Below are 57,671 nucleotides of genomic sequence, written 5' to 3' on the forward strand. Positions count from 1 at the left end.
CACCCCTTCCGATGATGTCACCCGCAGCAGGTTGTAACTGATACGTGCCGCTTCCATATTCGGCATAATCAACACGTTGGCAGCACCTTTCAATGGGCTGTCTGGCATCAGGTTATGGCGAATACTTTCCACCAGCGCGGCATCACCATGCATCTCACCGTCAATTTCCAGCTCTGGTGCCATCTGATTAACCAATTCCAACGTGCGGCGCATTTTACGCGCGGCTGGGCAGTCTGAGGTACCAAAGCTGGAGTGAGATAACAGTGCCACTTTCGGTTCAATCCCGAAGCGACGCACAGTTTCAGCGGCCATTAAGGTAATCTCAGCCAACTGCTCTGGTGTCGGATCATCATTGACATAAGTATCCGCAATAAAAGTGTTACCGGTGGGTAGCAACAGTGCATTCATCGCACCCGCCACATGAGCACCTTCACGGAAACCGAATACTTTCTCTACCACATCGTAATGTTCATGGTAGGTACCGATAGTGCCACAAATCATTGCATCAGCTTCACCACGATGCACCATGATCGAACCAATCAGTGTGGGATTACCAATCACTGCACGACGGGCTTGCTCTTGCGAGACGCCACGACGTTTCATGATTTGATAATACTCTTGCCAGTACTCGTTAAAACGCGAATCGGATTCATTGTTAACCACCTCAAAGTCTTTACCTGCTGTAATTTGCAGGCCCAACTTCTTCAGTCGGGTCTCAATCACACTCGGGCGGCCAATCAGAATAGGATAAGCCAGTTCCTGCGAGATCAACTCCTGAGTAGCATGCAGCACCCGCTCTTCTTCCCCTTCCGCCAATACCACCCGTTTCATCTCTTTCTTCGCCTGCGAGAAGATAGGTTTCATAAACAGGTTAGTTTTGTAGACAAACTCAGACAGCTTTTCGATGTAAGCACTAAAATCGGCAATTGGCCGGGTTGCCACACCAGAGTCCATCGCCGCTTTGGCCACTGCCGGTGCAATTTTTACAATCAGACGCGGGTCGAATGGTTTAGGAATTATGTACTCAGGGCCAAAGGAGAGGTCTTGCTCACCATAAGCGGATGCCACCACATCACTCTGCTCAGCCAGCGCCAGATCCGCAATGGCATGCACACAAGCCAGTTTCATCTCTTCATTAATGGTGGTGGCACCGACATCCAGCGCGCCACGGAAGATGAATGGGAAGCACAGTACGTTGTTAACCTGATTTGGATAATCCGAGCGGCCAGTGCAAATAATCGCATCAGGGCGCACCGCTTTCGCCAACGGCGGCAGGATCTCTGGTTCCGGGTTCGCCAGTGCCAAAATCAGTGGGTTCGGTGCCATGGTTTTCACCATGTCCTGAGTTAAAACCCCCGGGCCAGAACAGCCGAGGAAGATGTCCGCACCTGGCATCGCATCACCCAGCGTGCGTTGACCGTTATCTTCAATCGCATACGCCGCTTTGGTTTGTGCCATATTGGCCTCACGGCCTTTATAAATCACACCTTTGGAATCGCATGCAGTGATATTGTGATGTTTTAATCCCAGCGCCACCAGCAGGTTTAAACAGGCAATCGATGCCGCCCCTGCCCCTGATACCACCAGTTTCACATCGCTGATGTCTTTCTTCACTACCCGCAGGCCATTGAGTACCGCAGCGGTGCAGATAATCGCCGTGCCATGCTGATCATCGTGGAATACCGGGATCTTCATGCGTTCACGCAATTTTTGCTCAATATAGAAACATTCCGGTGCTTTGATATCTTCCAGATTAATGCCACCGAATGTCGGTTCCAGCGACGCGATAATATCAATCAATTTGTCTGGATCGAGTTCATCCACTTCAATATCAAATACATCAATACCTGAAAATTTCTTAAACAGAACGCCCTTACCTTCCATTACCGGTTTACCGGCCAATGCGCCAATATTGCCCAGTCCCAGCACCGCAGTACCATTGGAAATCACAGCAACCAGATTGCCGCGCGCCGTGTATTTGTAAGCAGCCAAAGGATCAGCGGCAATTTCTAAACACGGAGCCGCCACACCAGGCGAGTAAGCCAGCGCCAAATCCCGTTGGGTTGCTAGCGGTTTGGTTGGCGACACCTGAATTTTCCCTGGGGTTGGATATTGGTGAAAATCAAGCGCACTCTGTTTCAACTGTTCGTCCATTGTAGGTTCCCTTTGATTTTATTCTTCGAGGTTATACCCAATAAACTTGAAATTGCAGGTAGGCAGCAAGTGAACCAATCCCGATAAGCGCACGATGATAAGTGATTCGGGTCAGTGAACGTAGCTAACACCACGGTGGTTTCAAGGTCGAAGGGTATATATGACCAATAACAGAACCAGTATAGTGAGTGATTTATCACAATCTATGAAGCAGGCCATACTCTGCATAACATTTTTGCTTCAATTGAAGAATTTACTTATCAATCAGAGAGGATGGTCAACAATCGGGGGAGTGAATGCCGCTAACATCACGGCAATATTGGTAAGAAAGGTATTTATTTGAACCAATTATGAATTTGGGCGTATTGCAATAACATAATCGTCTTACCATCTTTAATGCGGCCATCAGCAATCATGGCAATGGCTTCGCTAAACGATAATTCAACCACGTCGATCACCTCATCCTCCACGCCGACATCATCAGTAATTTTCTGATCTGGATGATATTCCGCCGCAAAGAAATAGACGATTTCAGTCACGCCACCCGGCGACATATAAGCTTCAAACAGCTTCTGCACTTTATCAACCTGATAACCCGTCTCTTCCATCGCTTCACGGCGGATACACTCTTCCGGTGAGTCGTTATCCAGCAAACCGGCACAGGCTTCCAGCAACATGCCACTAGGATTGCCATTCACATAGGTTGGCATGCGGAATTGTTCAATCAGTACCACGGTACCCTTCTGGCGGTTATACAGCAGAATGGTTGCGCCGTTACCCCGGTCATACACTTCGCGAATCTGTTGTACCGGAGTCCCGTTATCAGTTATTAAATCAAAGGTGTATTTGTGTAGTTTGAACCAGTTTTTGGATAATAATTCACTCTGAATATTTTCAATTTTGACTGACATAAACCCTTCTCTAATCTGGTTAATAGTCATTAGCGTAATCGGTCACTTGCAAGGTTATACACCTCGCTACGATCTCTTTTTCCTACTGCAACCACAGCAACGATCAACACATCATCGATAACTTCATACACTAATCGAAATCCAGAGGATCGTAATTTAATTTTGTAGCAGTTTTTCATACCACGTAGTTTAGCGCTTTCAATATGTGGATTATCGCTGCACTTTTTTAATTTCTTGGCAAATTGCTGTTGTATCGTCTTATCCAGTTTGTGCCATTCCTTTAGCGCTTCTTCTCTGAACTTAACGGCATAGGTCATAGATAGCTATCCAAATCGATATCAAGCAAGGGTTGATGGCGCCGCCTGTTAACCAACTCAGCTAATTCGTGATCATCAAGCGCTTCCATTATTTGTTCATACAGTTCTGCGGGTACACAATAGAATGCGGGTTGATTGCGGTTCAGGATAGCTACGGGGAAACCGGCCCCAGCGTTCACTGTTGCCATTGGATTTTTTTTCAGTTCGCTCACGCTGGCACTGGTATCAGTCAAAATTATACTTGGCATAGGCACCTCAAAAAGACCTGTTAACAGGTCTCATTATGCGAGCAGTGACACAATAAAGCAATAAAAATGCCCTGTCGACACAACGTCAACAGGGCATCTCAACAGCGAAAAGCACGACGAAAGAGGTCGGTTAGAAGCCGGTAGGAATATCCTTCATATCCGGTAACTTATGGGCTATCCCTTTGTGGCAGTCGATACAGGTTTTCCCTTCGGTTATCGCCTTACTGTGCATTTTCGCCGCGACCGTTTTTTGTGCGGTGAAGTCCATATTGTCGAAATTATGGCAGTTACGGCACTCTTGCGAGCCATTGGCTTTCATTCGCGCCCACTCATTTTCGGCCATGGTTAGGCGGTGAGCCTCAAACTTTTGCGGGGTATCAATCAGGCCGAAAGCCTTGGCATACAGCTCTTTACTCGCTTTGATTTTACGCAGCATCTTTGGCCCCCACTCATGGGGAACGTGACAATCCGGGCAGGTCGCCTTCACACCACTGCGGTTGCTGTAGTGGATGGTCCCCATATATTCCTGATAAACGTTATCTTTCATCTCATGGCAGCTAATACAGAATTTCTCAGTATTCGCCATCTCCATGCCGGTGTTAAATCCCCCCCAGAAAATGATGCCACTGACAAAGCCAATTAGCAGTAAAGTCCCGAGCGCCAGCCGGCTTGGCCTGCGCCACCACTGCCATATACGTCTGATAACACCGGGCTTTTTAGTTTCGCTCATAACTTATCTCGCTTATCGCTCATTTCGGTTATTGGCCAAAGCCAGGGGCTGGCTGGAAGCTGTTACCGACAATCGGTGCGGCATCAGTTTGTGGCACATGGCATTGCAGGCAGAAATAGCGACGTGGTGAGACTTCACTCGATACTTTGCCATCACGGTCAATAAAGTGAGTTGGGCTGACACGCGGTGCTCCAGTGGTGCGATAGTGCTCCACACCATGGCATTGCAGGCAACGGTTGGTATTTTTACTGACTTGATAGCCATCCACGCTATGCGGGATAAGCGGGGGTTGGTTAACATAGTTCAATGCCATACGCTGTTGTTGTTTCGGCATTTTCACTTTGCCTTCAGCCGTGCCAGAGACTTCTGGTGATTGAGTCAAGTCCATTTCAACATTGCTGGCAGCAGTGGCTGCACCGGTGATCACCAACACCACCAGCAGCGATATGACTGACAAAAACCGGCGGTTTAATGATTTAAAAATCGTGTTATTCATTATTTTCTCCTGAGTACACCGTCTTTTCCTGAGCATCCCTGGATGAGGGTATCACTGGCTGCTCATGCCTGCCCCGCAGGGCAGGCAATCTCAATTACGCCACTACCCGTGCCAACTTCACTGCACATTTTTTGAAGTCAGTTTCTTTGGATAACGGATCGGTGGCATCCAGCGTCAGGTTATTGACCAACTGCGCGGCATCGAAGAACGGCATATACACCAGTCCTTGTGGTGGGCGGTTACGACCACGGGTTTCCACCAATGAGGTCACTTCGCCACGCCGTGAAATCACTTTCACTTTGTCACCACGCCGCAAATCACGGGCTTTGGCATCCAGTGGGTGAATGAATAGCACCGCTTCAGGGAAAGCGCGGTGTAACTCAGGGACGCGACGGGTCATGGAACCGGTATGCCAATGTTCCAGCACACGGCCGGTAGAGAGCCACAAGTCATATTCCTGATCCGGGCTTTCAGCCGCAGGCTCGTAGGGCAGCGCAAAGATTACTGCCTTGCCATCAGGTTTACCGTAGAAACGCACGTCTTCGCCTTTCGGCACGAAGGGATCGAACCCCTCACGGTAACGCCAGAGCGTTTCTTTACCATTGACTACCGGCCAGCGCAGGCCGCGCTCTTGGTGATAACGGTCAAACGGTGCTAAGTCATGGCCGTGTCCGCGACCAAAATCGGCATACTCTTCAAACAGCCCTTTCTGAATGTAGAAGCCGAAATCGCGTGCTTCGTCGTTCAGTTGGTCGGCGGGGATTTCACTCAGTGGATATTTGCTGACCACATCGTTGGCAAACAGCACGTCATACAACGTCTTACCGCGATACTCCGGTTTTTTATCGACCAACTCAGCAGGCCAAACATCTTCCACTTTGAAGCGTTTGGCGAACTCGACAATCTGCCATAAGTCAGATTTCGCCTCACCTGGCGCTGGGACTTGCTGACGCCAGAATTGGGTGCGCCGCTCTGCATTGCCATAAGCCCCCTCTTTTTCCACCCACATCGCAGTCGGTAAAATAAGATCAGCAGCCAGTGCACTGATAGTGGGATAAGGGTCAGATACCACAATAAAGTTGCGCGGATCACGCCAACCCGGCATGCGCTCTTCATTGATATTCGGACCCGCTTGCATGTTGTTATTACACATCACCCAGTAAGCATTAAGGGTGCCGTCTTTTAGCGCGCGGTCTTGCGCCACCGCATGCAGCCCCACTTTCTCAGGGATAGTGCCGGCAGGCAGTTGCCACTTGGTTTCAGCAATCTGGCGATGTTTTTCGTTGGTCACCACCATATCTGCCGGTAGACGATGGGAGAAGGTCCCCACTTCACGGGCTGTGCCACAAGCAGAAGGCTGGCCGGTCAGAGAGAATGGGCCAGACCCCGGTTTAGAGATTTTGCCGGTTAACAGGTGCAGGTTGTAGCACATGTTGTTGGCCCAAACCCCGCGGGTGTGTTGGTTAAAACCCATGGTCCAGTAGGAGACTAATTTTACTTTCGGATCAGCATACAACTGCGCCAACGACACCAGTTGGTCCTCCGGCACGCCGCTCATTTTAGCGGTTTTCTCTAGGGTATATTCCGCGACAAAGGCTTTGAAATCATCAAAACTCATCGGCTCGGAGGCATCACTACCCGGATTCTTGGCGGCTTTTTCCAACGGATGGGTTGGGCGCAGACCATAACCGATATCGGTGGCACCACGGCGGAAATTCACATGGCGGTCGAGGAAACCCTGATCAACAGCATTATTCTGGATAATGTAATTGGCGATGTAATTCATGATGGCCAGATCGGTCTGTGGCGTGAAGACGATCGGGTTATCTGCCAGCTCAAAACTACGGTGCTCAAAGGTAGAAAGGACGGCGATCCTGACATTGTCATCGCTCAGGCGGCGGCTGGTCATGCGCGACCACAAAATCGGGTGCATTTCGGCCATATTGGATCCCCAGAGCACGAATGCATCTGCTTCTTCAATATCATCGAAGCAACCCATAGGTTCATCCATACCAAAGGTACGCATAAAACCCACCACCGAAGAGGCCATACAATGACGAGCATTCGGGTCCAGATTGTTGGAACGGAAGCCTGCTTTCAGCAACTTGGAAGCCGCATAGCCCTCCCATACCGTCCATTGGCCGGAGCCGAACATACCCACCGAGGTTGGGCCTTTTTCTTTTAGCGCGTTTTTGAACTTCAGTTCCATGATATCAAAGGCTTTTTCCCAACTTATCGGGGTAAAATCACCTTCTTTATCATACTGACCGTCTTTCATGCGCAGCAGCGGTTGAGTCAGTCGGTCTTTGCCATACAGGATTTTCGGCAGGAAATAGCCTTTGACGCAGTTTAGCCCACGGTTAACCGGTGAGTCGGGATCCCCTTGCGACGCCACGATACGGCCATTTTGTGTTCCGACCAATACACCGCAGCCAGTGCCACAGAATCGGCAAGGTGCTTTGTCCCATTTTATTGCATTTGTTGTTTCACCCACCACGGCTTTAGCGACAGTAGGTATGGTCAATCCGGCGGCGGCTGCTGCGGCTACCGCAGCATTGGCCTTCATAAAATCCCGGCGGCTGAGTTTCATGGCATTTCCTCACCTTGGCTTTCCTGCTGGTGATAAACCAGCGATACAGCCAGCACACCATCCAGATTACGTGCTGACTCAATATGATTCAGGAGCACGTCTGAGCGCGCCGCCTGCATAACCACCACCAACTTGCCCAGAGTGGCATCACTGGTGGGTATTTCTGTTCCCGGGATAGCCAACAGGTCGTCGATCAGTTGTGCAATTCGCGCCGGTTTGGCTTGCAGCACCAATCCACAGACATGCCATTCTTTATCGTCCATCTTCACTCCGGGTAAGGGTTACTGCCTGAACCGGACAACTGGGCACACAGGCACCACATCCGTTACAAGCAGGAAGGTCTAATTCGGGCTGAGCAATGCCGTTTACGCGCGGACGAAATCGAATTGCCCTACTCTCACAGCTATCCTGACAGCTACGGCATTCAATATTGTGGAAAGGTAAACAGCGCTCTGAAATGTTGATTTTAAGTCGCCAGGGCGTCAGAGCTGTTGCGGTAAAAACACCCGCCTCACACACCTGTACACAGGCCTGGCAAAAACTACATTCAGCACGTTGGAAATCTATTTCGGGGAATCCGCCACTGCCAACCACCAATACACCGGTTTCACAGGCAGTCACACAGGCATGACAGCGGGTACAGCCAGCAATAAAATCGGCTTCCATCACCGACCAGGGGGGCCTATGCGCTGAAAGTTCTCGTTTATCTGCTTGCCAAAGGCCAGTCAGCAATTTACGCCGTGATAAATCAGTCATACTGATATCCTTAACATCTACTGGCGCGCCCGCATGTGCGATAGAGAGAGTTCATTCAAAGCCCAGAGGTTTACATTGGCTGGTGATAATAATTCTTATTTTTATTAAAGGATTTCCCCAGTGTTTAGGTATTAGATACAGAATAATGAGTAATAAAATAATTACTCTTTAGGGTTAATCGGTGGTAGATATTGAGCAAGATCAATTAATTTAGTGGTTATTTACGCAGTTTGTCACTGTTAAATCTATTTGCGTTATTACCTTTTTTATATAACGATTTGTTTAATGAGAATAGCTATCAAACAAGATGATACTTTGGTAATTATTTCTTCAGGTAAACTGTTGCGGTTAAATGAATTTGGCCTCAGTTTTGAGGTACACTTAGATCGCAGTTTTACTAACAATAATGGATAACGTAGCCTGCTAAATTGGCTATCGAAAATAATCTGTATTCAACAGCCAAAATATTTAACGTCTATACCCAATAGATTACAAAGTGCAGGAAGGCGGTCAGGAACAGATGTGCTCACCGCTCACAGTGGCCGAGTAACATCAAGCGCCAATCCCCCGATGCAATTTGCAAGATAATGGGCATATATCGGTTACAGGGACATTACTTATATGACCAAAAGTCACACCATTATGATCGTTGATGACCATCCCCTTATGCGCCGTGGTATTCGGCAATTACTTGAGATGGACCACAGTTTTGATGTCGTTGCCGAAGCTAACTGCGGCAGTGAGGCTATTACCGAAGCGGCCAAATGTCAGCCGGATGTCATTCTGCTCGATCTGAATATGAAAGGGATGTCTGGGCTAGATACCCTAAAAGCATTACGACATGACGGGATTGATGCGCGAATTATCGTGCTGACGGTTTCTGATGCGCGCAGCGATGTATATGCCATGATTGATGCCGGTGCTGATGGTTATCTGCTCAAAGATAGCGAACCGGAAGTATTACTGGAAAATATCCGTCAGGCAGCGCGTGGCGAGAATGTATTCAGCAATGAAGTTGCACAATACTTATCCTCCCGCCATGAAGAGATTAATCCTTTCTCCGAGTTAACCGAGCGCGAATTAGATGTGCTGCAAGAAGTGGCGCGCGGTATGTCCAATAAGCAAGTCGCATTTGAATTACACATTTCAGAAGAAACCGTAAAAGTACATATTCGTAATTTATTGCGTAAGTTAAATGTGCGTTCACGAGTGGCAGCAACCATTCTGTTTTTGGAAAATAAAAAGTACTAACCACCACCCAATTATTTAATAGCCACCAAACTACTCGCTGGCTATCAGGCTACTCAATGGCCGCTAAAATAAAATCATGGTTATCGTATATCCATTTTTTGTTCAGTGGCCCCCAACTATCTAACTGGTAATAACCCGCGTTATTGCGCACGCCACACTGCACAAAAGTCAGAGTGATACCCAAACCGGGTAGCGCCTTCAAGACATCTTGCAAGGTGCGCCGTGGCCAGCCGGTCAATTCCATCAAGCGCGGTACATTAAGCGAGTCACCACTGCTGATTAACCAGCAGAGATAGATACGGCGGGCAAACACTGGATTTAGCTCCATAAAAATTCCTATTTTGAGTGACTGCTATTCCCTACCCATTTAACATCGCAGCAAGGCTGCCACGCTAAATTCTTGGGATATAATCAGTTTACCTGATGCCAGAAAAAACACCTGTTTATCATTATTTTCTACATTGAGGTGGATTAACTCAGTTTTATCGAGGTTTTTTACAGGTTCTCCATATTTTCTTCACGTTTCCACCCGCATTCCCGCGTAAAGTGCACAGTAGATTCTGCTGGATATGATTTTTTATTTATAGAGGCTGGCACTGCATGGCTAATTTTTTCATCGACCGCCCGATCTTTGCTTGGGTATTGGCGATAATTTTGTGTCTTACCGGGGCTTTAGCAATCTCGACGCTGCCTGTTGAGCAATACCCGAATCTGGCACCACCTAATGTCCGCATCAGTGCCTCATATCCAGGAGCCTCGGCACAAACACTGGAAAATACCGTCACGCAGGTTATCGAGCAAAGCATGACCGGCCTTGATAAGCTGCTGTATATGTCATCGCAAAGCAGCAACTCTGGCAGCGCATCAATAACCCTGACATTCCAAGCGGGTACTGATCCTAACGAAGCGATGCAGCAGGTACAGAATCAGTTGCAGTCTGCCATTAAAAAACTGCCACAAGATGTGCAACAGCAAGGAATTTCAGTCTCGAAATCTGGTGATAACACCTTGATGATGGTGGCCTTTGTCTCCACCGATGGCAGTATGGATAAACAAGATATTGCCGACTATGTCGCCAGTAATCTGCAAGACCCACTTAGCCGTATCGAAGGGGTCGGTAGCATTGATGCCTTCGGTTCCCAATATGCTATGCGTATCTGGCTCGACCCCAATAAACTCAATAATTATCAACTGACCACCCAAGATATTGTCAGCGCTATCCAATCGCAAAATAGTCAGATTGCGGTGGGCCAATTAGGCGGAACCCCTTCCGTCGATAATCAGGCATTAAATGCCACCATTAATGCTCAATCTCAATTACAGACACCAGAGCAATTTAGGGAAATCACGCTGCGGGTCAACCAGGACGGCTCGCTGGTCACATTGGGTGATGTGGCTAAAATTGAGATGGGTGCTGAAAGATATGATTATCTGAGTCGCTTTAATGGCCAGGCGGCATCAGGGATGAGTATCAAGCTCGCCTCCGGTGCCAATGAACTGCAAACCGATGAGTTGGTTAAGGCCCGGATAGCAGAACTGGCCCCGTTTTTCCCGCACGGTCTTGAAGCCAAAATCGCTTATGAAACCACACCGTTCGTTAAAGCCTCAATCAAGGATGTGGTAAAAACATTGTTGGAAGCCATTTTGTTGGTTTTCCTGGTGATGTATCTCTTTTTGCAGAATTTCCGCGCCACCCTTATCCCAACAATCGCCGTCCCAGTGGTGCTATTGGGCACGTTCGCAGTACTGTCGGCGTTCGGATTCAGTATTAATACCCTAACCATGTTTGCCATTGTATTGGCGATCGGGCTGTTAGTTGACGATGCCATCGTGGTGGTAGAAAACGTCGAACGAGTGATGAGCGAAGAAGGACTAGGGCCACGCGAAGCGACTCGTAAGTCTATGGGGCAAATTCAGGGCGCATTGGTGGGTATTGCGCTGGTGCTGTCTGCCGTGTTTATCCCGATGGCATTCTTCGGTGGGACCACCGGGGCCATCTATCGCCAATTCTCCATTACCATCGTTTCTGCCATGGTGCTTTCGGTGCTGGTCGCCTTGATTCTAACCCCAGCACTTTGCGCCACCATGCTCAAACCCATTCAGCAGGGCCATCATCACGCCAAGCGTGGCTTTTTCGGTTGGTTTAACCGTATGTTCGATAGTAACACTCGCCGTTACGAGAAAGGTGTGGCTCAGGTGTTACATCATAGTCTGCGCTATATGTTGCTCTATTTTCTGCTATTGGGCGGGCTGGCTCTGTTGTTCATCAAGTTACCGACGTCGTTCTTACCATTGGAAGACCGTGGTGTGTTTATGGCGCAAGTCCAGCTCCCGGTGGGATCAACCCAGCAACAGACACTGAAAGTGGTTGAAAAAGTAGAGAACTACTTCCTGACGGAAGAAAAGAATAATGTGTTGTCGGTATTCTCAACGGTGGGGTCCGGCCCAGGTGGTAACGGCCAAAATGTGGCACGCCTCTTCATCCGGCTGTCTGATTGGGATCAGCGTAAAGAGAGTAATAACTCTTCTTTTGCCATTATTGAACGCGCCACCAAAGTATTTAATAAAATTGCCGAAGCCAGAGTGTCAGTCAGTAGCCCGCCGGCCATTTCAGGCTTGGGTGGCTCATCAGGTTTTGATATGGAATTACAAGATCACGGCGGTTTGGGCCATGACAAATTGATGGCTGCTCGCGATCAGTTATTACAGATGGCGGCTAAAGAGCCAGCCCTGACCCGGGTGCGACATAACGGATTGGACGATAGCCCGCAGTTGCAGATAGATATCGATCAACGCAAAGCACAAGCATTGGGCGTAGCACTGGATGATATTAACAACACCCTGAAAACGGCCTGGGGTTCGACTTATGTTAACGACTTTGTTGATCGTGGGCGGGTGAAGAAAGTCTATGTGCAGTCTGAGGCCACCGCCCGTATGCTGCCGGAAGACGTTAACAAATGGTATGTCCGTAATAAAAGCGGCAGCATGGTGCCCTTCTCGGCGTTCTCTACTACCCGCTGGGAATATGGCTCACCACGATTGGAGCGCTATAACGGTTATTCTGCACTGGAGATTGTCGGTGAGGCGGCACCAGGTATCAGTACCGGTACTGCAATGGATGTTATGGAGAATCTGGTCAAACAGCTACCGAATGGTTTTGGTCTAGAGTGGACAGGCATGTCCTATCAGGAGCGGCTATCGGGTTCACAGGCCCCGGCCCTCTATGCCATCTCGTTACTGGTGGTGTTTTTGTGTTTGGCGGCATTGTATGAGAGCTGGTCAATACCGTTTTCTGTGATGTTGGTGGTGCCTCTCGGGGTTATAGGTGCGGTGGCGGCCACTTGGATGCGTGGGTTGGAGAATGACGTTTATTTCCAGGTCGGGTTGCTGACCATTATTGGCTTATCGGCCAAAAACGCCATTTTAATCGTCGAGTTTGCCAGCGAATTAAACAATAAAGGTAAAGATTTAGTCGAAGCCACTCTTGAGGCTTCCCGCCAGCGGTTGCGGCCTATTTTGATGACCTCGCTGGCATTTATCTTTGGTGTATTACCCATGGCTATCAGCCAGGGTGCAGGCTCAGGTAGCCAACATGCCGTAGGTACTGGTGTGATGGGGGGGATGATTTCAGCTACCGTGCTGGCGATTTTCTTTGTACCGCTGTTCTTTGTTCTGGTGCGTCGTCGCTTCCCAGGCAGGCCACCGCGCGCGAAAGAGTAACGAGAGCCGCCAACACACCTACGGTTGGAAAGATGACTTCTGATTATGCCCAATAGATTTCAAGCTGTAGGAAGACGGCAAGCAAGAGAATCCCGATGAGCTGACATCAAGTCAGTGATTCGGGTGAACGAGAGACGCCAACACACCTACGGTTTGAAAGATGACGGGCATAAAAAAGGCAGAGCCAATATGGTCTCTGCCTTTCTGGCGAGCGATTTTTCGCCCCTGGGTGTAATAAGTCAATCGTTAAAACAACAAAAAGATAGTTACTCTTACTGCCGGTTTATTCGCTTATGCCTTACGCAGCATAGCATCGATAAACTCTTTCCACGTGCTTAACTCAAATTCAACCATAACATCCTCTCTAATTATCGCGGCCAATTATACGCCTATTTTTTGAACAGTCAAAATTGAAAGTAAGCTACCTAACGGTTGAAATGAGATCTGTCGCAGAGATCTTGAATTTTGCCCTGTCACTGAGTTTCCTCAGCCAGCATTACATCACTTGCCTGTTTTATCATTCGAGAGTAGCGTGCTCAGATATATAGGGGTAAACGCCGTTTTTGACAAAACCCGTTATTGGCAAAATACAGAGCACAACCATGAAACACTCCATCGACTCATTAAAAGAGCTGGGCCGTTATGATGATGCGGTGGCAATGGCGCTGGACTTACTGCGTCGTTCACCAGATAACGCCAGTCTGCTGTATAAGATTGCCTCACTGTATGATGTGCAGGGGTTGGAGTTGCAGGCAATCCCATTCTATCGGGCCGCTATTGAGCACAATCTGGTAGGTAAAGAGTTGCAGGAGGCTTATTTGGGGCTGGGCAGCACTTATCGCGCTCTGGGGTTATATCAAGAGTCACTGGATACATTTGACCGCGCGTTAGCCCATTTCCCACAAGCGAAAGAGATTACCTTATTCCGCGCCATGACACTGTATAACCTCGGTGAAACCAAAGAGGCAGTCGCTGCGTTATTGATATTGCTGGCTGAAACCTCAAACTATCAGGACATCAGCCTCTACCAAAAAGCAATTCGCCAATATGCCGCTAACCTTGACCGTATTGGCTAAATCAACAGCTCAGTTCTGATTACCGCCGCGCTCAACAACGCATAGCCGTCTGGATTCAAATCACATTTTCCCGCATTATGGGCAAATTGCTCCCCTTGAGCCGGGCAGTCGTCTATACGGCTGACCTGATTTGCCATTCTAGCCGAGGTATTATTTTTCCATGTCAGATAGCCTAGCCACTCCATCATTGCGCCTTTATGGCATTAAAAATTGCGATACCATAAAAAAGGCCCGCCGCTGGCTGGAAGAGCAAGGTATTGCCTATCAGTTTCACGATTATCGTGCAGACGGATTGAGTGACGAACGCCTGCAAGGTTTTATCGATCAACTGGGTTGGGAACCATTGCTCAATACGCGCGGTACCACCTGGCGTAAATTGCCACAAGCCCAACGTGATGCAATAACCGATGCTCTGGCCGCCAAAGCGCTGATGCTAGAACAGCCAGCCATAATTAAACGCCCGCTACTGGAAGCCACCAATGGCGAAATGCTGCTGGGCTTCAAAACTGAAAGTTATCAACTTTTTATTCAACAACATAATATTAAACAACACGTTATCGAGGTGCAATAACATGATCTGTCCGGTAATCGAACTGGCCCAACAATTAATTAAACGCCCGTCGCTCAGCCCTTCTGATGCGGGCTGCCAGGCGATCATGATTAAGCGCTTAGAGGCTATCGGTTTTACGGTAGAACCTATGAATTTTGGCGATACCCTTAATTTCTGGGCCTGGCGCGGCGAAGGTGAAACCTTGGCATTTGCCGGTCATACCGATGTGGTCCCCACCGGTGATGAAAGCCATTGGAGCAGCCCACCGTTTGAACCGACCATTCGTGATAGCATGCTGTATGGCCGTGGTGCCGCCGATATGAAAGGTTCACTGGCTGCAATGGTGGTCGCCGCCGAACGTTTTGTCGCGGCTCATCCAGAACATAAAGGCCGGCTGGCATTTATGATTACCTCCGATGAAGAAGCCAAGGCCATTAACGGTACGGTCAAAGTCGTGAATGCGTTGATGGCGCGTAACGAGCGGCTGGATTACTGTCTGGTTGGCGAACCCTCCAGTACTGACCGAGTCGGCGATGTGGTGAAAAATGGCCGCCGGGGTTCTATTACTGCCAACTTGCGTATCCATGGAATTCAAGGGCACGTGGCCTATCCTCATTTAGCGGATAATCCGGTTCACCGTGCCATGCCAGCCCTGAATGAGCTGGTTGCTACACAATGGGATGAAGGCAATGAGTTCTTCCCCGCCACCAGTATGCAGATCGCCAATTTGCATGCCGGAACCGGCAGCAATAATGTGATTCCCGGTGAGTTCTATGTGCAGTTCAACTTCCGTTTCAGTACAGAACTGACTGACAGCATGATTAAGCAGCGCGTAGAGGCGCTGTTGAAACGCCATCAACTAAATTACACCCTCGAGTGGGTGTTGTCTGGTCAACCCTTTCTTACCGCAAGGGGTGCGCTGGTCGATGCAGTAATTAATGCTGTTGAGCACTACACTGAAATCACGCCGCAACTGTTAACCACCGGGGGCACCTCTGATGGCCGTTTTATCGCGTTAATGGGTGCTCAAGTGGTGGAGTTAGGGCCGGTTAATGCCACTATCCATAAAGTGAATGAATGTGTTCACGCCGCTGACTTGCAACTACTGAGCCGGATGTATCAGCGAATTATGGAGCAGCTCATCGCATGACAGCTAATACATTAACACCAGAGATGCTTACCGGCCGTTCAACCGATCATCTGACGGTGTTAAGCGGCAACCATCGCCTGCAACCACAAGCTGTTGCGGCCTTTCAGGCTATGCAACAAGCCGCTAAACGAGCGGGGTTTGATTTACAACCTGCCAGCACTTTTCGCGATTTTGACCGCCAATTAGCGATCTGGAATGGTAAATTTCGTGGTGAGCGACCAGTATTAGATAAAGACAGCCAGCCGATAGAGATTTGCCAACTTGATGCTCAGGCTCGTTGTGAGGCTATTTTACGCTGGTCTGCCCTGCCGGGAGCCAGCCGCCATCACTGGGGCAGTGATCTGGATATTTACGATCCCTCCCTGTTGCCCGCAGAGACTAAATTACAGCTGGAGCCATGGGAATACCAAGCGAGTGGCTATTTTTATCCGTTGACCCAGTGGCTGGATGTTCATATGGCTGAATTTGGTTTTTACCGGCCATTTAGCGAGGATAACGGCGGTATTGCAGCAGAACCTTGGCACCTAAGTTATCGCCCGTTAGCTGCGGCGGCGGAACATTTACTGACACCCAACATTCTACTAGAAGCTTGGCAATCACAGGATGTGGCAGGCAGTGAGTGGCTGACAAGCCATTTACCCATGATTTTTTCGCGATTTATTCATACCCTATAGATTCCAAGATGCAGGAAGTCGGCAAGCGAGAATAAGGTTGATTAATCCCGACGTGCTTACGCAGTCAGGTGATTCAGGTTCTTGAGTGCAGCCACACCGGCAGTTTGAAAGATGACAGGTATATCAACGGAAGGAACTTAACCATGCACTGGTTAGCAGATTATTGGTGGATCATACTTATCCTGCTTGCGGGTATTATCTTAAACGGCATCAAAGAGTTACGCCGTCTTGATCATAAAAGCTTTTTAAAAAACAAACCAGAATTACCACCTCATCGCGATAACAATGCGCAATGGGACGACGATGACGACTGGCCGGATAAGAACAAGAAAAAATAAGTAAAGCTCGAGTCACATCAAACGAAGGGGCCAGCCCCTTCGTCAGGGTGAATTACCTCGCTGCAATATCGTCACGCAAATGGTCGATAGCCAGTTTGAGCATTGGTTGATTAATACCATGCCCAGTATTGGCATCCAGACTCAGTGTTACGCGGCAGCCCAAAGCCATTAAGCTACTGGTTGCAGCCTTGGCATGTTCCACACGAATCACCCCATCCTGCTCACCATGAATAAAATGGATCACCACGTCAGCGATGGGTTGCTGTGGTAACGTCGCAAAACGGCCACTAAACGCAATAACTTGCCCGGCTAACTGCGGCTGAGCTTTCACCCCCTCCAATGACATAATCGTGCCCTGCGAAAAACCGACCAGGGTGGTCTGCTGTGCCCCAAGGCCACTCTTCTGTTGCCAATAACGTATAATATCAATGAATTGCGACATCACCGCATTAACTCGCTCCTGACGATTATCCTCAGTAACACCTTGCACTGAGAACCACTGACGCCCACTCCCCATGTTGCTGGCGAATATACCATCAACACTGACGACCAGCGCCTGAGGAAAGGCTTGTGCAAAATGGCTACCGACCGGTGCCATTCCAGCGGCGCTATCACCAACACCATGAAACAATAATATTAATTGTTCTGGCGTTGCCGGTTGCTGCACTACGATAGAAGTCTGATTCATCAAGCGGCCTTTAATCATTAAATGACAATAACGTTACTATACGCTGCAGGTTTCGGAGAGATATTGGGTTTTATTGATGGAGTTGGTGGGAATTATTGAAGGTAACGGCGGATGCGGGATCTGACTCGGTGGATAGTCGATTGCTCGAGTAATTTATTATCAACAAAACAGGCCAATTAGCCTGTATTCATTATCATTATAAGCAGATGAGATCAAAGCGGTTTTACTATCACTTCACCTTTGCGCTCAGCAACTTCTTTAGCAGCCATAAATCGTTTGAACATTTCGACTTTGCCATCATGAATCGCTTTAAAATCAATTTTACCCTTCGTGTGGGTAGTGCCGCGTTCGTATCGCATAACAAGCCCCATCATTTAGGTAGGTGAGATTACGCTCTCTGGCAAACCGCTTAACATACCTTGGATATATCGTATTAAGGCTTCGTTCTCAGCAGAGAAATACAGACGTTGTGTGCTTTCAATGTCAACCACCCTAAGCATGAAGTCAACTAACGCGCTATAGAGATAATGTAACTCATGTAGCAATAGGTCAATTGAGCCTTCAGGCTTTGCAAATATCTGTATCGGGTTTAGCTCTTCCTGCTGCCACAGGATCTAAAGAGGGGGGACAGAACATTAGCCTCACGGTGATGGAACGTTTTTCATCTCCCGCAAAAACAAATTCAATATCAATGTACCCCATGCCATCTTCAATTTTTACTAATCCTTCAGTGACCAATCTGTGCGTGTGCATCTAGCCTGGTATCCTCGCTATACTCATCCTGAATATGGCGAATACCTTACCTTAAGAGCCTCTTCGACACATCATGAGAAATTGAGTTTTAAGACAATAAAAGATAACTGTCATCAACCCTCTGCCATCCCCTCGGCTGCCTCTTGCCGCCACCGTGCTACTAATGCTTTTCGCCCTGTGAGGGCTAGATTATTAACAATCTGCGCGGGCGAAATACCTTGCTGTAAATAATACCGTAATGCAGGAAGGGGTAATTGACTGCGTAATAACAAACGCTGTAGAGCGGGTAAACTCGCTTCTAACGGCCGAAAAGCAAAGGCAAAACCAGCCAGTTCACGCCAGTCGTCGTCATTTAAGGAAATGTCAGGTTGTTGAGGCGGGGATAACGATAAGGGCGTTGGGATGTCTACCCATTGTTGCAACCAATACCAATCACGCTCTAATTGCTGCCGTGCTGCCTCACAGAGCGATTGCCCCGCCGGACTCAAGGGTGATACCGCCATTGCCGCGTAACAGCCGCTGCTGGCTTCCTTATGGCTACCAATACGCACCAGATGAAAGCCACAGGCACGCCAGAAGCATTCTAATTCGGGGGTATAACCAAAACTGACTGAAATATAATCAAGCCTCTCGCGCAGCCCACACGCAAGCTCGGCGGCAATCATCTGCCGGGCTATCCCCTGCCGCCGCCATGACGGTGCGACGGCGACTCGACTGATTCGCCGCGACCGTAAGGTGGGTGCATGCCATTGCCCACTATGTGCCGCCAGTGACTGAGCCACCAAACTCCCCTTTGGCCGCCGTTTCCCTGCCCAAACGGCATGGGCTAATGCACTGCTAAGCCCCCCCTCATCCACCAGCCACAGTGCACCAATGACTGAATCAGCCACCTTGGCCGCAGAAAAATGCATCCCCGGCGCATCCATCAAACGCCGCAAATCAAGGGGGGTGGTGCGATAATGCGCACTGGCAAGCAAACCATAAAAACGTCGCAGCAATTCGGGGTAGTGCAGCCAATCGCGCTGCTTACAGGGCATAATATCGACTGACGCTGAGAGAGATTCGCGGCACGGTAGCTCATCGTCAAATAGCATAACTTCATCCACGACACGCTCTAGCGGATCACCGCTGGCCCAACGAATAGGGTCTGTTAGCGCCAAAGGGTGCCAATCGTGTAGTGTTGTACAGAACTTCAACAAGAAACCACGCCCGGTGCCTTCGTAACCCTGTACGGTGGTGGTTAATAATGCCCGTGGGAAGTACACCAATAACGCCGATAGGAGTGTGGCAGGGATAGCCGCAGCCTCATCAATCAATAACCAGTCAATGCCGCTGACATCGTTTAACCGACAGTAGTCTAATAGTGCATCCGGCGCCCAGAAGTGCGCTCGTTCTCCCGCGCACTGATTCAGCACTTGTGTGGCCGCTTTACCCGGCCCGGTAACCCAGCAGCGACCGGGCCACTGCGCTACCAACATACCGGCCAGCGTCGATTTACCGCGCCCACGGGCTGCCGTCAGCACCCAAGTGCCGCGTTCTGCCTGCATTAGGCGTTGAAGGATAGTTTGCTGTTCCGTGGTAGGAGAACCGTCGGGCTGCTGCCAGTCTGGGCGAGAGTACACCATAGGCATAGCTAGCGGCTGGTTCTGTTGCCACAAAATAACATCAGGATCAGCCTGAAGTTGACGTTGCAGATGGTGAATAAAATTCGGTGTAGTGATGGGGGTTAGTTGTTCACTCCAGCGCAAACTATCAGCGTCTGGTAAGCACGGCCACCTATCCCACTGCGGCACTAATAGCACCAGCCAGCTCCCAGCTTGCAATGCGCCGGCCAGCACCGCCAGTGCTTCGGTATTCAAACCATCGGTGGCATCAAATACGCCATGTAACCCTTCCTGCCCGAGTAAGGTTTTTGCCGCTGTCGGGTGAATTGCATTGCCAGTGTCAGGGGCCTGTTCTGCTATCCATAACCAATCACCCGGCAATTGCTGACGCAGATTTAATGCCTGCTGGCGCGACCAATCCGCGCAACCGCTGAGGACCAGTAAACGCCGTATCCCCTGCCGTGCCATTAGTGGTTGGCTGAGCACAATTTGATGGATCACGTTACGATTTACCGATCACCAGTGAAAGCAAGCCCGCGGCGATCAACGGCCCAACCGGAACGCCTCTGAATAACGCAACCCCCAGTACCGTTCCGACCAATAGCCCTGCCACCACGGACGGTTGGTGAGTCATCAACGACACGCCACGCCCGCCTAACCAAGAGACCGCAACCCCGACCACAATGGCTAATATCGATTTCCACTGCACAAAGGAGTGCAGCACCTCGCTGGCGCTAATTTTACCACTAGCAATCGGCGTCATCACGCCAATGGTCAGAATCAAAATACCGATGGTTAAGCCATACTTTTCTATCCATGGGAAAAACTGATTTAACGGAGTAATACGAATGGCGAGTAGTGTCAGAATAGCTAATGTGACGGTCATATTATGGCTAATGATGCCAAGCGCAGCCAACGCCAATAGAATCAATAAAGTTGGATCAAGAGCGGCCATGGTTATCCCTGCCTTGCAATAAATGCCGGCAGCTAGCGTGCCGGTAAGAGGAAAGTGGTCTTATGATAATCTATTTATACTTTTCGTACCTGACGCTACAGCGCTGTTCGCTGTAACGCCAATGATTTTAGCTGATCAGTTTAACGGGTGGAGAACGTGTTGCAGCTATTAGGATCACCGCTATCGAAACCACGTTTAAACCAGGTATAGCGCTGTTGTGATGTGCCATGAGTGAAGCTATCGGGGACGACACGCCCTTGCCTTTGCTGCTGTAAGCGATCATCCCCAATCGCCTGTGCCGCATTTAGTGCCGCTTGTAAATCACCCACTTCCAACACCTGCTGGTCTTCCATCGCTTTGCCCCACACACCGGCAAAGCAGTCCGCCTGCAATTCCATTTTGACCGAGAGACGATTAGCTTCAGCCTGAGATGCACCCTGCTGCTGCTGACGCACTTTAGTATCAATACCCATCAAATGCTGCACATGGTGGCCAACTTCATGAGCAATCACATAGGCCTGAGCAAAGTCGCCCCCCGCCCCCAGTTTATTCTTCATATCTTCATAGAAAGATAAGTCGATATAAACCGTGCTATCTGCTGGGCAATAAAACGGCCCCATAACGGACTGACCGGTACCGCAACCGGTGCGCGTTGCACCACGATACATCACCAGTTTAGGCTCCTGATAGGTGCGCCCCATCTTTTGGAAAATAGGTTTCCAGGCGTCTTCTGTATCCGCCAGAACGACCGAGGTGAATTTGGCATATTGGTCATCTTTAGTGCTGACTGAACTTGGAGAACGTGGCTGTGTTTGAGTTTGTGACATCGGATCACTGCCATTTAACAGCGGGGTCAAGTCAACCCCGTAGTAGCCCGCAACCAACACCACAATCAGAATAACAATACCGCCCTTGCCGCCAATCGGAGGCCGGAACCCACCACCGCCCCCGGATGCGTCCCCGCGCCTATCTTCTACATTGTCACTTTCACGACGACCTTGCCAACGCATAGCAATACTCCCAGATATTTTCCTTACATATTATCGTAGGAAATCTGTCGAGCTAATACCATTAAAAGCTTAAATGATTGGTGTTATTAGGGGAGTTGGGCATTCAAATACATGCTCAAAGTACTTAGCGGCACAACCAGACGGCAAGTGAGAGACAAATCTGTCTGGAGCAGAACTAAACGCTGCTTGCTGCGGCTGGCCCAAAGAGGGGCTGAGTGGTGAACATAGCTAACAATGCTGTAGCGTTAAGAAAGAAAAGCATGGGGGAGATAGCGACTATCTCCCCTGCGCCAGACAAAACGGAATCGATTGCGCGGTTAGTCTAATTTTACGCCGATACGGTGTGCAACTTCTTCGTAGGCTTCAATCAAACCACCCAGGCTTTGACGGTAACGGTCTTTGTCCATCTTGTTCAGGGTTTCCTTATCCCATAAACGGCTGCCATCAGGTGAGAACTCATCACCCAACACCACTTCATCACCGAACAAACCGAACTCCAACTTGAAGTCCACCAGGATTAAACCGGCATCATCAAACAGTTTACTCAACACATCATTCGCCAGATAGCTCAGCTCTTTCATGCGGGCCAATTGTGCTTCTGTCGCCCAGCCAAAGGTCTTGCAATAAGACTCATTGACCATTGGGTCATGCATGGCATCGTTTTTCAAAAACAGGTCGAACAGTGGTGGGTTTAGTTGCAAACCTTCTTCTATTCCTAAGCGTTTTACCAACGAGCCTGCGGCACGGTTACGGATAACACACTCAACTGGGATCATTTCCAGTTTTTTGACCAACACTTCGGTATCTGACAGCAAGCGTTCCATTTGCGTTGGAATACCGGCTTCTTCCAATTTAGTCATAATGAAATAGTTAAATTTGTTATTTACCATTCCTTTACGATCGAATTGTTCAATGCGCTGACCATCCAGTGCTGACGTATCGTTACGGAACTCCAATACCAATAGGTCAGGATTTTCGGTGGTATAGACGGTCTTCGCCTTCCCACGATACAACTCAGCTAGCTTTTGCATCTTATTACTCCAGTGATATGCGATAAACAGACCTTTCGTGCTTGAAGCCGCAGGGGTTAGCGCGTTCGCTCACCCGAATCACTTACCGATGTAAGTTCATCGGAATTTGTTCACTTGCCGCCGTCCTGTAACTCCAGTTACTTTAGGTATAAATAAGGAAAGGGGCCGAAGCCCCTTTGATTTTATTTGGTACTTGTAGCACCAGTTTGGCTAAATGCTGCCTGGAACACCGCGACCAGAGCATCGTTCTGAGACTGAGTCAGAGTATGCCCTTTCGGACCGATGAACTGTAAGCTACTGCGGTTATCGAGATCACCGACCTGTAACTTATAATCGCCTTCTGGCAATTCAGGGTCTTTGGCACCCAACGCATCCCAACTGCCGCTACTCATGGATTTATTGGTAACGTTAATCGAACCTTGTGGGCGGCTACGATCAGTAACCTTCATGCCAATCTTCTCAAGGGCGGCTGGCAGACGTTCCCACAATACAGCATAAGGGGCACGTACAATCAGTTGCGGTAAACCAGTATCATCGCTGCCGCTTTGAACATCTAGCGTGCCGACTTTACGGGAAGCCTGACTGCTTTCGCTATCAGAACGCACCTTATCCAGACCTTCGATAATGGCATTCAGCATTGCACCGTTGTAGCGCTGGATTTCGGTATAGCTGGTGACCGGTTGCCCACCTTGCTGTAAAGCAAGAGATTTCACCACTAACACCAACTGATAACCTTGCTCCTGCACGCTTATCTGATAACGGCCTTCAAACTGCACGTCTTCATCTGCACGGTTCCATTTGACCCAGTCAGTTGTCAACGTTTGGCTGGCATCCTGACGGCTGGCTATCGCCCAGTTTTTATCCTGTAGAACGCGGGTAACTTGCGCCCAAAGATTACGGTTTTGCGGGCTATTCTCTAACAATAGCTTGCTGGTATCGTTAGCATTTTCAGCGCGAGAACCGCTAAGCAATGCCAGTGGTTGTACCGGAGGACGGATGTCCAACTGTTTGCCCACAGCACCTTGAGAGTTGACGGAACGGATATCAAACTCACCATTTTGTATCGGCAGAATCATCCCTGCTGGTGAGTTAAGCGGCTTTAGCCCCGGAGCTTCAAGATAAGACTCGTCACCGCCAACCTGGCGTTTGTAGCGTTGGTCAGTGGAGCAACCTGCCAGCAGCATTGCCAACGAAACACCCACTACCGTTACCACCGTCGACTTTTGCAATGTTATTGCCATCAAATTTCCCTAAGAGTTACAGCAAACCAGCGCTTTTCAGCGCATCTTCCACAATCCGTTTAGCCGGGTCAGTCAGTGGGGTCATTGGCAGACGAAGAGTGTCATTCGCCATTAATCCCAGCTTCTTCGCGGCCCATTTCACCGGAATTGGGTTTGCTTCTACAAATAAATGCTGATGCAACGGCATCAAGCGCTGATTCAAACGGCGTGCTTCTGCAAAGTTACCCTGTGCAGCCAAGGCACAAAGTTCAGCCATTTCGCGCGCAGCAATGTTAGCTGTCACCGAAATAACCCCTTTACCGCCCAGTTGCATAAAGTCCAGTCCGCTCGCATCGTCACCACTGAGCAGGATGAAATCTTCATCATCAACCAGCACTTGGATCTGACTAACCCGACTTAAGTTCCCTGTTGCTTCTTTAACAGCAACAATATTTTTAATTTTGGCTAAGCGAGCAATGGTCGGCGGTAACATATCGCAACCGGTACGCGAAGGCACATTATAGAGAATTTGTGGCAAATCGGTACTTTCAGCAATCGCTTTGAAGTGTTGATATAACCCTTCCTGCATTGGCCGATTATAATATGGCGTGACAGTCAAACATCCCACCACACCGGTATTATTAAACCGTTGGGTGAGAGAAATTGCTTCGGAGGTGGCATTAGCGCCGGTTCCGGCAATGACTGGGATTCGGCCGTCGGCCAGTTCGAGCGTCTGCATGACCACATCGACATGTTCGTCATGGTTCAGTGTTGCAGACTCACCAGTTGTGCCCACGGAGACAATCGCCGCAGTACCACTGGTTACATGGTAATCAATCAGTTTCTTCAGGCTTGCACGATCGACCGCACCTTTGTCGTCCATCGGCGTTACCAGTGCAACTATGCTTCCTGTAAACATTGGACTTCCCGTAAACATTGCCCACCCCCTCCTTAAACAAGTTCCTCATGGTACTTTTGACCTCTATCCAAAAGCAAGCAAACAACTGTGTTGTAAGCGCTTGGCAGCAGGTTTTTTTTATGTTTACCATGGTAACCCCAAAGAGCATGACAGGAAGAGCGATTTTGCCGCAGCTTGATGAACATTATCTGGTCATTACCGCACTGGGTGCTGACCGCCCAGGAATCGTGAATACCATCACCCGCCATGTCAGTAGCTGCGGTTGTAATATTGAAGATAGCCGGCTAGCCATGTTCGGTGAGGAGTTCACATTTATTATGCTGCTTTCAGGCAGTTGGAATGCGATTACCCTACTGGAGTCCACCTTACCGCAAAAAGGGGCAGAGCTTGATTTGCTAATTGTGATGAAGCGAACCAACGCTCAGGACCAAAAAGCAATGCCTGCCACAGTATGGGTAAAAGTTGAAGTCAATGACTCCCCCCATATTATTGAACGGTTTACCAACTTGTTTCATTGTCACAATATGAATATCGCCGAGTTGGTTTCCAAAACTCAGCCGGCTGAAGGCGGCAACCCCCCTCGGTTGCATATCCAGATTAGTGCGCACAGTCCCGCCAGCCAAAACAGTTCGATAATTGAACACGCTTTTTATCAGCTATGTACAGAACTCAACGCGCAAGGCAGTATTAGCGTTGTGAACTATCCACAGCATGACTCACGAATGGAGAGTTAGTAATGAGCCCATTGAAAGCCGGTGATATAGCGCCGAAGTTTAGTTTGCCCGACCAAGATGGCGAGCAGATTAGTTTGGCCGACTTCCAGGGACAACGTGTCTTGGTCTACTTCTACCCTAAAGCCATGACACCAGGCTGTACTGTTCAGGCCTGCGGTCTGCGCGACAACATGGATGAATTGAAGAAAGCGGGTGTCGAAGTGCTCGGTATTAGTACCGATAAACCTGAAAAGCTGTCACGTTTCGCTGAAAAAGAGCTACTGAACTTCACATTGCTGTCTGATGAAGATCATCAGGTCGCAGAGCAGTTTGGTGTCTGGGGCGAAAAAAGCTTTATGGGTAAAACCTACGATGGTATCCACCGTATCAGTTTCTTAATTGATGCCGACGGTAAGGTGGAGCATGTGTTTGATAATTTCAAAACCACCAACCACCACGATATCGTAGTGGATTACTTGCGCCAAAGTGCCTGAGTGATTAGTTAGTCAGAAGAGCAAAAAAAGAGCGCTCAAACGCTCTTTTTTATTCGTCATATCTTCATATACTCTAAATAATTCGAGTTGCAGGAAGGCGGCAACTAAGTGAAGCCCCAAGAGCTTACATAAGTAAGTGACTGGGGTGAACGAAGGCAGCCAACGCAGATGCAGCTTGAAGTATGACGAGTATAAGTTAATCTGCGTCGGGGATAAACTCCTCCGGCCAGGCATGAATAACCGCTTTCACCAGCGTAGCTAACGGGATGGCAAAGAATACCCCCCAAAAGCCCCACATGCCGCCAAAAATGATCACTGACAGAATAATCACCAAAGGATGTAGGTTTACGGCCTCAGAGAACAGTACCGGCACCAGCAAGTTACCATCCAGCCCTTGTACTACCAGATAGGCGATAAAAAGTGTCCAGAAATCGGCCCCAACCCCCCACTGGAATAACGCCACCAACACTACTGGAATAGTGACAATCACTGCGCCAATATAAGGGATCAGTACCGAGAAGCCGACTAACACCGCCAATAACAGCGCGTAATTCATACCCATAACAAAGAACACTAAATACGTGGCGATGCCAACAATCACCATCTCCAATACTTTGCCACGAATATAATTGGTTATCTGCTGGTTCATTTCCAGCCAGACTTGTCCAGCCAGACCGCGATTACGCGGTAAAATACGCCGTACTGCATTCAGCATCTGCTCTTTATCTTTGAGCAGGAAAAACAGCATCAGTGGCACCAGAATCAAATAAATTGCCAATGTCAGTAAACCTATCAATGAAGCGAGAGAGATTTTAACCACGGACTCCCCCATCCCCGACAGCTTGCTTCGCAGATTTTCTGCCATCATATCGACAATGCCGGCATCCACCAGCGCGGGATAACGCGAAGGTAATGTCTGAGCAAACGCATTGAATTTATTAAGCATTTTCGGCATATCTGATATCAGATTATTGCCCTGTTGCCACACCGTTGGCGCCACAACAAATACCGCCAGTAGTGTGATACCACCGAAAATCACCAGTACGATACTGGCCGCCCATGGGCGCGAACAACCAATACGTTGTAATCGGGCGGTTGGCCATTCTAACAAATACGCCAACACGATCGCCGCCAGCAGAGGAGCCAAAATGCCACTGAAGAAGTAGAGAATGCAGAATCCAGCCAACAGAATAACCAATAAAGCGATAACCTGCGGGTCGGTAAAACGCCGACGATACCACTGTAACAACAGCTCTAGCATCCGTAATTGCTCCTTAAGTGCCATGAGAGATCGACAAATTAGTCGATCCCTTTAACCGCCCCGACATGCAGGGACATAACGAAGGTAAATTGTTTTCGTCAGACGTTCCCTTATCTCCACATGCTGGCTAAGATAGTTGCGGGCCTCAGCACGGATGTTGAGCTTAACCTTTGACGTATTTGATGCTATTTATGTGATCTATACCCAATTGTACTGGAGAGTAGAGTAAGGAAGAAGAACTCTTACACATCTCGGAGTCTAATTGTCATTACATTAGCAAGGGCAGCCTCGTTTATGACTTATCGGTTAACTAAAACAGGTCGGTTAAGTAAGACAATGATCGCCACACTACTCAGTAGCTTGCTGCTCACTGGCACAATACCTGCCAGCGCTGAGACACAAGACCTGCTGCCCGATATTGGTACCTCTGCGGGTGCCACTTTGAGTATCGATCAGGAAAAGGCAATGGGGGATTTTTATGTCCGCCAAATGCGCGCCAGCACACCGCTGATTTATGACCCGCTATTGACTCAATATATCAATACGCTGGGTAATCGGCTGGTCGCCAATGCCTACTCAGTACGTACGCCGTTTCATTTCTATTTAGTGAATAACGATCAAATTAACGCTTTTGCTTTCTTCGGTGGCAATGTGGTGCTCCACTCTGCCCTGTTCCGCTATACCGAAAACGAAAGTGAACTAGCATCTGTATTAGCACATGAAATATCTCATGTGACTCAACGCCATCTGGCGCGCGCGATGGAAGAACAGCAAAGAATGGCGCCGCTGACGTGGGTCGGGGTACTAGGTTCTATTCTGTTAACCATGGCCAGCCCACAAGCAGGGATGGCGGGTTTGAGCGGCACGTTAGCAGGCGCTCAACAAGGCGTCATCAGCTTTACTCAAGGCAACGAACAGGAAGCTGACCGTATAGGTATTCAGGTATTACAGCGTTCGGGGTTTGATCCGCAGGCCATGCCTAACTTCCTGCAAAAATTAGCCGATCAGTCACGATATACATCAAAACCACCGGAAATGCTGCTGACTCACCCCTTACCAGATAGCCGTTTATCTGATGCGCGTAACCGTGCTAATCAGATGAAACCGCACCCTATCGCGTCATCACAAGATTACTTATTCGCCAAAGTTCGTATTCTGGGCATGTATGGCTCAACTGAGAACAGCCTCACGCCAGACCTGCTGGAAACATTGAGTAAAGGCACGGTGCGCGAGCAATTGGCGGCCAAATACGGTCAGGCCATTTTATGGTATCAGGCCAAAAAGTACGATGAAGCCCGCAATCTGTTACAGCCCCTGTTAGCGCAACAACCGGGCAATATTTGGTTCCTTGATTTGATGACTGATATCGATCTGGGGCAAAACAAAGCCGCCGCCGCCATTGCCCGCCTGCAAGCGGCAACCGCTAAACAAAATGATGAGCCGGTGTTGCAATTGAACCTGGCCAACGCTTATGTCCAAGGTGGCCAACCGGCGGCAGCAGTCAAGATACTAAATCGCTACACCTTTGCTAATCCAAACGACCCTAATGGCTGGGATCTGTTAGCCCAGGCAGCAGCTGCACTGGGTTTACGTGATCAGGAACTGGCTGCTCGGGCAGAGAGCCTGGCTTTGAGCGGCAAATTGCCACAGGCCATCGGCCTGCTCAGCGATGCCAGTGCTCGGGTGAAATTGGGGAGTCTGGAACAGGCGCGTTATGATGCGCGCATTGACCAGTTACGCCAGCTAGATAAGCGCTTCCAGAAATACCAGAAGTCTTAAGGAAATTTATCATGAAAGATGTCACGTTTTATCATAATCCACGCTGCTCTAAAAGCCGGGAAACCCTCGCGCTGGTTGAACAGCAGGGGATTCAGCCACAGGTCATATTATATTTAGACAATCCACCGTCTGTGGCGGGGTTAAAAGCGTTACTGCAACAACTCGGCTTTCATGACGCGCGGCAGCTTATGCGCACCAAAGAAGATCTCTACCGAACACTGAATTTGGCAGATGAGACACTGACTCAGGATCAGTTACTGCAAGCGATGAGCGATAATCCAAAACTTATCGAGCGCCCAATTGTGGTTTATAACGGCCAGGCACGTATCGGCCGCCCGCCTGAGCAGGTGCTTGAGATTTTACCGTAACTTGATTGCAACCCATGATTGAACGCTGCGTATCGAAGCGAGGCCGATGGAAGGACCGAGTCACCAACGCAGCGCCCCCTACCACTTGCCAAAGGAAGGGGATTAAAGGCTAAGAGTTTCTTTTACAAAAGGAATGGTGAGCTTACGCTGGGCGGTGATAGAGGCCCGATCAAGTTGATCCAGGGTCATAAACAGTGTGCGCATTTCCCGATCCAACCGTTTTAGCAAGAAACGGCCGACGTCTTCGGGTAATTCAAAACCACGCAATTTGGCACGTAACTGTAAAGCCTGCAATTTTTCATCATCCGACAACGGCTGCAATTTATAGATCTGCCCCCAATCCAGGCGTGAAGCTAAATCAGGCAAACCGAGATTTAATTGCCGTGGTGGGCGATCACCGGTAATCAATAAACGGGTACGGCCGGTTTCAACAATGCGGTTATAGAGATTAAAGATCGCCATTTCCCACTGCTCATCGCCCGCGATACACTCAATGTTATCAATACAAACCAGCGCCAACTGCTCCATACCATCTAATACTTCGGGTACAAAATAGGCACGTTTATCGAGCGGGACATAGCCTACCGCCTCGCCTTTTTGCGATAACTCCGCACAAGCTGCATGTAATAGATGGCTCCGGCCACCGCCTTCGCGCGACCAAAAATAGATATAACTGCCGTGGGACTGATGAACAGTGGACTGGATCGCCGCTAACAGGGACGGGTTCTCCCCCGGATAAAAACTGGCAAAAGTTTCATCATCGGGAAGATAGAGTGGCAGTGAAAGCTGTGCCGGCGTATTCAGAAGCACCTCAACCAACAAAACGGGCGGGAAAACGTGGCAAGCTTACCACAAAAATTAACAACAGCATAAAAACCTGATCTGAAGCGAAAAACTGGCCGAACCCACAATAACTGCCCGGCCAGATATCACTTTTTATTGCACCGATATTAACGTGTGGACTCGTCTTCCTGGGCGTCAATAATCTCTTCTTCAGGGCGAATCAGACTGATCACTTTAAACAGCAAGCTCAAGCCAATCCCCACAACCGTTGCCAAAGCCATGCCTTTCAGTTCGGTTGCGCCAATGTTCACTTTCGCGCCACTCACCCCGATGATCAGGATAACGGAGGTTAAGATCAGGTTTTGTGCTTTGTTATAGTCAACTTTTGACTCGATCAGCACGCGGATACCTGATGCGGCAATAACACCGTACAGCAGTAGTGAAACACCGCCCATCACCGGTACTGGCACCGCTTGAATGGCAGCAGCCAATTTACCGATACAAGACAGCATGATCGCCAGAATCGCCGCGCCACCTATCACCCAAGTACTGTAAACACGGGTGATCGCCATAACACCGATATTCTCACCATACGTGGTATTGGGGGTTGAGCCAAAGAAGCCGGAAATCACCGTCGAAATACCGTTGGCAAACATCGAGCGATGCAGACCAGGGTCACGAATCAAATCCTTTTTCACAATATTCGCCGTGACCACTAAGTGCCCAATATGCTCGGCAATAACCACCAGCGCCGCAGGCAAGATGGTTAAAATAGCGAACCATTCAAAACGTGGGGTATAAAACGTCGGTAAGGCAAACCAATGGGCCTGACTAATCGGGGTTAAATCAACCACCCCCATCACGAATGACAAAGCATAACCGACCAACACACCGATCAAGATAGGGATAATGGCGAAGAAGCCACGGAACAGCACCGATCCCAGAATGGTTACCCCTAACGTCACCATTGAAATGATAATAGTGGTTGAATCTACTGTCACACCTTGGGCGGGCAATAATCCGGCCATACCCGCAGCAACGCCAGCTAACTCAAGGCCGATAACGGCAACAATCGCCCCCATCGCCGCGGGCGGGAACAGCACATTCAGCCAACCCGTTCCGGCTTTTTTCACAATCAGCGCCACCAGACAAAACAGCACGCCGCACATGATAAAACCACCCAAGGCAACTTCGTATCCCAAGGGCAATAGCAGCAGTACCGGTGAGATAAACGCAAAACTTGAGCCGAGGTAAGCCGGGATTTTTCCCTTACAAATAAACAGATAGAGCAAGGTTCCGATACCGTTGAACAGCAGCACCGTGGCCGGGTTAATTTTAAATAGAATAGGAACTAAAACGGTGGCACCAAACATGGCGAACAAATGTTGAAAACTCAGGGGGATCGTCTGGAGCAGCGGTGGACGCTCGCTGACACCGATGGTGCGACGGCTCATTTCTCTATCCTCTTAATGGTGTGTTTAAAAATGATTATGCTAAAAGTTATTCAAAAAAAAGCCGACTATCGAGTCGGCTATCATCAGTTATTTTGTTCCGAAAATCTTATCCCCGGCATCACCCAAACCTGGAATGATATAACCGTGTTCGTTCAGGCACTGATCGATGGCGGCGGTATACAGCTCTACGTCTGGATGCGCTTCTTCTAGCGCTTTGATACCCTCCGGTGCGGCAACCAATACCAACACTTTAATGCTCTGGCAGCCGGCTTTCTTCAGCAAATCGATAGTCGCAATCATCGAACCACCGGTTGCCAGCATAGGGTCAACAACCAACGCCATACGTTCGTTAATATCGGCAACCAGTTTCTGGAAATACGGTACCGGTTTTAGTGTCTCTTCATCACGATAGACACCCACCACGCTAATGCGGGCACTCGGTATATTTTCCAACACCCCTTCCATCATGCCTAAACCAGCACGTAGGATCGGCACCACCGTAATTTTCTTACCTTTAATCTGTTCAATCTCTACCGGCCCGTTCCAACCCTCAATGGTGACTTTCTCAGTTTCCAGATCGGCGGTTGCCACGTAAGTCAGCAAACTCCCTACTTCAGACGCTAACTCGCGAAAACGCTTCGTGCTGATATCATTCTCACGCATCAAACCAAGTTTATGTTTTACTAGCGGGTGTTTCACCTCAACGATCTTCATTATTTTTCTCCTGGTTAGGCGGTTGACGGCCAAAAAAATCGCGAGATTATACCGCCTTTTTTTTTGAACGCCACAATGAATAGCCTGATTCAGATCAATAGAAAATCAATCTTAAGTCAAGAAAGCTAAAAATCAGCGTGATATCACAAGCTACTCGCAAACGTTTGCCTGCGCTGTTAGAATTGTCGCGTTTTCTTCCTATAGCCAAAGTAATTGGCGTTGCAGGTAGGCTGCCAGCAAGCGAACTGCGATGAGCTGACTAAGTCAGTGATTTGGATAAGTTCGTGCAGCGAGCCCTCTTGCGGCTTCAAGTATGAAGGATATAAGCTCAAACAGCCAACCGCCGTGGGGACCTCGCTGTGACCAACAAAACCTCTCTCAGCTATAAAGACGCAGGCGTAGATATCGATGCCGGTAATGACCTTGTTGATCGCATAAAAGGTGTGGTTAAACAAACTCGTCGCCCAGAAGTGATGGGTGGATTGGGCGGGTTCGGTGCCCTGTGTGCTTTGCCACAAAAATACCGTGAACCTATTTTAGTCTCAGGCACCGACGGCGTAGGCACTAAGCTGCGCCTGGCGATGGACCTGAAACGCCACGATACCATTGGTATCGATTTAGTGGCCATGTGTGTCAATGACCTGGTGGTTCAGGGTGCTGAACCGCTGTTCTTCCTTGACTACTTTGCCACCGGTAAACTGGATGTGGATACTGCCGCCAGTGTGATTACCGGTATCGCCGAAGGGTGTAAACAATCAGGTTGTGCACTGGTTGGCGGCGAAACCGCAGAAATGCCGGGGATGTACCACGGTGAAGATTATGACGTTGCCGGTTTCTGCGTTGGTGTAGTTGAAAAGTCTGAAATCATTGATGGCAGCAAAGTGACACCGGGTGATGCGTTGGTTGCCTTAGGTGCCAGCGGCCCGCATTCCAATGGTTATTCACTGGTACGCAAAATTCTGGAAGTCAGCAACACCAATCCTGAGCAAACTCAGTTGGATGGTAAATCGCTGGCTGACCATTTGCTGGAACCGACCAAAATCTACGTTAAATCCATTCTCAGCCTGATTGAGCAGCTTGATATTCATGCTATTGCTCATCTGACTGGCGGCGGCTTCTGGGAAAACATCCCACGGGTATTACCCGCAGGGACTCAAGCGGTTATCGACGAAGCTAGCTGGCAGTGGCCTGCGGTATTTAGTTGGTTGCAGCAAGCCGGCAATGTCAGCCGCCACGAAATGTATCGTACCTTTAACTGTGGTGTCGGCATGGTTGTTGCGCTCCCGGCAGAACTGGCTGATATTGCCGTTGAGTTACTGACCGCATCCGGTGAGAAAGCCTGGAAAATCGGTGTGATTGCGGCGGCGACTGACGGTGCAGATCAAGTCATCATCAATCCATAACATTGCTGACTCAGCCTGCAGCTTCAAAATCCCGATGAGCTGACTCAAGTCCGTGATTCAGGTGACAAATCTGCCGGGAGCAGATTTCAACGCTGCTTGCAGCGGCCTCAACGAGGCGAGGCCCACGGATGGGCCGAGTAATGCGCGCAGCCAACACCCCGCAGCTTCAAGTACGAAGGGTATATGAAAAAGATAGTGGTTTTGGTCTCCGGCCAGGGCAGTAATCTACAAGCGTTGATCGACGCCCAACAACAAGGGCGTATTTCAGGCACCATCAGTGCCGTGTTCAGTAATAACCCTGATGCTTATGGGTTGGAACGTGCTGAATTGGCGGGTATTCCCCACCATGCAGTGGATGCCAAGTCCTATGCGGATCGCGCCAGTTTTGATTTGGCATTGGCGCAAGCCATTGATCACTATCAACCTGATTTACTGGTGTTAGCCGGTTATATGCGCATTCTCAGTGCGGAGTTTGTTCAGCACTATGCTGGCCGGATGTTAAATATCCATCCGTCACTGTTGCCGAAATACCCCGGTCTGCATACTCATCGTCAGGCACTGGAAAACGGTGATCAGGAGCATGGCACCTCGGTGCATTTCGTTACTGAAGAACTGGACGGCGGCCCGGTTATTCTGCAAGCCAAAGTACCGATTTTTAGTGAGGATAGCGAAGAGGATGTGGTCGAAAGAGTACAAACTCAGGAACACAGCATTTATCCGCTGGTAGTCAGTTGGTTTACCGATGGCCGTCTTGCTATGCGTGATAATTCAGCATGGCTGGATGGTAAACGCTTACCTGCGCAAGGCTACGCGGCTGAATAAAATAAGTTAATAAATATTGATTAGAGGCGCGGCCATTTATGGTTAGCGCCTTTTTTAATTCCCCTGTGCTAACCTCCAGTGCTAATAGTATAATTTTTAAGGCAGCAACCGCTGTCGCCAATGAGGAATAAGCATGTCTACCACTAACAGCGTCAGGTTACGCCCACTAGAACGGGATGACTTGCCGTTTGTTCACCAGTTAGATAACAATGCCAGCGTGATGCGCTATTGGTTTGAAGAGCCTTACGAGGCCTTTGTTGAACTGTCTGATCTGTATGATAAACATATTCATGACCAGAGTGAGCGCCGCTTTATTATTGAAAGCCAGGGGACAAAAGTCGGTCTGGTGGAGTTAGTTGAAATTAACCATATTCACCGCCGTGCTGAGTTTCAGATAATTATCGATCCGGCTCATCAGGGTCAAGGCCATGCAGGGGCTGCCGCAAGACTGGCGATGGAATATGGTTTTTCGGTACTGAATTTGTACAAACTTTATCTGATTGTTGATAAAGAAAATCAAAAAGCCATCCATATCTATACAAAATTAGGCTTTGAAATAGAGGGTGAATTAAAGCAAGAGTTCTTTATCAATGGTGAATACCGTACTGTAATTCGTATGTGCATTTTCCAGCCACAATATTTGGCTAAATATAAAACACCATCGATAAAGAGTGCTTAATCCGCTGGGGCCAGTTCAGTTGGCCCCAATATCAATTCAACATATTCAGTAAAGAAAAATCATCACTTTCATTAACTTTATCTATGTTCGATAACAGGATACTTTGAGCATTACTCTTGTGCAGCTTAAAGATACTGTATGAATAGACGATATTAATGATATCATCTTCACTCAACGTGCCATTGTGTATTACAAATGCACTGATAACTGATTTTATAATAAAAAAATCGATAACGTAGGAATGAAAGTCCTTATCAATATCATCAGTTTTACTAAGTGCAAACTGATTATGGTAGAAATTATACTGAAAAAAATTACGTAGAATATGGGGGTGTTGGTTAAGCAACGGCATAACTCTGTCATTCCAGGTAGCGCTTAACATAGCCATACGTTCTTCTAGTTGGTTAATATCTACTTCATTCATCAAATGATGAATGAGAAAAGCCATATAATTAAATAGCGTTTTATGTCCTCTAAAATTCATAGTTCTAACTGTATACTCCTGATACATAATCAGAAAGTGCCAGCGTGCATTAGCATTAAAAGGGATTGCCACGACTTCTTTTAGTATATCCCCAGCCGCCAACTTGGATCGAATAGTCTTATATAACTCAAATATCATCTGTGGTTTATCATCAACCGTACTATCGATACTTTTACAACAGTGGATAAACACATGAACCGCATAAATATTCTCTTCAAAATTATCATTCGGCATGGCCACTATTTGGTTGCAATAATAGTGAATAAATTGCCCTTCAGTATTCATTTTTCTATTATTGAAATACTGTTTTTGGTAGACGGTCTCCTCATGCAGAGTAAATGCATGCGGATTAAACAATACCAACCGGGTAACCTCTGGGCAGGAAAGTGTCAGAGTATTAAATTGTTCTGTCTTGTACTGATGGTTTTCGCGTGGATATGTCGAACAAGTATGACTAAGCGCCTCACTCCCCAAACGTTTATGAACTTCACACAGACGAGACTCATCAAGATAAGGGCAGTTGCCATCGCTTTTAAGGCGTATTTAAGCTCAATTGGATGGGTTTGTGCGCGTAACTATAATATTCTTAACTGCTATGTTTCTAATACTTTGGTTTTGGCTATTTTTATATTTTCGGTAGGTGTTTTTATCGAGACTGATACTCCAACCACTGCAACAGTGGTCACGGCAGTCTGACCCAATACAACTGAAATTCTTAACGAATTCAGGTTGGATAATCTGTAATTCCTTCACTGAATAGATCCCTATTAGTTACTGATAATTTACAGATAACAAACGACACAATCCGCCACTAAGTTAAATACTATTTCACGCCAACAACGATAATAATGAAAAATCTTCTTTTAGCGCCCAAGCCATAACGTCTTGTTTAAATTTCTGGCTTGAGCTGTCCGTGGATTCCCGACACGCATGATAAGAATAGATAATACCAATCACGTCATCTTCGGTTAGCTCCCCATGCTGGCTGGCATAGGCTGAAATGAGTGCTTTCAAATAGAAGAAATCTATAGCTTGTAGATTAAATACTGTAACCGCCGCTTGATCATCCCCCATCGCCAATTGGTCATGATGAATGCGTAACAGAAAATAATTGCGCCATACTGACGGGTATTTGGTAAAAAAGGGCAATGCATACTGTTGCCATGCATTGTTTAATTGTTGCTTATTATTATTTTGCTCAATCAGGTCATTAGTGGCATAGCTCAGCAACGGTTGAGCATAAGCCGCCAGCGTATTTCGCCCCCGAATATCAGCCAGTTGTGCAATAAAATCAGCCAAGAAATTTAATCGCTCATCACCGATAGTCGGCTCTCTCTTCGCCGCAGCCAGTTCATGGGCTGCTTGCCCCACCATCATGGTGGCGATAAGTTCAGTGCGCAGGTTGTCTATCTCAACCATTTTAATTTTACTCACGTCATCCCAGGCTTGATAATTATGTAATAAACAATTTATCGCCCAAAGATTTTCTTCAATATTCGGTTGCTGGCTGGCTGCAATTGCCGCACAAGCGCGATTAACCAACCGCTCTTCAATAACAATATCCGGTGCTTTGTAATAGTCATATTGGTTGATAGTAGAAAAACGCAACGTTAGCGCGTCATCGGAAAATAACGCCTGCCGGGTTACTTCAGGGCAAGAGAGTGACATACTTTTAATTTTCTGATTTTTATAAACATGTTCAACGCGGGGGAAAGTTGCGCAACTGTGACTCAGTGCATGAGCGCCGGCATGTTTGTGAATTTGACATAACCGTTGTTCATCAAGAAAGGGGCAATTCCCCTGACTATCTGGGTGAATATTGGCCCAAGAGGCAAGGCTGGCTTGAGTAACAGAAATCTGGTTAATGGCAATACGTTTAATTTCTGCGTAAGGGCTTTTAATGTATTTTTGATAACGATTTCTATCAAGCGTGACATTTTGGCCTTTGCAGCAGTGTTCGCGACATGCTGTGCCGACACAACTAAATGTCTCCATAAAATCAGGCTGAGTTATCAATAGCTCTTTCACTTAACGCTTCCATTCAATAGTCACCTAAATAACGAGCGGCACATGAAAGTGTAAACTTAAATCGCAATTGATAAATAAAGCAAACACCTTAGAAACTGCTGTACTGGCGCTAAATGTTCAACCGTAACGCCCGGTAATATAATCTTCCGTCCGGCGCTGACGCGGTGAAGTGAACAACGCATCGGTATCGTTATATTCCACCAGGCTCCCTTGATGAATGAAGGCGGTGTAATCCGAGACCCGCGCCGCCTGCTGCATATTATGGGTGACCAGTACCACTGTGTACTGCTGCTTGAGTGTGGTTATCAACTCTTCGATGGTTAGGGTGGATATTGGGTCCAGAGCGGATGTCGGCTCATCGAGCAATAACACCTCAGGTTCAATAGCAATGGCTCTGGCGATGACCAAGCGCTGCTGCTGGCCGCTGGAGAGGCGAAAGGCATTTTCCCGCAACCGGTCCTTCACTTCATGCCACAATGCTGCGGCCCGCAATGAGCGCTCAACAGCATCATCAAGCACCCGACGGTCACGAATCCCCTGCAAGCGCAGGCCATATACCACATTCTCATAAATTGACTTAGGGAATGGGTTGGGCCGCTGAAACACCATGCCAACCCGCCGACGCAATGCGGCAACGTCAGTGGTTTTATCGGTGATAATTTCACTACCTAGCCGGATTTCACCCTCAAGATGGCAGTTATCCAGCAAATCATTCATGCGGTTAAAGCAGCGCAATAAGGTAGATTTACCACAACCAGACGGGCCAATCAGCGCAGTAACACGGTGCTTAGGCACATTAAATGAAATATCGTGCAACACCTGTTTGTCACCATAAAATAAATTGAGCTTTTCGACCGCCAGCGCTGTTTGCTCGTCGGTCAATTGCTGCACATCAAGCAGCGGCAGCGAATCTGGCGTCAAAAGTCCCATATTTCGTCCTGCGGGTTAAAAAGTTCAGTCACAACAATAAACCTCGATATTTTTCACGCAAATGATGGCGAATACCAATAGCCGCTAAATTAAGGCCGACCACAATGATCACCAGCAGCAGAGCTGTGGCAAAGACTAATGGGCGAGCCGCTTCCACATTGGGGCTTTGAAATGCCATATCGTATATCTGGAAGCTCAAATGCATGAACTTACGTTCTAAATGCAGGAACGGGAAGATACCATCGACCGGCAAGAGCGGCGCTGATTTCACCACCCCTACCAGCATCAGCGGCGCGGTTTCCCCCGCAGCCCGTGCCACCGCCAAAATAAGCCCGGTAATCATCGCCGGTGCCGCCATCGGTAACACAATATGCCACAATGTCTCGGCCTTAGTGGCTCCCAGCGCTTGCGAGCCTTGCCGCAAGCTGGTTGGAATGCGCGATAGCCCCTCCTCGGTGGCAACAATCACCACTGGTAACGTCAGCAGCGCTAGCGTTAACGCCGCCCATAAAACGCCAGGGGTACCGAATGTCGGGTTGGGGAGCGCCTCTGGGTAAAACAGTTTATCCAGTGATCCACCAATCAGATAGACAAAGAAACCGAGGCCAAACACGCCATAAACAATAGAGGGCACCCCAGCCAGATTCACCACAGAAATACGGATCATTCGGGTCAACCAGTTTTTGCCGGCATATTCATGTAAATACACCGCAGCAATCACCCCTAATGGCATGACCACGATAGACATCAATATCACCATCAGTACCGTACCAAAAATCGCTGGGAACACACCGCCCTCGGTATTGGCATTGCGCGGATTATCGGTCAGGAATTTCTGAGTTTGTGCTGCCCAATGATGTAGTTTTTGCCCGAAAGTCATGTCATTGGGATACCAGGCGCGGTTAATCTGGCTAAGTGACAGTGGGTGGATTTGCCCATTCATGTCGCGCAATAACAGCGTGTAGCGACTTTGCTCGGTTTGTAGCCCGCGTAATGTTTCCATCATGGCTTGATGGCTACGTTGCAGCGCCCCCCACTCCGCCTCGATACGGTCCTGCGATTTACTGTCAAGGTCGCCATTCATTTGTAGCCGTTTCTTCTCTAGCCGCAACGCCTCAAACTGTTGATTGAGCATATTCATTTGGCGGAACTGAATATCCTGCGCGCGCTTGACCAGACCTTGTATCACAGGAATACGTTTTTGCAGTTCCTGAGCCAAATCATTGCCCACTAACGGTTGGCCGTTATCCAACATGCCAGCGAGGAAACCGTATGCCGTACCATTGTTTTGGCGATCCAGCACCAGCAGATCTTTAGGCAAAGTGCGTTGCTGGATATCACTGTCTAGCAGGCGATGGAAATCCTGACCCTGAATCTCACGGTTACCGGTTTTAATCAAATAGCGGGTTACTGTCTCACCGGCCTGCGACGGTAACATCACGCCGGCTTGTTCTAATTGCTGACGTGACAGCGTCTGCTGTTGATAAATTTCACCAATCATTTTGACCGGGCCTGCCGCCGTTTGCTTAAGCTCAAACAGATAGACCGGGGCGGGCCAGAAATATCGCATCCCTTGGCCTGCCAACAATAATATGATCCCAAGCAACGCCAGCAGGCTGATACTGACAGCACTAGCGGTTAGCCAGATCCACGGGGAACCCGATGCAAACCACTTTTTGGTCACGCCAGACACATTAGGCTTAATGTTCATCACGCCGTCCGCTCCATCTGATAGCGTTCACGCAACCGCAGACGAATAGCCTCGGCCAGTGTATTGACTAAAAAAGTGAAGCAAAACAGCACCAGTGCGGTCAGGAATAGCACCCGATAGTGGCCGCTACCGACGACCGCTTCCGGCATCTCGATAGCGATATTGGCGGCCATCGCCCGTAACCCCTGAAAAATGCTGCCATCAATAATGGGTGTATTGCCGGTCGCCATGAGCACAATCATGGTTTCCCCCACCGCACGGCCAAAACCAATCATCAGTGCAGAGAAGATACCAGCGTAGGCTGAGGGCAGAATGACCCGGGTTAACGTCTGCCACGGGGTCGCCCCTAGTGCCAATGAGCCTTGGCTGAGTGACGGCGGCACACTGAATAGTGCATCCTCTGCCAGCGAAAAGATGACCGGGATCAGAGCAAACCCCATGGCGACACCGACCACCAGCGCATTACGTTGAGAGTAGTTGTCACCCAACCACTCATGTAACGGCCCTCCTAGCACCCACTGCGCCAGTTGTGGTCCCAACCATAATGCGAACCAACCGGTCAGCAGGATAACCGGCAACAGCACAATCACGTCCCAGCCCGCAGGTAACCGCCATTGTGTCTTTTCCACCAGACAACTACTCCCCCAGCCACACAATAAAATAGCCAGCGCCAACAGCGGCGGAAGTAGCAGAATTCCCGTCAGATAATGTTCAATTACCGGAGCCAACCAAATACCAGCAATCAAACCTATAACCACGGTTGGGAATGCCCCCATCATCTCAATGGCCGGTTTAACCACTCGCCGCAAACCTGGCGACATAAAATAGGCCGTATAAATTGCCCCCGCCAAGGCTAATGGAACGGCGAATAACATGGCATAGGCGGCCGCCTTTAATGTGCCGAAAATAATCGGTACCAAGCTGAATTTAGCCTGATAGCTTTCTTCGGCCGAGCTTGATTGCCAAACATAGGCTGGCTCAGGGTAATTCTCATACCACACCCGTTGCCACAAGCTACGCCAGCCAATGTCTGGATAGCGATTGTCCAATTGATAGGTAGACCAACCGGCAGCATTCTCAAGCAGCAAACTATCGCCCCAAGGGGAGAACGCGGCGTCGGTAACGCCGTCAGCTAATTTATGTTGCAGCAAAGGCGTTGACTGGATACTGGAGAAGAGTGATAGCTCGCCTTGTGGCGATAATGAGGCAAAGACCCGACGCGCGCGCTCCGTGGTCAATAAGCCCTTACCTGTTGGAGTGAAACTGCGTATGCGCGTCAAGTGAAATTGATTATCCGGCCCTTTCTGCACATCAAACCATTGGCTGATTACGCCGCCCGGCGCTTGCACCAGCAACGACTTGCCACCTGGTAGCAAAGAGAGGGTCAATGGCCCATCAGACGCATGCTGGTCATCCAGTAACGACACAGTTTCACGCAATTTCAGTTCTGGGCCAAATTGATAGATAGATAACTGCTGGCCGGATAACAGATAGAGCAAACGCCCGTCAGGTGCCAATAACAGTTGACTGACCGTTTTCGGCACATCCGTCAGTTCAGTAACCTGCTGCCCTTGGGCAGTAAACGTCCCTGCCAGCAAGCGGCCATCATCGGTAACGGCGGCAATGGTAAATTGCTGTGGTTGCGGTTCAGCCAGCACCAAATGCTGCAAGCGTTGGCCTTTCAAATCCATAAAACGCGGCTGTTCACCCAGCGGAAATTGCCAGCGTGGCGGTGTGGCTGAGAAATCGGGTTGCAGTAGAGTAAGACGGCCATTGCTCAGGCCAACGCCATACAAAGGTTGCCCATTGGCTGCACGGCTGATTGATACCGGTGGGGGCGATAACCGCTGTTCGCTTATCAGACTACCTGCTGGGGATGCCCCCAGTGCATTGAGCCGAATAAAGTAGCCATAGCCTTGATTATCAATGCGATATCCGATCTGCCCTTGAATATCAATACCCAGCGCGGCCGTCGGCGCACTGCGAGTGACAGCGAACTGATTATGCAAACTGATAGAGGCCGGTTTAAACAACGGTAATACGGCATACAATAGGTAAACGAAAATCAACATCAGTGTCAGCAGCACTAACAAGCCACTACTCGTCACCGCCATGTGCACTAAACGATCAATGGCAGCCCGGCGCTTATCTCTCCCTGATGGTGTTGCTTTGCCTGTTCGCTGCATACTCTTCGATTGCCCCATGCCCCGTCTACTATTATCAATCCAAGCGTATATCTATACCGCCAGATGACCGAGCATCTTATGTCACTTTTGTGGCGTTTGCATGACAATGTTTTATACCCACCATCTTTCAAAATGCAGGTGTGTTGCTCAAACCCGTCTTTGACCAATCTGTCTGTTACTTGCCGCTTTCCTGCAACTTAAGATCGATTGGGTATAAGGTTTAACGGACAAAGTTAACTAATGATATCTGTTGGACTTTCTTGTCAAACTTTCGCAATAATGATTGAGGACACTAAATACTCCCACAATAATCTTACTGGAGTTGCAATGGGTCAGGAAAAGCTCTACATCGAAAAAGAACTTAGCTGGTTATCTTTTAATGAGCGGGTATTGCAGGAAGCAGCAGATAAGAGCAATCCACTCATCGAGCGGATGCGATTTCTTGGCATTTACTCCAATAATCTGGACGAATTCTATAAAGTCCGATTTGCCGATCTGAAACGGCGCATTTTGATCAGCGAAGAGCAAGGCTCTGCCGTGACCTCTCGCCATTTGCTGAAAAAAATTCAGAGCAAAGTGGTGAAAGCCGATCAAGAATTTGATGGGTTATATAATGATCTTTTACTGGAAATGGCGCGTAATCAGATCTTCCTGATTAATGAACGGCAGATTTCCGAAAATCAGCAAGCCTGGCTAAAAATCTATTTTAAACAGCATCTGCGCCAACACATTACGCCGATCTTGATTAACCATGACACCAACCTGGTGCAGTTCTTAAAAGACGATTACACCTATCTAGCGGTGGAGATTATCCGCGGGCAGGAAATTGCCTATGCCCTGCTGGAGATTCCTTCAGATAAAGTCCCGCGTTTTGTCAATTTGCCACCAGAAGCACCTCGCCGCCGCAAGCCAATGATATTACTTGATAATATATTGAGATTTTGCCTCGATGAGATTTTTAAAGGCTTCTTTGATTACGATGCGCTAAACGCCTACTCCATGAAGATGACCCGTGATGCCGAATATGATTTGGTCACTGAAATGGAATCCAGCCTGCTGGAGCTGATGTCGTCGAGCCTTAAACAGCGCCTGACGGCAGAGCCGGTGCGCTTTGTTTACCAACGTGATATGCCCGATGAGATGGTGGAATTACTGCGCAATAAATTGGGTATCTCTAATGATGACTCGGTTATTGCAGGTGGCCGTTACCATAACTTCAAAGACTTTATCAGCTTCCCGAATGTGGGCAAAAGCAATCTGGTTAACCGGCCAATGCCGCGCCTGCGCCATATTTGGTTTGATAAATTCCGCAATGGCTTTGATGCTATCCGTGAACAAGATGTCCTGCTGTATTACCCTTATCACACCTTTGAACACGTATTGGAATTACTGCGTCAAGCCTCTTTCGATCCCAGCGTATTAGCGATTAAAATCAATATTTATCGGGTCGCCAAGGATTCACGCATCATAGAATCGATGATCCATGCCGCCCATAACGGCAAGAAAGTCACGGTAGTGGTAGAGTTACAGGCGCGCTTTGATGAAGAAGCCAATATCCACTGGGCCAAAAGCCTGACCGCCGCTGGTGTACACGTTATTTTCTCAGCACCTGGTCTGAAGATCCACGCCAAATTATTCCTGATTTCCCGCCTTGAAGGCGAGGAGATCGTGCGCTATGCCCATATCGGTACCGGCAACTTCAATGAGAAGACCGCCCGAATCTATACCGACTACTCATTACTGACCGCTGATGCCCGTATTACCAATGAAGTACGGCGGGTGTTTAACTTTATCGAAAATCCTTATCGCCCGGTCAAATTCGATAATCTGATGGTGTCACCGCAGAACTCGCGCTTAATGTTGTATCAATTGATTGATCAGGAAATTATTCATGCTCAGGCCGGAGAAAGCGCCGGTATTACCCTGAAGATAAATAATTTAGTAGATAAAGGTCTGGTAGATAGGTTATATAGCGCCTCCAGTGCTGGGGTAAAAATCCGATTATTGGTACGTGGCATGTGCTCGTTAATCCCCAATATGCCGGGGATCAGCGATAATATTCAGGTCACCAGTATCGTTGACCGTTTCTTGGAACATGACCGGGTCTATGTGTTCGAGAATAAAGGCGACAAACTGGTGTATCTCTCTTCAGCTGACTGGATGACCCGTAATATCGATTACCGTATTGAAGTCGCGGTCTCATTGCTGGATCCGAAATTAAAACAACGGGTGCTAGATATTTTAGAGCTGTTATTCAACGACACGGTAAAAGCCCGTTATATTGATAAAGAACTGAGTAATCGTTATGTACCGCGTGGTAATAGGCGCAAAGTACGTGCACAGATTGCCATCTATGATTATTTAAAAGCGCTGGAACAACCAGACGCATCGAGCTAAAACTATGCCGCTATCCAACAGTTCATCGACCACCAAGCCGCAGGAAATTGCAGCTATCGATTTGGGTTCTAACAGTTTTCATATGGTCATTGCCCGGGTCGTCAACGGCGCGCTACAGGTTTTAGGTCGCCTAAAGCAGCGCGTACATCTGGCTGATGGTTTGGACCACAATAACATGCTTAGCGAAGAAGCCATCGAACGGGGTTTAGCCTGTTTGGCGCTGTTTGCAGAACGCTTGCAGGGTTTCTCACCTGATAATGTGTGTATTGTTGGCACTCATTCGCTGCGCCAAGCTGCTAACGCAGAGGCATTCCTCAAGCGGGCGGCGGCGGTTATTCCGTATCCGATCGAAATCATTTCCGGCCAAGAAGAGGCCCGTCTGATTTTTATGGGCGTCGAACACACTCAGCCGGAAAAAGGCCGCAAGCTGGTCATTGATATTGGTGGGGGTTCAACAGAGTTAGTTATTGGTGAAGATTTTGAGCCTCTGTTGGTAGAGAGTCGCCGTATGGGGTGCGTGAGTTTTGCCCAGCAGTTCTTCCCACACGGTGAGATAAGTAAGGCCAATTTCAAACGTGCCCGTCTTGCGGCAGCACAGAAACTGGAAAATCTGGCATGGCAATACCGCATTCAGGGTTGGCAATATGCGCTGGGGGCATCCGGTACCATTAAGGCCACCTATGAAGTGTTAGTGGAAATGGGCGAAAAAGACGGTTTGATAACACCAGAGCGCCTCGAAATGCTGGTTGAGCAAGTGTTACAATTCAAACACTTCTCAGCCCTGAGCCTGCCGGGATTATCAGAAGATCGCCAGTCGGTATTTGTACCAGGCTTGGCTATCTTGTGTGGGGTATTTGATGCGTTAGCAGTCAAAGAGTTACGCTTATCCGACGGCGCGCTGCGCGAAGGCGTGCTGTATGAGATGGAAGGCCGTTTCCGCCATCAGGATATTCGTCAACGCACGGCAAAAAGCCTGGCGGAACACTATAATATTGACCGCGAACAAGCCCGCCGAGTGCTGGAAACAACCGAACAACTTTATACCCAGTGGTTAGCGCAGAACACCAAGTTGGTGCAGCCGCAGCTTGAAGCATTGTTGAAATGGGCGGCAATGTTGCACGAAGTGGGTCTGAGTATTAATCACAGTGGGATGCACCGCCATTCTGCCTATATCCTGCAAAACACCAACTTACCGGGCTTTAATCAGGAGCAACAACTGCTGCTGGCAACGTTGGTACGAATGCATCGTAAAGGCATCAAGCTGGATGAATTACCGCGTTTAAATTTATTCAAGAAAAAGTATTATTTACCGTTAATTCAGTTATTACGTTTGAGTACGTTACTGAATAATCAGCGTCAGTCGACTACCACGCCAGAGAGTCTGCGTTTGATAACTGACGATAGCCATTGGACATTACGTTTCCCCGTCGGTTATCTGACACAAAATAATCTGGTACAACTGGATTTTGAGCGTGAGCAGGCATACTGGGATGATGTAGTAGGCTGGAAGCTGATCATTGAAGAAGAAGAACCAGAAGCAGCGGATGTGGTTACCGTCAAAGAGTAATCAGAATCAATCCCGATGAGCTGACTCTCGTCAGTGATTCGGGTGACAAATCTGCCGAGAGCAGATTTGAACGCTGCTTGCAGCGGCCTCAACGAGGCGAGGCCCATGGATGGGGCGAGTAGTGAGAGCAGCTAACATTAATTGTGACAAACAACGCTGCAACGCCAAGAGCGAAGGGTAGGAAGGTAAATGATGAGAAGACGGCCAACAGCACAGCTAACAAAAATAATCCTACTGGTGAGCTTTCTCATTCTGTTTGGCCGTTTATTGTATGCGGCGGTCGCTTCTATTTCCCATCATCAGGAGCGCAGGCAGTCACAGCAACTTGAACTGACTGTAGAAGGCGAACCACCTGGCCCCCATGAGAGCGATCTCAGCCCCTAGATGTTTTGTCGTTAATGTTTTAGTGCCTATCCCTACGACTTCAGGGGCAAAGGGTCGTTTTCGAATTAAGGACACACTATGCCAGTGCCGATTATTCCTGTGCCAATTTCTGCCGTTATAAAGAATAAAACTAAAAATAATACGAAAAAACTGGCTGAAATACGCAACCGGATACTTTCTCTATTATTGAATAATAAGGCTTTGGTTGATGGCATTCTTGGCCGTCAGGAAGAGAAAGAAAAGCTCAGCGATGAACAACTGTCCGAGCAAACGTTAGAAATCAGAAGTCTACTTGATGATCTGCATGCTGCCGACCTTGCTGACTTACTGGAGGCGTTGCCTCATGACGAACGTTTGGCATTGTGGCGGTTGGTCAAAAATGAGAAACGCGGCCAAACGCTGGTTGAAGTCTCTGAAACAGTGTGGGATTCGCTGATTAAAGAGATGAGTGATAAAGACCTGTTGAGGGCCATGCGCACTTTGCATGTCGATGAACAGGCTTATTTGGCTGAATACCTGCCACGTAATTTGATGGGCCGCCTGCTCACCTCGTTGGACCCGGATCAGCGCGCCCGAGTGCGGGAAGTTATCCAATATGCCCGTGACACTGTCGGTCAGATGATGGATTTCGAGCTGGTGACGGTACGTGCCGATATTACGCTGGCAGCCGTGCAACGCTATTTGCGTTATCGGAAAAATATTCCCGATGCCACGGATAAAATCTTTGTGGTTGACCGCAAAAATACCTTGCTTGGCGAGTTACCATTGACCTCTATCCTGCTCAATGCGCCCGATGCTAAAGTATTTGAGGTGATGGATAGCAACCCGACCACGTTCCAACCCGAACAGAAAGCAGAGGATGCTGCCGGTGCTTTTGAACGTTATGACTTAATCAGTGCCGCGGTAATTGATGCCAAAGGCAAACTGATGGGTCGTTTGACCATCGAAGAGATTGTTGATGTGGTCAACGAAGAGAGCGACACCACCCTAAGACGCATGGGGGGCTTAAGCCCGGAAGAAGATGTGTTCTCCCCGGTAGGCCGCGCGGTTCGCACCCGCTGGTCATGGCTGGCAATCAACCTCTGTACGGCATTTGTTGCCTCACGCGTGATCGGCTTATTTGAGGACACCATCTCACAATTAGTGGCTCTGGCAGCATTAATGCCGATTGTGGCCGGTATTGGCGGCAATACCGGTAATCAAACCATTACCATGATTGTCCGAGCGTTGGCATTACACCATATTCAACAAGGTAACGTGACCTTCCTGATGTTCAGAGAATTGGGCGTAGCGCTGATTAATGGTCTGGTATGGGGCGGGATTATGGGGGTAGTAACCTATCTGCTCTATGGCGATCCGGCAATGGGAGGGGTGATGACATTAGCCATGATCCTTAACTTGCTGATGGCAGCACTCATGGGGGTTATTATCCCGATGACCATGGCTCGGATGGGGCGTGATCCGGCTATCGGATCGAGTGTTATGATCACCGCCATCACAGATACCGGTGGTTTTTTCATCTTTCTGGGACTGGCAACTATATTCTTGGTCTGACTATTATGCTAATAAACAAATCATTAATTAAGCACTGAGAAGAGGAATAACACTCTACAGTGTTTATCTATACTAAACTTTTGAATATGACCGTATTTTAACGGCGGTATATTCTTTATGTGATGGGTTTTTCCTATCATAATCTAAAGCTGTATGAGCAAAATAAGGCGTTATATGGATCTCAGTGCGTCCGAAAGACCGGCACCTGACAATAGAACCATTATCCACATTACTATCATCAGCATAGTCGTATTTTTGCTCGCACTCTTTTGTATCCAGCTTTCTGAACGGTCAGAAAACCTTGCCCCATTATGGTTCCCGACGGCAGTATTAATGGTGGCGCTGTTCCACCATCCTATGCGCTACTGGTTATGGCAATTATTGGCCGCAGGGATATGTATTGTTGCTGCTAATTTTATTTTATATGGCCTCAGTTGGTTCCCGTTACCCCTAACATTTATCAACCTGGCAGAGGCATCCGCCGGGGCCTGGTTACTGCGTAAATTCCTGCAAACCAAAGACCCGCTCAATAACCTGCTCAGTTGGCTTAAATTCTCGGTTTGCACTGTGATTGTGGTCCCTCTAGCCAGTGGGCTGGCAGCGGCTTGGTATTTATCCCCACAAAACGGGGGCTTTACCCAAGTGCTCACGGTGTGGTTTATGTCCGAAGCGGTAGGCATGTTGGCCTTAGGGCCGGTCGGGTTACTTTACCGTCGAGGTTACTTCAATATCGCGACCAAATCCAAAGCGCTGTTTGATATGATTTTTATGATGATAATATCACTATCAGCTTGTTATATCGGACTGATTTATCTGCCTTTCCCCTTCACTTTTGTCATCATGACGTTGATCTGGACCTCAATCCGCTTACCGCGTTTTGAGACATTTACCATCTGCTTTATGGCAACATTGCTGATTGCATTGATGCTTAATTTCAAGCTGTATACCATTAATTCCGATACTAACCTGTCAATTCAAGCGTTCTCCTTTATTCCTTTATTAATGGTGTTAATTCCGCCCCATGCCATGGCAATGGTAATGCACTCTTTTCGCATGGAGAAAGAGCATATTATTGAAAGCGAAAACCGCTTTCGTAACGCGATGGAATATTCAGCCATCGGTATGGCCTTGGTCTCACCGCAAGGCCAATGGATGCAGGTCAATCAGGCCTTATGCAAGTTATTAGGCTATTCCCAAGAGACATTACTGACCCTGACTTTCCAGCAAATTACTCATCCAGACGATCTCTCTGCGGACCTGAAATTACTCGACGACCTGTATCATGGCCGTATCCCCAGCTATTCGATGGAAAAGCGCTATATTCGCAGCGATGGTGAAATCGTGTGGGCACTACTGGTGGTCAGTGTGGTGCGGGATCACCAACAGCAACCGCTCTATTTCATCTCGCAGGCTGAAGATATCAATGAGCTGAAAAAAACCGAGATTATTAACCGCCGCCTAATGGAGCGTATTACGCTGGCTAACGAGGCTGGGGGGATCGGTATCTGGGAATTGGATATCAAAACGCAGGTTATCAGTTGGGATAAGCGGATGTATGAACTCTATCATATTCCTTTTAATACCCAGGTTGATGAGCGTGTTTGGCAGAAATACATTCATCATGAAGATATCAATCGGGTTAATCGCGAATATAGCGCCGCCCTCAAGCAGCGCCAGCCATACCGTCTGGAATTCCGGCTGTTATTACCGGATGGTGAAATTGTCCATCTGCGTAATCAAGCCAATATGATATGTGATAAAAATGGCAATATTCTGCGTCTGATTGGTACCACGCTGGATATGACGGAAATCAGAAATCTGACGGAAGCGCTGCACGAAGAGAAAGAGCGACTGCATATCACGCTGGACTCCATCGGTGAAGCTGTGGTCTGTACCGATCAGGAGATGAAGATTACCTTTATGAACCCGGTGGCCGAGAAAATGACTGGCTGGGCAAATACCATCGCATTGGGCCAACCGGTCAACCATATCATCAAGTTGACTAACGGCGTAGACGGCGCGGAGATTGATAACCCGATAGAGCATTGCCTTAATCATCGCCCCTACTCTTCGTTCAATGAGTCAATGGTATTACACCATCGTGATGGCCAGCATTATGATATTCAGGAGTCGGTCGCGCCGCTGAAAACGTTGGAAGGGGACATTGTCGGGGCGGTACTGGTGTTCCAGGATGTCGGCGAATCGCGCGCAATGATGCGCAAACTCAGCCACAGCGCCTCTCACGATAATCTCACAGGTCTGCCAAACCGCGCCAATTTTGAGAATAAATTGAAAGCGGCAATCCAAATTAGCGTCGAACTTAACCAACAACATGCATTGGCTTTCCTTGATTTAGACTATTTCAAAGCCATTAATGACACTGCCGGGCATCCCGCAGGAGACGCATTATTGAAAGAGTTGAGCCAGTTGATGCGCCAGCACTTACGTAACAGCGATTGTGTTGCACGCCTCGGCGGTGATGAGTTTGGCTTACTGATGCTCAACTGCACCCTACCCCATGCCAAAGCCATTACCCAAAGTCTGGTATCACTGATTAATGGCTATCATTTCTACTGGGAAGATAAGCTCTATCGTATTGGGGCCAGCGCCGGTGTGACGCAAATAAGTAGCAATAACAATCAGCGCAGTGAAATTATGGCACAGGCAGATATCGCCTGTTACACCGCTAAACACAGTGGACGCGGTCAGGTTTATCTCTATCAGCCACGGCAAAAGCAGCTATTAGCACGCCAACACGAGCTGTTGAGCAGGGAAGATGTTGAGAATATTCTCAATGATAACCAACTGGTATTGCAACTCACCCCAACCGCGCCCCCCAGAACGCCATTGTCTGTCTGTTTCTATCAAATCAGTTTCGAGGTTAATCGGCCACATGGCCTTAACGTCAGCCAGGCTGAGTTTCAGGAAGCCGCGCTGCTCTATAGCTTGCTGCCGCAGATTGATAATTGGGTCTGTGAGCAACTGTTAATGACACATGCCCAAGCTATCAAACATAAAGGGCTGGCGCTGGCTATCCCGCTGTCAGAGGCGGCGCTGCTCAAAGAAGAGTTTCGCCAATCATTGCTGACCTTGGTGCGGCAAACCGTACTGCCAACACAAAGTCTCTATTGGATGGTCGATGAATCCACCTTACTGCAATACCCCTTCGCGATTGGCAATTTTCTCGCCAAATTGCAACAACTGGGCTGTAAACTCATCGTTAAAGAGTTTGGTCATAACCTGAATGATTTCGAGTTACTGGCGGATCACACTATCGATTATCTTAAGTTTAACAGCGAGTTAATTTCCCATATCCATATTAACCAGATGGATGAAGTGCTGGTCTCTATCATTAATGGTACCGCTCAGCGAGCCAATATCGCCACTCTGGCTGGGCCAGCAGAACTCCCTCTAACGCTCAATAAACTGATAACCATCGGTGTCGATTTAGCTGACGGTGAAACCATCAGCCCGCCGCAACCGTTGTCTGATTTACTCGACAGTGGCTATTTTGCGATTAAATAACCGGCTCGTCATGTTGCATCCTCAACCATGATTAAAAAATCACTAACATGACGATTGCCCCGCTGCCCACTCTCGGGTAAAGTCGCACCCCTTTATTTGGCCTGGGGGGCAATTATGTTCATTGGTTTTGACTACGGCACAGCAAACTGCTCAGTTGCCGTGATGCGGGATGATGCTCCCAACTTACTGGCACTGGAAAATAATGACGTCTATCTGCCCTCCATGTTGTGCGCGCCAACACGGGAAGCGGTCAGTGAATGCCTGCACCGCCACTGGCAGGTACCCACCGGTAGCGACGAAAATCAGCAGCTATTACGCCGGGCCATGGCATTCAATCGCGAAGAGGATATTCCGGTTGCTGCCGACAGTCTGACATTTGGCCTGTCTGCCCTCGCCCACTATATCGAAGACCCTGAAGACGTATACTTTGTAAAATCACCTAAATCCTTCCTAGGTGCCAATGGGCTGAAACCTCAGCAATTGGCGCTGTTTGAGGATTTGGTCTGCGCCATGATGTTCCATATCAAACGTCAGGCAGAATCCGTACTGGCATCAGAAATTAGTCAGGCCGTAATTGGTCGTCCAGTCAACTTCCAAGGCTCTGGCGGTGAGGATGCTAATCGCCAGGCAGAAGGGATTTTACTGCGCGCCGCCCAACGCGCCGGTTTTCGCGATATTGCTTTCCAGTTTGAACCGGTCGCGGCAGGGCTAGATTTTGAAGCGACGCTGACAGAAGAAAAAACCGTACTAGTGGTGGATATCGGTGGTGGTACCACTGACTGTTCGGTGCTATTGATGGGGCCTAAATGGCAGGGGCTGGCAGACCGTCAACAAAGCCTGCTGGGTCACAGTGGTTGTCGCGTTGGTGGTAACGATCTGGATATTATGCTCGCGTTTAAACAACTGATGCCGCTGTTTGGCATGGGGGGCGAAACCGAAAAAGGGATTGCTCTGCCGTCACTGCCCTATTGGAATGCCGTTGCGACTAACGATGTTCCGGCACAGAGCGATTTCTACAGCACGGTTAACGGCCGCTTCCTGCGTGATTTGATTCGTGACGCGGCCAATCCACAGCAAGTAGAGCGCCTGCTGAAAGTGTATCAACAGCGCCTGAGTTATCGTTTAGTTCGGGCGGCGGAAGAGAGCAAAATCGCGCTATCCGAACAAGTACAAGTAGCGACTGCACTGAATTTTGTCGAGCCAGAGTTAGGCCAGACTATCAACCAGCAACAGCTTGCTGAAGCCATATCTCAGCCACTACAACGGATTCAGGAACAAGTCAGTTTGGCATTATCCACCAGCCATATCACTCCAGATGTCATCTATCTGACAGGCGGCAGTGCTCGCTCCCCGTTATTGCGAGCCGCCCTGCAACAGCAACTACCGGGTATCCCGTTGGTGGGTGGCAATGACTTCGGCTCAGTGACCGCCGGTTTGGCCCGTTGGGCGCAGACCCTGTATCGTTAATGCTATTTTGATTACCCACTGCGCAGTGGGTAATCAAGAAACAGATCACATCACTTAATCGAATATCAACCGCAACCAAACCCTATCAGTTTTGAATCCTAAAATTATAAAAACCAAAATCCCACATACCCTGACACTACTTCCATATTTCCTCCATTTTTATCCGGTAAATCCCCGCTAAACTAGTAACATATCAATACCCAATTGATTGCATCTATGTGCGCATAACAAAATAAACAAAAAGGACTCCCGCCATCATGAAAGCTCAATCCAAACGCACTTCCAGAGTACTGATGTTACTCGGGGCGGTGGTGGCGATTACTGTTGCTATATTTGCCTGGCGCTATTTTAGCGCGGCCACCAACAACACCGCGCCAGGTGCGCAGCACACCGCTGGCGGGACGACAACAGCCCGCGCCGGTGGCCGACGTAATATGCCCATGTCGCCGGTACAGGCGGCCACCGCCACCGAACAAGCCGTACCCCGTTATCTTACCGGCCTAGGTACCGTGATTGCCGCCAATACCGTCACCGTGACCAGCCGGGTCGATGGCCAATTAATGGCAATCCACTTTACTGAAGGGCAACAGGTCAACGCCGGTGACTTACTGGTGGAGATCGACCCACGCCCTTATCAGGTACAACTGACCCAAGCACAGGGCCAACTGGCAAAAGATCAGGCCACGCTGGACAATGCCCGCCGTGATTTAGCCCGCTACCAAAAATTGGTGAAAACCGGGGTCATTTCACAACAAGAGCTCGATACTCAAGCCTCGTTAGTGCGCCAAAGTGAAGGCAGTGTTAAAGCCGATCAAGGCGCTATCGACAGTGCCAAACTGCAACTGACTTATAGCCGAATTACCGCCCCAATATCTGGCAAAGTGGGCCTAAAACAGGTCGATGTCGGTAATTACATTACCAGCGGTACCACAGCCCCCATAGTGGTGATCACTCAGACACATCCGGTTGATGTGGTCTTTACGCTGCCAGAAAGCGATATCCCCGCTATCATGCAAGCGCAGAAAAATGCGGCCAAAAATAACACTACCGTGCCAGTAGAAGCTTGGGATCGCACCAATAAACAACGACTGGCGCAGGGCTATTTGCTCAGTATTGATAACCAAATTGATACCACCACCGGCACCATTAAGCTGAAAGCACGCTTTGCCAATAACGATGACATCCTGTTCCCCAACCAGTTTGTCAACGCCCGTATCAAAGTCGATTTACTGCAAAATGCTGTGGTGGTGCCAACCGCCGCCGTACAAATGGGTAACGAAGGGAGCTTTGTCTGGACCCTAAATGATGAAAATAAAGTCAGTAAGCATCTGGTCACTACCGGTATTCAAGACAGCAAACAAGTGGTTATTAGCGCCGGCCTGAATGCGGGTCAACGCGTGGTCACTGACGGTATTGATCGCCTGACCGAAGGCTTACAGGTCGAAGTGGTAACACCACGGGCCGCAGCAGCAAACCAAACGGGTGTCGCAGAGAAAGCAGCCACGGAGGAGAAAGCCACACATCGGGGCAGAAGAGCGACGAGTAACACTGTTCCTGCGGAGAAATCCTGATGCAAGTGATGCCTCCAACACCTGGTGGCGGGCCGTCACGGCTGTTTATCCTGCGCCCGGTTGCCACCACATTATTTATGATTGCCATTCTGCTGGCCGGGATTCTCGGTTACCGCGCGCTGCCGGTTTCTGCCCTGCCGGAGGTTGATTACCCGACGATTCAGGTGGTGACACTCTATCCTGGGGCCAGCCCGGATGTGGTGACATCATCCATTACCGCGCCGCTGGAGCGCCAGTTTGGCCAAATGTCCGGCCTCAAGCAGATGGCATCACAAAGTTCGGGTGGTGCGTCAGTGATTACGCTGCAATTCCAGCTTACTTTGCCACTGGATGTAGCAGAGCAAGAGGTGCAGGCTGCCATTAACTCCGCCACCAATCTACTGCCCAATGATCTGCCTTACCCCCCGATTTACAGCAAAGTGAATCCGGCTGATCCGCCGATTATGACCTTAGCCGTGACCTCCACTGCCATCCCGATGACGCAAGTAGAAGATATGGTCGAAACCCGGATTGCGCAGAAAATATCGCAAGTCACCGGGGTCGGTCTGGTCACTATTTCCGGCGGACAGCGCCCCGCCGTGCGGGTGAAACTGAATGCCCCGGCGGTCGCCGCATTGGGGCTGGACAGCGAAACCATTCGTACTGCCATCAGCAATGCTAACGTCAATTCTGCCAAGGGTAGCCTCGATGGCCCCACCCGTTCGGTGACATTGTCGGCTAATGACCAGATGAAATCTGCCGAGGATTACCGTGATCTGATCATTGCATACCAAAATGGAGCGCCGATCCGCTTGCAGGATGTCGCCACCATTGAGCAGGGCGCGGAAAATAACAAACTGGCTGCATGGGCCAATACCCAGCAGGCGATTGTGTTGAATATCCAGCGCCAGCCGGGGGTCAACGTCATTGCCACCGCGGACAGTATTCGCGAGATGCTGCCGGAGTTGATCAAAAGCTTGCCCAAGTCGGTTGATGTCAAGGTACTAACCGATCGCACTACCACCATCCGCGCCTCCGTCAGTGACGTGCAGTTTGAGTTATTGCTCGCCATTGTGCTGGTGGTGATGGTGATTTATCTGTTTCTGCGCAATGCCGCAGCCACCATTATCCCCAGTGTCGCAGTACCGCTGTCACTGATCGGGACCTTTGCGGCGATGTATTTTCTCGGGTTTTCAATCAATAACCTGACGTTAATGGCGCTGACCATTGCCACGGGCTTTGTGGTCGATGACGCCATCGTAGTGATAGAGAATATCTCTCGTTATATCGAAAAAGGCGAGAGACCGCTGGATGCGGCGCTGAAAGGGGCCGGAGAGATTGGCTTTACCATTATTTCACTCACCTTCTCATTAATTGCAGTGTTGATTCCGTTGCTATTTATGGGCGATATCGTGGGCCGGCTGTTCCGCGAATTTGCCGTAACACTGGCGGTGGCGATCCTGATTTCAGCGGTAGTTTCGCTGACTCTGACCCCAATGATGTGCGCGCGGATGCTCAGTTATGAGTCACTGCGTAAGCAAAACCGCCTGTCACGCGCCAGTGAGAAGTTCTTTAACTGGGTGATCGCCCATTATGCCGTGGCACTAAAAAAAGTGCTTAATCATCAATGGATAACCTTGGGTGTAGCGGTGAGCACACTGGTCCTGACGGTGCTGCTTTACTTGCTGATGCCGAAAGGTTTCTTCCCGTTGCAAGACAATGGTCTGATTCAAGGAACCCTGGAAGCACCGCAATCCGTTTCATTCAGTAATATGGCGGAACGCCAGCAACAAGTGGCCGCCATTATCCTTAAAGATCCAGCGGTAGAAAGCCTGACCTCATTTGTCGGCGTTGACGGTACCAATGCCACGCTGAACAATGGCCGGTTGCAGATTAACCTTAAACCACTCAACAGCCGTGACGATCGCATCCCACAGATCATTACCCGCTTACAGGAAAGCGTTACCGGCGTCCCAGGGATTAAACTTTACTTACAGCCGGTACAAGATCTGACCATTGATACGCAACTGAGCCGGACACAATATCAGTTCACCCTGCAAGCCACGACACTTGAGGAGTTGAGTACTTGGGTACCGAAGCTGGTTAGTCAGTTGCAGCAACAAGCTCCCTTCCAGGATGTCACCAGTGATTGGCAGGACCGAGGATTGGTGGCGTTTGTTAATGTCGATCGCGATAGCGCCAGCCGTTTAGGTATCACGATGGCAGCTATCGACAGCGCACTATATAACGCCTTTGGTCAACGCCTGATTTCCACCA

General features: G+C 48.8%; 50 protein-coding genes (2 of these 50 only partly in view). 22 read left to right on the forward strand and 28 right to left on the reverse strand.

Going from position 1 to position 57,671, the window contains the following annotated elements; all coding sequences use genetic code 11:
* The 9 genes from maeB to napF form a co-directional block, all read right to left on the reverse strand.
* A protein-coding gene (gene maeB / locus Q2T72_RS15705; protein ID WP_083163356.1) for an NADP-dependent oxaloacetate-decarboxylating malate dehydrogenase crosses the window boundary here: on the reverse strand, window positions 1-2,154 show its 5' portion. Its footprint begins 126 nt before the window's first position; only the first 2,154 of its 2,280 coding nucleotides appear in the window; the start codon lies at window positions 2,152-2,154; its stop codon lies beyond the left edge, outside the window.
* A 335-nt stretch (window positions 2,155-2,489) separates the two neighbouring features.
* Complete coding sequence (gene nudK / locus Q2T72_RS15710) at window positions 2,490-3,065, reverse strand: GDP-mannose pyrophosphatase NudK (protein WP_083164148.1); 576 nt, start codon at window positions 3,063-3,065, stop codon at window positions 2,490-2,492.
* Between the two features lie 29 nt (window positions 3,066-3,094).
* Window positions 3,095-3,382, reverse strand: a complete 288-nt coding sequence (locus Q2T72_RS15715; RefSeq protein ID WP_042568392.1) for a type II toxin-antitoxin system RelE/ParE family toxin — start codon at window positions 3,380-3,382, stop codon at window positions 3,095-3,097.
* Window positions 3,379-3,630 (reverse strand): type II toxin-antitoxin system Phd/YefM family antitoxin, encoded by a 252-nt coding sequence (locus tag Q2T72_RS15720; protein ID WP_032905973.1) that lies wholly within the window; start codon window positions 3,628-3,630, stop codon window positions 3,379-3,381. The genes Q2T72_RS15715 and Q2T72_RS15720 overlap by 4 nt, the downstream gene beginning before the upstream one ends.
* 130 nt (window positions 3,631-3,760) lie before the next feature.
* A complete protein-coding gene (gene napC, locus Q2T72_RS15725; protein ID WP_372559613.1) occupies window positions 3,761-4,360 on the reverse strand; it encodes a cytochrome c-type protein NapC in 600 nt (199 codons plus the stop codon).
* A 28-nt stretch (window positions 4,361-4,388) separates the two neighbouring features.
* On the reverse strand, window positions 4,389-4,856 hold the full coding sequence (gene napB, locus Q2T72_RS15730) for a nitrate reductase cytochrome c-type subunit (RefSeq protein ID WP_372569444.1): 468 nt from the start codon (window positions 4,854-4,856) through the stop codon (window positions 4,389-4,391).
* A 94-nt stretch (window positions 4,857-4,950) separates the two neighbouring features.
* Window positions 4,951-7,446, reverse strand: coding sequence for a nitrate reductase catalytic subunit NapA (gene napA, locus Q2T72_RS15735; protein WP_083163347.1), 2,496 nt, complete (start codon window positions 7,444-7,446; stop codon window positions 4,951-4,953).
* Window positions 7,443-7,709, reverse strand: a complete 267-nt coding sequence (gene napD / locus Q2T72_RS15740) for a chaperone NapD (protein ID WP_083163344.1) — start codon at window positions 7,707-7,709, stop codon at window positions 7,443-7,445. Before napD ends, napA begins: the two co-directional genes overlap by 4 nt.
* The gene (napF, locus tag Q2T72_RS15745) at window positions 7,699-8,202 is read right to left on the reverse strand and encodes a ferredoxin-type protein NapF (protein ID WP_083163341.1); all 504 of its coding nucleotides are present in this window, start codon (window positions 8,200-8,202) and stop codon (window positions 7,699-7,701) included. Before napF ends, napD begins: the two co-directional genes overlap by 11 nt.
* Window positions 8,203-8,823: 621 nt before the next feature.
* On the opposite strand from napF, the gene narP reads away from it, so the two are divergent.
* Window positions 8,824-9,453 (forward strand): nitrate/nitrite response regulator protein NarP, encoded by a 630-nt coding sequence (narP, locus tag Q2T72_RS15750; protein ID WP_372569445.1) that lies wholly within the window; start codon window positions 8,824-8,826, stop codon window positions 9,451-9,453.
* 49 nt (window positions 9,454-9,502) lie between these two features.
* Here the strand turns inward: narP and Q2T72_RS15755 are convergent, their stop codons facing one another.
* Window positions 9,503-9,781, reverse strand: coding sequence for a helix-turn-helix domain-containing protein (locus Q2T72_RS15755; protein ID WP_083163336.1), 279 nt, complete (start codon window positions 9,779-9,781; stop codon window positions 9,503-9,505).
* 272 nt (window positions 9,782-10,053) lie between these two features.
* Here Q2T72_RS15755 and acrD point away from each other — a divergent pair, with 272 nt between their 5' ends.
* From acrD to Q2T72_RS15785, 6 genes are all read left to right on the forward strand, one after another.
* The gene (acrD, locus tag Q2T72_RS15760; RefSeq protein WP_372569446.1) at window positions 10,054-13,173 is read left to right on the forward strand and encodes a multidrug efflux RND transporter permease AcrD; all 3,120 of its coding nucleotides are present in this window, start codon (window positions 10,054-10,056) and stop codon (window positions 13,171-13,173) included.
* Between the two features lie 602 nt (window positions 13,174-13,775).
* On the forward strand, window positions 13,776-14,249 hold the full coding sequence (locus tag Q2T72_RS15765) for a tetratricopeptide repeat protein (protein ID WP_372569447.1): 474 nt from the start codon (window positions 13,776-13,778) through the stop codon (window positions 14,247-14,249).
* A 160-nt stretch (window positions 14,250-14,409) separates the two neighbouring features.
* Window positions 14,410-14,820: an ArsC family reductase gene (locus tag Q2T72_RS15770; RefSeq protein ID WP_083163324.1), complete on the forward strand. Its 411-nt coding sequence runs from the start codon at window positions 14,410-14,412 to the stop codon at window positions 14,818-14,820.
* A gap of 1 nt (window position 14,821) precedes the next feature.
* The gene (gene dapE, locus Q2T72_RS15775; protein WP_372569448.1) at window positions 14,822-15,949 is read left to right on the forward strand and encodes a succinyl-diaminopimelate desuccinylase; all 1,128 of its coding nucleotides are present in this window, start codon (window positions 14,822-14,824) and stop codon (window positions 15,947-15,949) included.
* Window positions 15,946-16,623 (forward strand): M15 family metallopeptidase, encoded by a 678-nt coding sequence (locus Q2T72_RS15780; protein WP_083163318.1) that lies wholly within the window; start codon window positions 15,946-15,948, stop codon window positions 16,621-16,623. The genes dapE and Q2T72_RS15780 overlap by 4 nt, the downstream gene beginning before the upstream one ends.
* 143 nt (window positions 16,624-16,766) lie before the next feature.
* Window positions 16,767-16,961 carry a YpfN family protein gene (locus Q2T72_RS15785; protein ID WP_083163315.1) on the forward strand — a complete coding sequence of 65 codons (195 nt, stop codon included), beginning with the start codon at window positions 16,767-16,769 and terminating at the stop codon, window positions 16,959-16,961.
* A gap of 52 nt (window positions 16,962-17,013) precedes the next feature.
* On the opposite strand, the gene ypfH is transcribed toward Q2T72_RS15785, so the two are convergent.
* The 9 genes from ypfH to dapA form a co-directional block, all read right to left on the reverse strand.
* On the reverse strand, window positions 17,014-17,649 hold the full coding sequence (gene ypfH, locus Q2T72_RS15790; protein ID WP_083163312.1) for an esterase: 636 nt from the start codon (window positions 17,647-17,649) through the stop codon (window positions 17,014-17,016).
* A 212-nt stretch (window positions 17,650-17,861) separates the two neighbouring features.
* On the reverse strand, window positions 17,862-18,008 hold the full coding sequence (locus Q2T72_RS15795) for a hypothetical protein (protein WP_005183905.1): 147 nt from the start codon (window positions 18,006-18,008) through the stop codon (window positions 17,862-17,864).
* Window positions 18,009-18,210: 202 nt separating this feature from the next.
* The gene (locus Q2T72_RS15800) at window positions 18,211-18,402 is read right to left on the reverse strand and encodes a hypothetical protein (RefSeq protein WP_372569449.1); all 192 of its coding nucleotides are present in this window, start codon (window positions 18,400-18,402) and stop codon (window positions 18,211-18,213) included.
* Window positions 18,403-18,515: 113 nt separating this feature from the next.
* Entirely contained in the window at window positions 18,516-20,474 is a 1,959-nt protein-coding gene (locus Q2T72_RS15805; RefSeq protein ID WP_372569904.1) for a tRNA(Met) cytidine acetyltransferase TmcA, read from the reverse strand.
* 34 nt (window positions 20,475-20,508) lie between these two features.
* A complete protein-coding gene (locus Q2T72_RS15810) occupies window positions 20,509-20,961 on the reverse strand; it encodes a DUF441 domain-containing protein (protein ID WP_004876835.1) in 453 nt (150 codons plus the stop codon).
* A 140-nt stretch (window positions 20,962-21,101) separates the two neighbouring features.
* A complete protein-coding gene (locus Q2T72_RS15815) occupies window positions 21,102-21,971 on the reverse strand; it encodes a neutral zinc metallopeptidase (RefSeq protein ID WP_083163309.1) in 870 nt (289 codons plus the stop codon).
* A 317-nt stretch (window positions 21,972-22,288) separates the two neighbouring features.
* A complete protein-coding gene (gene purC / locus Q2T72_RS15820) occupies window positions 22,289-23,002 on the reverse strand; it encodes a phosphoribosylaminoimidazolesuccinocarboxamide synthase (protein WP_083163306.1) in 714 nt (237 codons plus the stop codon).
* 182 nt (window positions 23,003-23,184) lie between these two features.
* Window positions 23,185-24,243 (reverse strand): outer membrane protein assembly factor BamC, encoded by a 1,059-nt coding sequence (gene bamC, locus Q2T72_RS15825; protein ID WP_083163303.1) that lies wholly within the window; start codon window positions 24,241-24,243, stop codon window positions 23,185-23,187.
* Window positions 24,244-24,259: 16 nt separating this feature from the next.
* On the reverse strand, window positions 24,260-25,141 hold the full coding sequence (gene dapA, locus Q2T72_RS15830; protein ID WP_083163301.1) for a 4-hydroxy-tetrahydrodipicolinate synthase: 882 nt from the start codon (window positions 25,139-25,141) through the stop codon (window positions 24,260-24,262).
* A 164-nt stretch (window positions 25,142-25,305) separates the two neighbouring features.
* Between dapA and Q2T72_RS15835 the strand changes: the two genes are divergently transcribed.
* On the forward strand, window positions 25,306-25,875 hold the full coding sequence (locus Q2T72_RS15835) for a glycine cleavage system transcriptional repressor (RefSeq protein ID WP_083164144.1): 570 nt from the start codon (window positions 25,306-25,308) through the stop codon (window positions 25,873-25,875).
* A 2-nt stretch (window positions 25,876-25,877) separates the two neighbouring features.
* Entirely contained in the window at window positions 25,878-26,348 is a 471-nt protein-coding gene (gene bcp / locus Q2T72_RS15840) for a thioredoxin-dependent thiol peroxidase (protein ID WP_083163299.1), read from the forward strand.
* A gap of 196 nt (window positions 26,349-26,544) precedes the next feature.
* Here the strand turns inward: bcp and Q2T72_RS15845 are convergent, their stop codons facing one another.
* On the reverse strand, window positions 26,545-27,609 hold the full coding sequence (locus tag Q2T72_RS15845; protein ID WP_050084783.1) for an AI-2E family transporter: 1,065 nt from the start codon (window positions 27,607-27,609) through the stop codon (window positions 26,545-26,547).
* Between the two features lie 336 nt (window positions 27,610-27,945).
* Here Q2T72_RS15845 and Q2T72_RS15850 point away from each other — a divergent pair, with 336 nt between their 5' ends.
* Together Q2T72_RS15850 and arsC are read left to right on the forward strand one after the other, a co-directional pair.
* A complete protein-coding gene (locus tag Q2T72_RS15850; RefSeq protein ID WP_372559934.1) occupies window positions 27,946-29,388 on the forward strand; it encodes a M48 family metalloprotease in 1,443 nt (480 codons plus the stop codon).
* An 11-nt stretch (window positions 29,389-29,399) separates the two neighbouring features.
* Window positions 29,400-29,756 carry an arsenate reductase (glutaredoxin) gene (arsC, locus tag Q2T72_RS15855; RefSeq protein WP_083163291.1) on the forward strand — a complete coding sequence of 119 codons (357 nt, stop codon included), beginning with the start codon at window positions 29,400-29,402 and terminating at the stop codon, window positions 29,754-29,756.
* A gap of 102 nt (window positions 29,757-29,858) precedes the next feature.
* On the opposite strand, the gene hda is transcribed toward arsC, so the two are convergent.
* The 3 genes from hda to upp all read right to left on the reverse strand — a co-directional run bounded on the left by hda (window position 29,859) and on the right by upp (window position 32,707).
* A complete protein-coding gene (hda, locus tag Q2T72_RS15860; protein WP_032906019.1) occupies window positions 29,859-30,566 on the reverse strand; it encodes a DnaA inactivator Hda in 708 nt (235 codons plus the stop codon).
* Between the two features lie 140 nt (window positions 30,567-30,706).
* Window positions 30,707-31,993, reverse strand: coding sequence for a uracil permease (gene uraA, locus Q2T72_RS15865; protein ID WP_372569450.1), 1,287 nt, complete (start codon window positions 31,991-31,993; stop codon window positions 30,707-30,709).
* An 87-nt stretch (window positions 31,994-32,080) separates the two neighbouring features.
* Window positions 32,081-32,707 carry a uracil phosphoribosyltransferase gene (gene upp, locus Q2T72_RS15870; protein ID WP_005183956.1) on the reverse strand — a complete coding sequence of 209 codons (627 nt, stop codon included), beginning with the start codon at window positions 32,705-32,707 and terminating at the stop codon, window positions 32,081-32,083.
* Window positions 32,708-33,066: 359 nt separating this feature from the next.
* On the opposite strand from upp, the gene purM reads away from it, so the two are divergent.
* The 3 genes from purM (at window position 33,067) to speG (ending at window position 35,611) form a co-directional block, all read left to right on the forward strand.
* Complete coding sequence (gene purM / locus Q2T72_RS15875) at window positions 33,067-34,110, forward strand: phosphoribosylformylglycinamidine cyclo-ligase (protein WP_083163287.1); 1,044 nt, start codon at window positions 33,067-33,069, stop codon at window positions 34,108-34,110.
* Window positions 34,111-34,293: 183 nt separating this feature from the next.
* Window positions 34,294-34,932, forward strand: coding sequence for a phosphoribosylglycinamide formyltransferase (purN, locus tag Q2T72_RS15880; protein ID WP_372569451.1), 639 nt, complete (start codon window positions 34,294-34,296; stop codon window positions 34,930-34,932).
* A gap of 133 nt (window positions 34,933-35,065) precedes the next feature.
* Complete coding sequence (gene speG, locus Q2T72_RS15885) at window positions 35,066-35,611, forward strand: spermidine N1-acetyltransferase (RefSeq protein ID WP_083163283.1); 546 nt, start codon at window positions 35,066-35,068, stop codon at window positions 35,609-35,611.
* Window positions 35,612-35,642: 31 nt separating this feature from the next.
* Here speG and fliB (Q2T72_RS15890) read toward each other — a convergent pair whose 3' ends face one another.
* The 5 genes from fliB (Q2T72_RS15890) to Q2T72_RS15910 form a co-directional block, all read right to left on the reverse strand.
* Window positions 35,643-36,638, reverse strand: coding sequence for a flagellin lysine-N-methylase (fliB, locus tag Q2T72_RS15890; RefSeq protein WP_372569905.1), 996 nt, complete (start codon window positions 36,636-36,638; stop codon window positions 35,643-35,645).
* A 285-nt stretch (window positions 36,639-36,923) separates the two neighbouring features.
* Entirely contained in the window at window positions 36,924-38,123 is a 1,200-nt protein-coding gene (fliB, locus tag Q2T72_RS15895) for a flagellin lysine-N-methylase (RefSeq protein ID WP_372569452.1), read from the reverse strand.
* Window positions 38,124-38,240: 117 nt separating this feature from the next.
* Complete coding sequence (pstB, locus tag Q2T72_RS15900; RefSeq protein ID WP_083163277.1) at window positions 38,241-39,053, reverse strand: phosphate ABC transporter ATP-binding protein PstB; 813 nt, start codon at window positions 39,051-39,053, stop codon at window positions 38,241-38,243.
* Window positions 39,054-39,081: 28 nt separating this feature from the next.
* Window positions 39,082-40,764, reverse strand: coding sequence for a phosphate ABC transporter permease PstA (gene pstA, locus Q2T72_RS15905; RefSeq protein WP_372569906.1), 1,683 nt, complete (start codon window positions 40,762-40,764; stop codon window positions 39,082-39,084).
* A complete protein-coding gene (locus Q2T72_RS15910; RefSeq protein ID WP_083163273.1) occupies window positions 40,764-42,950 on the reverse strand; it encodes an ABC transporter permease subunit in 2,187 nt (728 codons plus the stop codon). The genes pstA and Q2T72_RS15910 overlap by 1 nt, the downstream gene beginning before the upstream one ends.
* Before the next feature lie 327 nt (window positions 42,951-43,277).
* On the opposite strand from Q2T72_RS15910, the gene ppk1 reads away from it, so the two are divergent.
* The 8 genes from ppk1 to Q2T72_RS15950 form a co-directional block, all read left to right on the forward strand.
* A complete protein-coding gene (gene ppk1 / locus Q2T72_RS15915; RefSeq protein ID WP_083163271.1) occupies window positions 43,278-45,347 on the forward strand; it encodes a polyphosphate kinase 1 in 2,070 nt (689 codons plus the stop codon).
* A 4-nt stretch (window positions 45,348-45,351) separates the two neighbouring features.
* Window positions 45,352-46,914, forward strand: a complete 1,563-nt coding sequence (ppx, locus tag Q2T72_RS15920; protein WP_083163269.1) for an exopolyphosphatase — start codon at window positions 45,352-45,354, stop codon at window positions 46,912-46,914.
* A gap of 192 nt (window positions 46,915-47,106) precedes the next feature.
* Window positions 47,107-47,298 (forward strand): YfgG family protein, encoded by a 192-nt coding sequence (locus tag Q2T72_RS15925; protein ID WP_083164142.1) that lies wholly within the window; start codon window positions 47,107-47,109, stop codon window positions 47,296-47,298.
* 78 nt (window positions 47,299-47,376) lie between these two features.
* Window positions 47,377-48,852, forward strand: a complete 1,476-nt coding sequence (gene mgtE, locus Q2T72_RS15930) for a magnesium transporter (protein ID WP_083163267.1) — start codon at window positions 47,377-47,379, stop codon at window positions 48,850-48,852.
* Window positions 48,853-49,026: 174 nt separating this feature from the next.
* On the forward strand, window positions 49,027-52,377 hold the full coding sequence (locus Q2T72_RS15935) for a diguanylate cyclase (RefSeq protein WP_193784799.1): 3,351 nt from the start codon (window positions 49,027-49,029) through the stop codon (window positions 52,375-52,377).
* A 114-nt stretch (window positions 52,378-52,491) separates the two neighbouring features.
* On the forward strand, window positions 52,492-53,844 hold the full coding sequence (yegD, locus tag Q2T72_RS15940; RefSeq protein WP_372569453.1) for a molecular chaperone: 1,353 nt from the start codon (window positions 52,492-52,494) through the stop codon (window positions 53,842-53,844).
* Window positions 53,845-54,101: 257 nt separating this feature from the next.
* Window positions 54,102-55,415 (forward strand): MdtA/MuxA family multidrug efflux RND transporter periplasmic adaptor subunit, encoded by a 1,314-nt coding sequence (locus Q2T72_RS15945; RefSeq protein ID WP_372569454.1) that lies wholly within the window; start codon window positions 54,102-54,104, stop codon window positions 55,413-55,415.
* On the forward strand, window positions 55,415-57,671 hold the 5' portion of the coding sequence (locus tag Q2T72_RS15950; RefSeq protein ID WP_083163259.1) for an MdtB/MuxB family multidrug efflux RND transporter permease subunit. 902 nt of this gene lie beyond the right edge of the window; only the first 2,257 of its 3,159 coding nucleotides appear in the window; its start codon is at window positions 55,415-55,417; its stop codon lies off the right edge, out of view. The genes Q2T72_RS15945 and Q2T72_RS15950 overlap by 1 nt, the downstream gene beginning before the upstream one ends.

It is taken from the genome of Yersinia sp. 2466 StPb PI (assembly GCF_041538325.1).
In the GTDB taxonomy this organism is placed as follows: Bacteria; Pseudomonadota; Gammaproteobacteria; order Enterobacterales; family Enterobacteriaceae; genus Yersinia; species Yersinia enterocolitica_E.

Bases quoted from the DNA above. Each gene is read 5' to 3' on its own strand.
- nudK (WP_083164148.1), bottom strand. From the start codon at position 3,065: ATGTCAGTCAAAATTGAAAATATTCAGAGTGAATTATTATCCAAAAAC.
- Q2T72_RS15715 (WP_042568392.1), bottom strand. From the start codon at position 3,382: ATGACCTATGCCGTTAAGTTCAGAGAAGAAGCGCTAAAGGAATGGCAC.
- Q2T72_RS15720 (WP_032905973.1), bottom strand. From the start codon at position 3,630: ATGCCAAGTATAATTTTGACTGATACCAGTGCCAGCGTGAGCGAACTG.
- napC (WP_372559613.1), bottom strand. From the start codon at position 4,360: ATGAGCGAAACTAAAAAGCCCGGTGTTATCAGACGTATATGGCAGTGG.
- napB (WP_372569444.1), bottom strand. From the start codon at position 4,856: ATGAATAACACGATTTTTAAATCATTAAACCGCCGGTTTTTGTCAGTC.
- napA (WP_083163347.1), bottom strand. From the start codon at position 7,446: ATGAAACTCAGCCGCCGGGATTTTATGAAGGCCAATGCTGCGGTAGCC.
- napD (WP_083163344.1), bottom strand. From the start codon at position 7,709: ATGGACGATAAAGAATGGCATGTCTGTGGATTGGTGCTGCAAGCCAAA.
- napF (WP_083163341.1), bottom strand. From the start codon at position 8,202: ATGACTGATTTATCACGGCGTAAATTGCTGACTGGCCTTTGGCAAGCA.
- narP (WP_372569445.1), top strand. From the start codon at position 8,824: ATGACCAAAAGTCACACCATTATGATCGTTGATGACCATCCCCTTATG.
- Q2T72_RS15755 (WP_083163336.1), bottom strand. From the start codon at position 9,781: ATGGAGCTAAATCCAGTGTTTGCCCGCCGTATCTATCTCTGCTGGTTA.
- acrD (WP_372569446.1), top strand. From the start codon at position 10,054: ATGGCTAATTTTTTCATCGACCGCCCGATCTTTGCTTGGGTATTGGCG.
- Q2T72_RS15765 (WP_372569447.1), top strand. From the start codon at position 13,776: ATGAAACACTCCATCGACTCATTAAAAGAGCTGGGCCGTTATGATGAT.
- Q2T72_RS15770 (WP_083163324.1), top strand. From the start codon at position 14,410: ATGTCAGATAGCCTAGCCACTCCATCATTGCGCCTTTATGGCATTAAA.
- dapE (WP_372569448.1), top strand. From the start codon at position 14,822: ATGATCTGTCCGGTAATCGAACTGGCCCAACAATTAATTAAACGCCCG.
- Q2T72_RS15780 (WP_083163318.1), top strand. From the start codon at position 15,946: ATGACAGCTAATACATTAACACCAGAGATGCTTACCGGCCGTTCAACC.
- Q2T72_RS15785 (WP_083163315.1), top strand. From the start codon at position 16,767: ATGCACTGGTTAGCAGATTATTGGTGGATCATACTTATCCTGCTTGCG.
- ypfH (WP_083163312.1), bottom strand. From the start codon at position 17,649: ATGAATCAGACTTCTATCGTAGTGCAGCAACCGGCAACGCCAGAACAA.
- Q2T72_RS15795 (WP_005183905.1), bottom strand. From the start codon at position 18,008: ATGCGATACGAACGCGGCACTACCCACACGAAGGGTAAAATTGATTTT.
- Q2T72_RS15800 (WP_372569449.1), bottom strand. From the start codon at position 18,402: ATGCACACGCACAGATTGGTCACTGAAGGATTAGTAAAAATTGAAGAT.
- Q2T72_RS15805 (WP_372569904.1), bottom strand. From the start codon at position 20,474: ATGGCACGGCAGGGGATACGGCGTTTACTGGTCCTCAGCGGTTGCGCG.
- Q2T72_RS15810 (WP_004876835.1), bottom strand. From the start codon at position 20,961: ATGGCCGCTCTTGATCCAACTTTATTGATTCTATTGGCGTTGGCTGCG.
- Q2T72_RS15815 (WP_083163309.1), bottom strand. From the start codon at position 21,971: ATGCGTTGGCAAGGTCGTCGTGAAAGTGACAATGTAGAAGATAGGCGC.
- purC (WP_083163306.1), bottom strand. From the start codon at position 23,002: ATGCAAAAGCTAGCTGAGTTGTATCGTGGGAAGGCGAAGACCGTCTAT.
- bamC (WP_083163303.1), bottom strand. From the start codon at position 24,243: ATGGCAATAACATTGCAAAAGTCGACGGTGGTAACGGTAGTGGGTGTT.
- dapA (WP_083163301.1), bottom strand. From the start codon at position 25,141: ATGTTTACAGGAAGCATAGTTGCACTGGTAACGCCGATGGACGACAAA.
- bcp (WP_083163299.1), top strand. From the start codon at position 25,878: ATGAGCCCATTGAAAGCCGGTGATATAGCGCCGAAGTTTAGTTTGCCC.
- Q2T72_RS15845 (WP_050084783.1), bottom strand. From the start codon at position 27,609: ATGCTAGAGCTGTTGTTACAGTGGTATCGTCGGCGTTTTACCGACCCG.
- Q2T72_RS15850 (WP_372559934.1), top strand. From the start codon at position 27,946: ATGATCGCCACACTACTCAGTAGCTTGCTGCTCACTGGCACAATACCT.
- arsC (WP_083163291.1), top strand. From the start codon at position 29,400: ATGAAAGATGTCACGTTTTATCATAATCCACGCTGCTCTAAAAGCCGG.
- uraA (WP_372569450.1), bottom strand. From the start codon at position 31,993: ATGAGCCGTCGCACCATCGGTGTCAGCGAGCGTCCACCGCTGCTCCAG.
- upp (WP_005183956.1), bottom strand. From the start codon at position 32,707: ATGAAGATCGTTGAGGTGAAACACCCGCTAGTAAAACATAAACTTGGT.
- purN (WP_372569451.1), top strand. From the start codon at position 34,294: ATGAAAAAGATAGTGGTTTTGGTCTCCGGCCAGGGCAGTAATCTACAA.
- speG (WP_083163283.1), top strand. From the start codon at position 35,066: ATGTCTACCACTAACAGCGTCAGGTTACGCCCACTAGAACGGGATGAC.
- pstB (WP_083163277.1), bottom strand. From the start codon at position 39,053: ATGGGACTTTTGACGCCAGATTCGCTGCCGCTGCTTGATGTGCAGCAA.
- pstA (WP_372569906.1), bottom strand. From the start codon at position 40,764: ATGAACATTAAGCCTAATGTGTCTGGCGTGACCAAAAAGTGGTTTGCA.
- Q2T72_RS15910 (WP_083163273.1), bottom strand. From the start codon at position 42,950: ATGCAGCGAACAGGCAAAGCAACACCATCAGGGAGAGATAAGCGCCGG.
- ppk1 (WP_083163271.1), top strand. From the start codon at position 43,278: ATGGGTCAGGAAAAGCTCTACATCGAAAAAGAACTTAGCTGGTTATCT.
- ppx (WP_083163269.1), top strand. From the start codon at position 45,352: ATGCCGCTATCCAACAGTTCATCGACCACCAAGCCGCAGGAAATTGCA.
- Q2T72_RS15925 (WP_083164142.1), top strand. From the start codon at position 47,107: ATGAGAAGACGGCCAACAGCACAGCTAACAAAAATAATCCTACTGGTG.
- mgtE (WP_083163267.1), top strand. From the start codon at position 47,377: ATGCCAGTGCCGATTATTCCTGTGCCAATTTCTGCCGTTATAAAGAAT.
- Q2T72_RS15935 (WP_193784799.1), top strand. From the start codon at position 49,027: ATGGATCTCAGTGCGTCCGAAAGACCGGCACCTGACAATAGAACCATT.
- yegD (WP_372569453.1), top strand. From the start codon at position 52,492: ATGTTCATTGGTTTTGACTACGGCACAGCAAACTGCTCAGTTGCCGTG.
- Q2T72_RS15945 (WP_372569454.1), top strand. From the start codon at position 54,102: ATGAAAGCTCAATCCAAACGCACTTCCAGAGTACTGATGTTACTCGGG.